The sequence below is a fragment of the Mycobacterium sp. NPDC051804 genome (assembly GCF_044452905.1).
GTDB lineage: Bacteria > Actinomycetota > Actinomycetes > Mycobacteriales > Mycobacteriaceae > Mycobacterium.
Genome location: NZ_JBITCD010000007.1, coordinates 511543 through 567966, shown reverse-complemented (window position 1 = coordinate 567966; position 56424 = coordinate 511543). Strand labels below are relative to the sequence as shown.

The 56424-nt window shown below is 65.2% G+C and carries 58 protein-coding genes and 1 tRNA gene (2 of these 59 cut by a window edge); 38 read left to right on the top strand and 21 right to left on the bottom strand.

The genetic code is table 11. From position 1 onward, the window contains the following. On the bottom strand, positions 1–139 hold the 5' end (the start) of the coding sequence (locus ACIA48_RS28690) for an LAGLIDADG family homing endonuclease (protein WP_396739429.1). The gene continues 632 nt to the left of window position 1, outside the view; only the first 139 of its 771 coding nucleotides appear in the window; it begins with the start codon at positions 137–139; its stop codon lies beyond the left edge, outside the window. Between the two features lie 88 nt (positions 140–227). Between ACIA48_RS28690 and ACIA48_RS28685 the strand changes: the two genes are divergently transcribed. After that, positions 228–311, top strand: a tRNA-Leu gene (locus ACIA48_RS28685). 10 nt (positions 312–321) lie between these two features. Here the strand turns inward: ACIA48_RS28685 and ACIA48_RS28680 are convergent. From ACIA48_RS28680 to ACIA48_RS28670, 3 genes are read right to left on the bottom strand one after another with little or no spacing between them, the layout of a single operon-like run. Further along, entirely contained in the window at positions 322–1758 is a 1437-nt protein-coding gene (locus ACIA48_RS28680; protein WP_396739427.1) for an amidase, read from the bottom strand. Positions 1759–1763: 5 nt separating this feature from the next. Beyond that, a complete protein-coding gene (locus ACIA48_RS28675) occupies positions 1764–2258 on the bottom strand; it encodes an SRPBCC family protein (protein ID WP_396739425.1) in 495 nt (164 codons plus the stop codon). Between the two features lie 25 nt (positions 2259–2283). Then, positions 2284–2526 carry a WhiB family transcriptional regulator gene (locus ACIA48_RS28670; protein ID WP_396739538.1) on the bottom strand — a complete coding sequence of 81 codons (243 nt, stop codon included), beginning with the start codon at positions 2524–2526 and terminating at the stop codon, positions 2284–2286. A gap of 174 nt (positions 2527–2700) precedes the next feature. Here ACIA48_RS28670 and ACIA48_RS28665 point away from each other — a divergent pair, with 174 nt between their 5' ends. After that, positions 2701–3339 carry a TetR/AcrR family transcriptional regulator gene (locus ACIA48_RS28665; protein ID WP_396739424.1) on the top strand — a complete coding sequence of 213 codons (639 nt, stop codon included), beginning with the start codon at positions 2701–2703 and terminating at the stop codon, positions 3337–3339. A gap of 6 nt (positions 3340–3345) precedes the next feature. On the opposite strand, the gene ACIA48_RS28660 is transcribed toward ACIA48_RS28665, so the two are convergent. Beyond that, positions 3346–4185: an AraC family transcriptional regulator gene (locus ACIA48_RS28660; RefSeq protein ID WP_396739422.1), complete on the bottom strand. Its 840-nt coding sequence runs from the start codon at positions 4183–4185 to the stop codon at positions 3346–3348. A gap of 24 nt (positions 4186–4209) precedes the next feature. Here ACIA48_RS28660 and ACIA48_RS28655 point away from each other — a divergent pair, with 24 nt between their 5' ends. Then, positions 4210–5472 (top strand): amidohydrolase family protein, encoded by a 1263-nt coding sequence (locus ACIA48_RS28655; protein WP_396739420.1) that lies wholly within the window; start codon positions 4210–4212, stop codon positions 5470–5472. Between the two features lie 16 nt (positions 5473–5488). Here ACIA48_RS28655 and ACIA48_RS28650 read toward each other — a convergent pair whose 3' ends face one another. The 5 genes from ACIA48_RS28650 to ACIA48_RS28630 all read right to left on the bottom strand — a co-directional run bounded on the left by ACIA48_RS28650 (position 5489) and on the right by ACIA48_RS28630 (position 11078). Beyond that, the gene (locus ACIA48_RS28650) at positions 5489–6814 is read right to left on the bottom strand and encodes an MFS transporter (RefSeq protein ID WP_396739418.1); all 1326 of its coding nucleotides are present in this window, start codon (positions 6812–6814) and stop codon (positions 5489–5491) included. Between the two features lie 124 nt (positions 6815–6938). Then, the gene (locus ACIA48_RS28645; protein WP_396739417.1) at positions 6939–8414 is read right to left on the bottom strand and encodes an adenylate/guanylate cyclase domain-containing protein; all 1476 of its coding nucleotides are present in this window, start codon (positions 8412–8414) and stop codon (positions 6939–6941) included. 13 nt (positions 8415–8427) lie between these two features. Next, positions 8428–8730, bottom strand: coding sequence for a hypothetical protein (locus ACIA48_RS28640; protein ID WP_396739416.1), 303 nt, complete (start codon positions 8728–8730; stop codon positions 8428–8430). Between the two features lie 27 nt (positions 8731–8757). Then, positions 8758–10248: a class I adenylate-forming enzyme family protein gene (locus tag ACIA48_RS28635; protein ID WP_396739414.1), complete on the bottom strand. Its 1491-nt coding sequence runs from the start codon at positions 10246–10248 to the stop codon at positions 8758–8760. After that, entirely contained in the window at positions 10245–11078 is an 834-nt protein-coding gene (locus ACIA48_RS28630; protein WP_396739412.1) for an SDR family oxidoreductase, read from the bottom strand. The genes ACIA48_RS28635 and ACIA48_RS28630 overlap by 4 nt, the downstream gene beginning before the upstream one ends. A gap of 203 nt (positions 11079–11281) precedes the next feature. On the opposite strand from ACIA48_RS28630, the gene ACIA48_RS28625 reads away from it, so the two are divergent. From ACIA48_RS28625 to ACIA48_RS28610, 4 genes are read left to right on the top strand one after another with little or no spacing between them, the layout of a single operon-like run. Continuing rightward, positions 11282–12859 (top strand): methylmalonyl-CoA mutase family protein, encoded by a 1578-nt coding sequence (locus ACIA48_RS28625; RefSeq protein ID WP_396739410.1) that lies wholly within the window; start codon positions 11282–11284, stop codon positions 12857–12859. Beyond that, a complete protein-coding gene (locus ACIA48_RS28620) occupies positions 12859–13287 on the top strand; it encodes a cobalamin B12-binding domain-containing protein (protein WP_396739408.1) in 429 nt (142 codons plus the stop codon). Before ACIA48_RS28625 ends, ACIA48_RS28620 begins: the two co-directional genes overlap by 1 nt. After that, complete coding sequence (locus ACIA48_RS28615) at positions 13284–14240, top strand: LLM class F420-dependent oxidoreductase (protein ID WP_396739406.1); 957 nt, start codon at positions 13284–13286, stop codon at positions 14238–14240. Before ACIA48_RS28620 ends, ACIA48_RS28615 begins: the two co-directional genes overlap by 4 nt. Beyond that, positions 14237–15298 (top strand): CaiB/BaiF CoA transferase family protein, encoded by a 1062-nt coding sequence (locus tag ACIA48_RS28610; RefSeq protein WP_396739404.1) that lies wholly within the window; start codon positions 14237–14239, stop codon positions 15296–15298. Before ACIA48_RS28615 ends, ACIA48_RS28610 begins: the two co-directional genes overlap by 4 nt. Here ACIA48_RS28610 and ACIA48_RS28605 read toward each other — a convergent pair. Continuing rightward, positions 15286–15594 (bottom strand): 2Fe-2S iron-sulfur cluster-binding protein, encoded by a 309-nt coding sequence (locus ACIA48_RS28605; protein WP_396739403.1) that lies wholly within the window; start codon positions 15592–15594, stop codon positions 15286–15288. The genes ACIA48_RS28610 and ACIA48_RS28605 overlap by 13 nt on opposite strands. 115 nt (positions 15595–15709) lie before the next feature. Here ACIA48_RS28605 and ACIA48_RS28600 point away from each other — a divergent pair, with 115 nt between their 5' ends. Genes ACIA48_RS28600 through ACIA48_RS28585 form a run of 4 tightly spaced genes read left to right on the top strand, consistent with a single transcriptional unit; the run spans position 15710 to position 19780 of the window. Then, positions 15710–17107, top strand: coding sequence for a class I adenylate-forming enzyme family protein (locus tag ACIA48_RS28600; RefSeq protein ID WP_396739402.1), 1398 nt, complete (start codon positions 15710–15712; stop codon positions 17105–17107). Beyond that, entirely contained in the window at positions 17092–17904 is an 813-nt protein-coding gene (locus tag ACIA48_RS28595) for an acyl-CoA dehydrogenase family protein (protein ID WP_396739400.1), read from the top strand. Before ACIA48_RS28600 ends, ACIA48_RS28595 begins: the two co-directional genes overlap by 16 nt. Continuing rightward, positions 17891–18979, top strand: a complete 1089-nt coding sequence (locus ACIA48_RS28590) for an acyl-CoA dehydrogenase family protein (RefSeq protein ID WP_396739398.1) — start codon at positions 17891–17893, stop codon at positions 18977–18979. The genes ACIA48_RS28595 and ACIA48_RS28590 overlap by 14 nt, the downstream gene beginning before the upstream one ends. Positions 18980–19012: 33 nt before the next feature. Continuing rightward, positions 19013–19780 (top strand): enoyl-CoA hydratase/isomerase family protein, encoded by a 768-nt coding sequence (locus ACIA48_RS28585; protein WP_396739396.1) that lies wholly within the window; start codon positions 19013–19015, stop codon positions 19778–19780. Between the two features lie 101 nt (positions 19781–19881). Here the strand turns inward: ACIA48_RS28585 and ACIA48_RS28580 are convergent, their stop codons facing one another. Then, positions 19882–20622 (bottom strand): SDR family NAD(P)-dependent oxidoreductase, encoded by a 741-nt coding sequence (locus tag ACIA48_RS28580; protein ID WP_396739394.1) that lies wholly within the window; start codon positions 20620–20622, stop codon positions 19882–19884. Between the two features lie 84 nt (positions 20623–20706). Between ACIA48_RS28580 and ACIA48_RS28575 the strand changes: the two genes are divergently transcribed. Continuing rightward, complete coding sequence (locus ACIA48_RS28575) at positions 20707–21582, top strand: ArgK/MeaB family GTPase (RefSeq protein WP_396739392.1); 876 nt, start codon at positions 20707–20709, stop codon at positions 21580–21582. On the opposite strand, the gene ACIA48_RS28570 is transcribed toward ACIA48_RS28575, so the two are convergent. The 3 genes from ACIA48_RS28570 to ACIA48_RS28560 are packed head-to-tail and all read right to left on the bottom strand — an operon-like array spanning position 21579 to position 23318. Next, on the bottom strand, positions 21579–22043 hold the full coding sequence (locus ACIA48_RS28570) for a nuclear transport factor 2 family protein (protein WP_396739390.1): 465 nt from the start codon (positions 22041–22043) through the stop codon (positions 21579–21581). The genes ACIA48_RS28575 and ACIA48_RS28570 overlap by 4 nt on opposite strands. Beyond that, complete coding sequence (locus ACIA48_RS28565) at positions 22040–22624, bottom strand: TetR/AcrR family transcriptional regulator (RefSeq protein ID WP_396739389.1); 585 nt, start codon at positions 22622–22624, stop codon at positions 22040–22042. The genes ACIA48_RS28570 and ACIA48_RS28565 overlap by 4 nt, the downstream gene beginning before the upstream one ends. Positions 22625–22646: 22 nt before the next feature. Continuing rightward, entirely contained in the window at positions 22647–23318 is a 672-nt protein-coding gene (locus ACIA48_RS28560) for a TetR family transcriptional regulator (protein WP_396739387.1), read from the bottom strand. Between the two features lie 52 nt (positions 23319–23370). Here ACIA48_RS28560 and ACIA48_RS28555 point away from each other — a divergent pair, with 52 nt between their 5' ends. The 5 genes from ACIA48_RS28555 (at position 23371) to ACIA48_RS28535 (ending at position 27171) form a co-directional block, all read left to right on the top strand. Beyond that, on the top strand, positions 23371–24669 hold the full coding sequence (locus tag ACIA48_RS28555; protein ID WP_396739385.1) for a glycosyltransferase: 1299 nt from the start codon (positions 23371–23373) through the stop codon (positions 24667–24669). 74 nt (positions 24670–24743) lie between these two features. Continuing rightward, on the top strand, positions 24744–25451 hold the full coding sequence (locus tag ACIA48_RS28550; RefSeq protein WP_396739383.1) for a hypothetical protein: 708 nt from the start codon (positions 24744–24746) through the stop codon (positions 25449–25451). Continuing rightward, positions 25448–26287 carry a hypothetical protein gene (locus tag ACIA48_RS28545; protein ID WP_396739381.1) on the top strand — a complete coding sequence of 280 codons (840 nt, stop codon included), beginning with the start codon at positions 25448–25450 and terminating at the stop codon, positions 26285–26287. The genes ACIA48_RS28550 and ACIA48_RS28545 overlap by 4 nt, the downstream gene beginning before the upstream one ends. Beyond that, positions 26284–26871, top strand: a complete 588-nt coding sequence (locus ACIA48_RS28540; RefSeq protein WP_396739379.1) for a heme-copper oxidase subunit III — start codon at positions 26284–26286, stop codon at positions 26869–26871. Before ACIA48_RS28545 ends, ACIA48_RS28540 begins: the two co-directional genes overlap by 4 nt. Before the next feature lie 3 nt (positions 26872–26874). Continuing rightward, positions 26875–27171 (top strand): cytochrome C oxidase subunit IV family protein, encoded by a 297-nt coding sequence (locus ACIA48_RS28535; RefSeq protein ID WP_396739378.1) that lies wholly within the window; start codon positions 26875–26877, stop codon positions 27169–27171. A gap of 18 nt (positions 27172–27189) precedes the next feature. Here the strand turns inward: ACIA48_RS28535 and ACIA48_RS28530 are convergent, their stop codons facing one another. After that, positions 27190–28797: an FAD-dependent oxidoreductase gene (locus tag ACIA48_RS28530; protein WP_396739376.1), complete on the bottom strand. Its 1608-nt coding sequence runs from the start codon at positions 28795–28797 to the stop codon at positions 27190–27192. A gap of 23 nt (positions 28798–28820) precedes the next feature. Next, positions 28821–29549 carry an IclR family transcriptional regulator gene (locus tag ACIA48_RS28525; RefSeq protein ID WP_396739374.1) on the bottom strand — a complete coding sequence of 243 codons (729 nt, stop codon included), beginning with the start codon at positions 29547–29549 and terminating at the stop codon, positions 28821–28823. Between the two features lie 156 nt (positions 29550–29705). Between ACIA48_RS28525 and ACIA48_RS28520 the strand changes: the two genes are divergently transcribed. From ACIA48_RS28520 to ACIA48_RS28475, 10 genes are read left to right on the top strand one after another with little or no spacing between them, the layout of a single operon-like run. After that, positions 29706–30572 carry an alpha/beta fold hydrolase gene (locus tag ACIA48_RS28520; RefSeq protein ID WP_396739536.1) on the top strand — a complete coding sequence of 289 codons (867 nt, stop codon included), beginning with the start codon at positions 29706–29708 and terminating at the stop codon, positions 30570–30572. Next, positions 30569–32254, top strand: a complete 1686-nt coding sequence (locus ACIA48_RS28515; protein ID WP_396739372.1) for a bifunctional 3-(3-hydroxy-phenyl)propionate/3-hydroxycinnamic acid hydroxylase — start codon at positions 30569–30571, stop codon at positions 32252–32254. Before ACIA48_RS28520 ends, ACIA48_RS28515 begins: the two co-directional genes overlap by 4 nt. After that, entirely contained in the window at positions 32202–33122 is a 921-nt protein-coding gene (locus ACIA48_RS28510; protein WP_396739371.1) for a 3-carboxyethylcatechol 2,3-dioxygenase, read from the top strand. The genes ACIA48_RS28515 and ACIA48_RS28510 overlap by 53 nt, the downstream gene beginning before the upstream one ends. Further along, complete coding sequence (locus ACIA48_RS28505; RefSeq protein WP_396739369.1) at positions 33119–34879, top strand: FAD-binding protein; 1761 nt, start codon at positions 33119–33121, stop codon at positions 34877–34879. The genes ACIA48_RS28510 and ACIA48_RS28505 overlap by 4 nt, the downstream gene beginning before the upstream one ends. A 4-nt stretch (positions 34880–34883) precedes the next feature. Beyond that, on the top strand, positions 34884–36215 hold the full coding sequence (locus ACIA48_RS28500; RefSeq protein ID WP_396739368.1) for an LLM class flavin-dependent oxidoreductase: 1332 nt from the start codon (positions 34884–34886) through the stop codon (positions 36213–36215). Positions 36216–36218: 3 nt separating this feature from the next. Next, positions 36219–37031 (top strand): coniferyl-alcohol dehydrogenase, encoded by an 813-nt coding sequence (locus tag ACIA48_RS28495; RefSeq protein WP_396739366.1) that lies wholly within the window; start codon positions 36219–36221, stop codon positions 37029–37031. A 10-nt stretch (positions 37032–37041) separates the two neighbouring features. After that, the gene (locus tag ACIA48_RS28490) at positions 37042–38031 is read left to right on the top strand and encodes a cyclase family protein (RefSeq protein ID WP_396739364.1); all 990 of its coding nucleotides are present in this window, start codon (positions 37042–37044) and stop codon (positions 38029–38031) included. A gap of 10 nt (positions 38032–38041) precedes the next feature. Next, on the top strand, positions 38042–38632 hold the full coding sequence (locus ACIA48_RS28485) for an NADPH-dependent FMN reductase (protein ID WP_396739362.1): 591 nt from the start codon (positions 38042–38044) through the stop codon (positions 38630–38632). Next, positions 38629–39468: an alpha/beta fold hydrolase gene (locus tag ACIA48_RS28480; protein WP_396739360.1), complete on the top strand. Its 840-nt coding sequence runs from the start codon at positions 38629–38631 to the stop codon at positions 39466–39468. The genes ACIA48_RS28485 and ACIA48_RS28480 overlap by 4 nt, the downstream gene beginning before the upstream one ends. Then, entirely contained in the window at positions 39465–40277 is an 813-nt protein-coding gene (locus tag ACIA48_RS28475; RefSeq protein ID WP_396739358.1) for an SDR family NAD(P)-dependent oxidoreductase, read from the top strand. The genes ACIA48_RS28480 and ACIA48_RS28475 overlap by 4 nt, the downstream gene beginning before the upstream one ends. A gap of 80 nt (positions 40278–40357) precedes the next feature. Here the strand turns inward: ACIA48_RS28475 and ACIA48_RS28470 are convergent, their stop codons facing one another. Further along, entirely contained in the window at positions 40358–41092 is a 735-nt protein-coding gene (locus tag ACIA48_RS28470; RefSeq protein ID WP_396739356.1) for an alpha/beta fold hydrolase, read from the bottom strand. 113 nt (positions 41093–41205) lie between these two features. On the opposite strand from ACIA48_RS28470, the gene ACIA48_RS28465 reads away from it, so the two are divergent. From ACIA48_RS28465 to ACIA48_RS28425, 9 genes are all read left to right on the top strand, one after another. Beyond that, the gene (locus tag ACIA48_RS28465; RefSeq protein ID WP_396739535.1) at positions 41206–41865 is read left to right on the top strand and encodes a TetR/AcrR family transcriptional regulator; all 660 of its coding nucleotides are present in this window, start codon (positions 41206–41208) and stop codon (positions 41863–41865) included. Continuing rightward, entirely contained in the window at positions 41862–42056 is a 195-nt protein-coding gene (locus ACIA48_RS28460) for a ferredoxin (protein ID WP_396739355.1), read from the top strand. The genes ACIA48_RS28465 and ACIA48_RS28460 overlap by 4 nt, the downstream gene beginning before the upstream one ends. A 10-nt stretch (positions 42057–42066) precedes the next feature. Continuing rightward, a complete protein-coding gene (locus ACIA48_RS28455) occupies positions 42067–43302 on the top strand; it encodes a cytochrome P450 (protein WP_396739353.1) in 1236 nt (411 codons plus the stop codon). A gap of 42 nt (positions 43303–43344) precedes the next feature. Then, positions 43345–44517, top strand: a complete 1173-nt coding sequence (locus tag ACIA48_RS28450; protein ID WP_396739351.1) for an amidohydrolase family protein — start codon at positions 43345–43347, stop codon at positions 44515–44517. 71 nt (positions 44518–44588) lie between these two features. Further along, the gene (locus ACIA48_RS28445) at positions 44589–45764 is read left to right on the top strand and encodes a M24 family metallopeptidase (RefSeq protein ID WP_396739533.1); all 1176 of its coding nucleotides are present in this window, start codon (positions 44589–44591) and stop codon (positions 45762–45764) included. Between the two features lie 3 nt (positions 45765–45767). Continuing rightward, complete coding sequence (locus ACIA48_RS28440) at positions 45768–46904, top strand: M24 family metallopeptidase (protein WP_396739349.1); 1137 nt, start codon at positions 45768–45770, stop codon at positions 46902–46904. A 10-nt stretch (positions 46905–46914) separates the two neighbouring features. After that, positions 46915–47883 (top strand): enoyl-CoA hydratase/isomerase family protein, encoded by a 969-nt coding sequence (locus ACIA48_RS28435; RefSeq protein WP_396739347.1) that lies wholly within the window; start codon positions 46915–46917, stop codon positions 47881–47883. Between the two features lie 4 nt (positions 47884–47887). After that, complete coding sequence (locus ACIA48_RS28430; RefSeq protein ID WP_396739345.1) at positions 47888–50293, top strand: CoA transferase; 2406 nt, start codon at positions 47888–47890, stop codon at positions 50291–50293. A 9-nt stretch (positions 50294–50302) separates the two neighbouring features. Beyond that, positions 50303–51109, top strand: coding sequence for an SDR family NAD(P)-dependent oxidoreductase (locus tag ACIA48_RS28425; protein ID WP_396739343.1), 807 nt, complete (start codon positions 50303–50305; stop codon positions 51107–51109). Between the two features lie 13 nt (positions 51110–51122). On the opposite strand, the gene ACIA48_RS28420 is transcribed toward ACIA48_RS28425, so the two are convergent. Both ACIA48_RS28420 and ACIA48_RS28415 read right to left on the bottom strand, forming a co-directional pair. After that, the gene (locus ACIA48_RS28420) at positions 51123–51950 is read right to left on the bottom strand and encodes an SDR family NAD(P)-dependent oxidoreductase (RefSeq protein WP_396739341.1); all 828 of its coding nucleotides are present in this window, start codon (positions 51948–51950) and stop codon (positions 51123–51125) included. 17 nt (positions 51951–51967) lie between these two features. Beyond that, positions 51968–53044 carry an NAD-dependent epimerase/dehydratase family protein gene (locus ACIA48_RS28415; RefSeq protein ID WP_396739339.1) on the bottom strand — a complete coding sequence of 359 codons (1077 nt, stop codon included), beginning with the start codon at positions 53042–53044 and terminating at the stop codon, positions 51968–51970. 98 nt (positions 53045–53142) lie between these two features. On the opposite strand from ACIA48_RS28415, the gene ACIA48_RS28410 reads away from it, so the two are divergent. Both ACIA48_RS28410 and fadD12 read left to right on the top strand, forming a co-directional pair. After that, positions 53143–53943 (top strand): lysophospholipid acyltransferase family protein, encoded by an 801-nt coding sequence (locus ACIA48_RS28410; protein WP_396739337.1) that lies wholly within the window; start codon positions 53143–53145, stop codon positions 53941–53943. A gap of 63 nt (positions 53944–54006) precedes the next feature. Continuing rightward, positions 54007–55551, top strand: coding sequence for an acyl-CoA ligase FadD12 (fadD12, locus tag ACIA48_RS28405; RefSeq protein ID WP_396739532.1), 1545 nt, complete (start codon positions 54007–54009; stop codon positions 55549–55551). A 1-nt stretch (position 55552) separates the two neighbouring features. On the opposite strand, the gene ACIA48_RS28400 is transcribed toward fadD12, so the two are convergent. Next, positions 55553–56424: the 3' portion of a wax ester/triacylglycerol synthase family O-acyltransferase gene (locus ACIA48_RS28400; protein ID WP_396739335.1), read on the bottom strand. The gene runs 562 nt beyond the window's last position; 872 of the gene's 1434 nt are visible here — the last part of the coding sequence; its start codon lies beyond the right edge, outside the window; the stop codon is at positions 55553–55555.

Sequence of the window (56424 nt, the reverse complement as noted above, 5' to 3'; positions counted from 1 at the left end):
GCCGGCGCCGAACCTGTGGTCTGCATCGCCAATCCAGAACAGTTGCACGCGGAATGCCGAGTTGGCGCGCGATTGCGCAGTCGTTGACACCGGCCGCGATGAGGCGTTGCGCAGCGTCGAACTCTTCGGCAGATCGCATGACCTGCCCCTTTCGTCGGACTTGCCATAAAGCTAGGCGGTACGTCCGACAAAGTCCGTGGTTCGTGTTGGGTACGATCAACCACGTTGCGGGCGTGGCGCAATTGGTTGACGCGCCGGCTTTAGGTGCCGGTGTTCGAAAGAACGTGTGGGTTCGAGTCCCACCGCCCGCACTCATTTCGCTCAGATCTCCGGCTTACGATCTGCCCACGGCTGCGCCTGCTCGAGCTGACTCGCCACTCGAATCAAGACATCCTCGCGCCCGTACGCCGCGACAAGCTGCACACCCACCGGTAGGCCCTCAGCCGTCCACTCGAGCGGAAGGCTGATTGCTGGCTGGCCGCTCGTGTTGAACGGGGGAGTGAACGGGACGAACTCGCCCGCACGCCGCATCGGTGACATCGGGTTGTCGGGGTCGTTCACGATGGTGCCCAGCTTGAGCGGCAGTTCGGCAAGCGTCGGCGTCAGCAGCAGGTCCCAGCCCTCATGCCACCACGAGTGCATCGCCCGGCGGAACTGCGCGACACCGGCGAGCGCCAGCGCGTAATCGATCGCGCCGAAGTGCTTCGCGAAGTCGGCTTGCGCCCGGTTCATCGGCTCCAACTCGTGATCCTCGAGCGGGCGGCCGAGCTGTTCGGAGAACCGCAGCCGCGAAATCCCCATGTTGGTGCTCCACATTGCGCCGAACTTGGAGCCGAGCGTCTCGTCCTCCAATGCCTTCGGCCATGCCGGTTCGACGTGATGGCCCAACGATTCCAGCAGCCGACCCACGGCCTGCGTCGCCGCGGTGACTTCGGCATCGACCCGTCCACCCTGCGCGTGGTGGTCGAGGATGCCGACCCGCAGCCGGCCCGGATCTGCGCCCAACTCGTCGACGTACGGACGCGCGGGCGTCGGCGCAATCACGGTGTCGCCAACGCCCGGGCCGAGGGTCGCGTCGAGCAGAGCAGCCGAGTCGCGCACGGTCCGGGCGACGCAGTGCTCGACCGCAAGGCCGCTCTCGTCGCGAACCGGGCCGAGCGTGATCCGACCCTGGCTTGGCTTGAGCCCGACCAGCCCGCAACACGACGCGGGGATGCGAATCGATCCGCCGCCATCGCTCGCGTGCGCGAACGGCACCATCCCCGACGCCACCGCGGCCGCCGCTCCACCACTCGATCCACCGGGGGTGCGCGTTGTGTCCCACGGGTTGTGCGTCGCACCCCACGCGACCGGCTCGGTGACGGGCACGCTGCCCAGCTCCGGACTGTTGGTGCGACCGGCGATCACCAGACCCGCTGCGCGATAACGGCTGACGAGCGTCGTGTCCGCGTCGGCAATGACGTGCGCCTCCTTCAAAGCGACGTTGCCGTTGCTGATCCGCTGCCCCGCGTAGTTGGCGAACAGGTCCTTGATGAGGAACGGCACGCCGCGGAACGGTCCGTCGGGGAGATCGCTCGCCGCGGTCTCGCGGGCATGGTCGAACCAGCGGATCACGACCGCGTTGAGCGCGGGGTCGATGCGTTCGATGCGCTCGATCGCCGCTTGCAATAGCTCGCCCGGCGACACGTCTCCCGATGCGATCAACGCCGCTTGATCGGTGGCATCCATCCAACGGGTCTGGTCGGCAAGCGAAGTCATGACACTCAGCCGTGCTTGGCGAAGTACTTCTGCCCACCGGCCGGAATCCGCCCGAAGCCAGCCTTCAATACCGGTGCCAGCACCCCGACCGGCAGCGAGAACTTCGGCTTGGCTTCTATCGCCAGCGTCCAGGTGAACAATGATTCGCTGCCCGCCGGTTCGACGAGGTAGTCCTCCGCGAAGCGCTTGAACACCGGCATCGCGGATTCGTAGACGTAGAACGACTTGCGGCGTCCCTCCTCCCAATGGAAGAAGCGCTCCCGCATGACCGACCCGCCGGGCGCCGTGACGTCGCGGGTCGTGCCCACCCCGAACGGACGTGGCGACGTCCACGTGACGTCCTTGATCATCGGGCCCCATGCGGCCAGCGACTCGTCGGAAACGAGTGACTCCCAGACCTTTTCAGGTGATGCGGCGAACCGCTTCTGATAGCGGAAGATGTGCGGCGCCGAGGTGAGAAAAGCGGCGTCGGCGGGTTCGAGCGCGTGCCAGCGGGTCATGGCTGTCATCCTCGCACTCGCCGCGCTAACCCGTCTTTCGTACCGGGTATCCGTTCTGCTCTGCCAGCGACCGCAGCTGCTTGAGCGCGAACCGGCGGGCGCGGCCGGCCTCGGGGATCAGAATGCCGGCCCATACGCCCTCGGCGCCCGGCGTCAAACAGGCTTCCTGGGCGCAACGCCACCGCAAGGGGCAGGCGCGGCACAGCGCCTTCGCGCCTTCGTCGGCGATCGTCGTCCACCGCTCCGGGTCACGTGTGCATGCCCCCATCGCTGAGTCGTCGAAAAAGATCGGAACCTCGGGCGCATCCACCGCGCGCAGATGTGTCACCGCGCTCGATCGTGTCTGGTCGTGCACTGCGCTGTCCCTCCCGCTTTCCTCATCAGCTCAGCAATACAAATGTATGGTAGACACCATACGTTCGTATTGTCTAATCTAGAACCTGTGACAGCGGTAACCGAGCGCCACCACATTGGTGGCGACGAACTCAAGAAACTCGAGCGAATCCGCCAGGCGGCGCTGAAGAGTTTCGCGACCAAGGGCGCCTCGGGAACGTCGCTCCGCTCGGTCGCCGCGGACGCCGGCGTTTCCCTTGGATTGGTGCAGCATCACTTCGAAACGAAAGCCGGTCTCATCAAGGCTGTCGATGATTACGTGCTGGGCATCGTGATCGCTGTGGTGGCTCAGCCCGTCTCCGTGCCGCACGCAAAAGACTCGATCGCGGACATGGGCAGCCGGGTCACCACACTTTTGCTCGAGCATCCCGACGTCGTCGACTACTTCGGTCGCGCGCTCATCGACGGCAGCCAGTTGGGTATCACGATCTGGGACACGCTCTCCGCATTCGGTATGGCGCGGTGGACCGCGCGAAAGGAGAGCGGCGAAGCCCGCGATGACATCGACGTCACCTGGGCTGCGCTGAACTCACTCGTCCTTGCGCTGGGCACCCTCATCGTGCGGGGCCACATCGAGCGACAGATCCCGGGCGCCTTCAGGACCCCCGAGCAGGTCGACAGGTGGCAGAAGTCCGTGAACGCACTGCTGCGCGAGGGCCTATTCCCGCACCCTCGCGACGACGCGTAGACCCGCTCAGACCTGTTCGCCCGCAACCCTTTTACGGTAGGTACTGGGCGTCTCCCCGCAGAACTGTGCGAACGCGCGCGTGAACGAGCTGAGGCTGTCGAAGCCGACGGCCGATGCCGTCTCCTGAACCGACTGACCCGGCGCGGCCAGCAGCGCCATCGCGCGCAGCATCCGCGCGTGCAAGAGATACGTCCGCCACGACAATCCGAGCGTGTCCTGGAACAGTCGCCGCAGCGTGCGCTCGGACACCGCCACCGCGCGGCTCACCTCGTCGGCGCTCACCGAATCGAGGTGTGCCTTCGTGTACGTCGTGGCCGCGGCGACGATCGGATGTTCGGTCGTCGGCAGGCTCAGCGGCGCCTCATGATCCAGCGCCTCGGCCACCAGGTTGGCGAGCGTGCGGAAAAAGCCGTCTGATTGGGCGTCGCCGTCGGCGCGATCGATCTGCCATCGCAGTGCGTAGATCATCATCTCGCGAATCAACGGCGACACCGCGAGGATGCGGGCCCGATCGCCCGGGGCGGCGACAAGCGCAGGGTCGAACATCACCGCGACCGTCTTCACGTCCGGATTCATGACCGCCTGATGCTCGAGCCCGGCGGGAATCCACGCCGCCTGCTGAGGCGGAAGCAGGTAGTGCGCCGAATCGGTCTCGACCTCGACGACGCCGTGCAGCGCGTACTCGATCTGGTGCACCTCATGGCTGTGCCATCCAGTGATCAGCCCGTCGCCCTCGTACAGATAGCTGCCGCCAAGCGCGCGGCCGCCGCGACGGAGTTCGATGACTCGCCGGGGCACTTTGGCCGTTTCGGCCAAATCTCTGTCCGATAGCGCAGAGACGGTCATACCGCTAGACGGTACTAGTTAGATATGCAGACTGACGACCTGATCCTGGTGAGCATCGACGACCACGTGGTGGAACCGCCGGACATGTTCCTCAACCACGTCCCCGCCAAGTACAAGGACGAGGCGCCCATCGTCGTCACCGACGAAAAGGGCGTCGATCAGTGGATGTACCAGGGCAGGCCGCAGGGCGTCAGCGGTCTCAACGCGGTGGTGTCCTGGCCGGCCGAGGAGTGGGGACGCGACCCCGCCGGTTTCGCCGAGATGCGGCCCGGCGTGTACGACGTCCATGAGCGCGTCCGGGACATGAACCGCAACGGCATCCTCGCGTCGATGAACTTCCCGACCTTCACCGGCTTCTCCGCGCGGCACCTCAACATGACCCGCGAAGATGTCACTCTCGTGATGGTGTCGGCGTACAACGACTGGCACATCGACGAGTGGGCAGGCAGCTATCCGGACCGCTTCATCCCGATCGCCGTACTTCCGACATGGAATCCCGAGGGAATGTGCGCCGAGATTCGCCGTGTCGCCGCCAAGGGCTGCCGGGCGGTCACCATGCCGGAACTGCCGCACCTGGAAGGCCTTCCGAGTTACCACGACGACGAGTACTGGGGCCCGGTGTTCACCACGCTGTCCGAGGAGAACGTGGTGATGTGCCTGCACATCGGCACCGGCTTCGGCGCGATCAGCATGGCGCCGAACGCCCCGATCGACAACCTGATCATCCTGGCCACCCAGGTATCGGCCATGTGCGCGCAGGATCTGCTGTGGGGCCCCGCGATGCGCAACTACCCGGACCTCAAGTTCGCGTTCTCCGAAGGTGGAATCGGTTGGATACCTTTCTATCTCGACCGCAGCGACCGGCACTACACCAACCAGAAGTGGCTGCGACGCGACTTCGGCGACAAGCTGCCCAGCGATGTCTTCCGTGAGCACTCGCTGGCCTGCTACGTCACCGACAAGACGTCACTGAAGCTGCGCCACGAAATCGGCATCGACAACATCGCCTGGGAATGCGACTACCCGCACTCCGACTGCTTCTGGCCCGACGCGCCGGAGCAGGTGCTCGCTGAGCTGAACGCCGCGGGCGCCGACGACACCGACATCAACAAGATCACGTGGCAGAACGCGTGCAACTTCTTCAGCTGGGACCCGTTCGCGCGCACGCCGCGGGAGCAGGCCAGTGTCGGGGCGTTGCGCGCCAAGGCAACCGACGTCGACGTCTCGATCCGGCCCCGCAAGGAGTGGGCACGGCTCTACGCCGAAAAGCAGCTCGCTAAGACCTGATTGCCGGCTCGGCCGGCTAGGGCCTGATTGCCGGCTCGGCCGGCGAAGGCTTAGCCCGCCAGCTACCCGGCAGGAAGCACGCGGATACCGCGGAGATCACCGACACCGCAACCAGATACGCGACAATCGAGTTGCTCGTCTTCGTCGCCGCGTACAAGGCGGTCGCGATCGTCGGCGCGAACGCCGAGCCGAGAACCTGCGACAGGGTGTAGCCGATCGATACGCCGCTGTAGCGGACATCGGCGTCGAACGCCAGGCTGAACAGGGATCCGGTGACCCCGGCAGCGGGCGCCATGGCGAACCCGAACACCAGCAGCAGCGCCGCCAGGAACAGCGTCGGGTTGCCGGTGTTGATCAACGCGAAGGCGGGCGCCACCGAAAGGCCCATCAGCACGACGCCGGCCAGAAAAACGGGCTTGCGGCCGTAGGTGTCCGACAGCGCGCCGAACACCGGATACGTCACGACCGCTACCACGGCGGCGATGAAGACCCCCAAAAGTGCCTGGGCACGGTCGATTCCGGCGACAGTCGTGCCGTACGACACGAGATACGCCACGCAGATGTACGCGAAGACTCCCTGCGACAGGTACGCGCCTGCGACGAGCAGGATCTGCTTCCAGTGCTTGCGGAACGCGGCCGCAACAGGCACCCGCGCGACCGCTGCGCGTTCACGGAGCGCATCGAAGTCTGGGCTCTCGGCGATCGACAGCCGGATCACCAAGCCGATGGCGATCAGCACGGCACTCGCGAGAAACGGGATGCGCCATCCCCACGCCATGAACTGCTCGTCGGGCAGCAGGGATACCGCGTAGAAGGCCAGCGTCGCCGTCGCGGTGCCGGCGGGAGCACCCATCTGCGGGAACGCCCCGTACAAGCCCTTGCGTTCCGCGGACGCGTGCTCGACGGCCATCAGCGTGGCCCCGCCCCATTCACCGCCGACGGCGAAGCCCTGCGCAAGACGCAACAGCGTCAACAGGATCGGCGCGGCCAGACCGATATGGGCGTAAGTGGGTAGCAGGCCCATGAGCACGGTCGCGCCGCCCATGATGAGCAGGGAGTAGACGAGCATGCGTTTGCGGCCCACGCGGTCGCCGAAGTGGCCGAACACGATTCCGCCCAGCGGCCTCGCGACGAAGCCGACCCCGAACGTCGCGAACGACAACAGCAGTCCCGACGCGGGTGACACGTTGGGAAAGAACAGTTTCGGAAAGACCAGCGCGGCGGCGGTGCCGTAAATGAGGAAGTCGTAGAACTCCACCGTCGTACCGATGAAGCTCGCCATCGCGACGCGCAACGGAGAGGTGGCCCGGGCCTTCACTATTGGCTGCGGCGTCGTCGACATGCCGTCGAGTCTGCGCCGACGGCGTCCCGTATAGGACGTTTGGCGACCGATCCGTGTGCGCTATGTGCCCACTTTTTGCCGCAACGGCGCAGCGACGGTCTCCCGCCTCATCATGGTCGGGGACCTAACCCGCGGGCCGAGCCTGCTGAACAGGTGCGGAGATGTCCGTTGCAACGGCACGGCCGCGCAGGACTTCAGAGCCGTGCGCGGCCCAGTGTGAGCGCTCGGCGTCGGCGGCCTGCTCGATCGCGGCGCCCGAGCACAACACCCGTTCGTCGAAGTCCTTCGCGAGATCGGCGAGCCGCGCGGCCTCGTTTACGGCGTCGCCGACGACCGTGTACTCGTAACGGTTTTCGGCGCCGATATTGCCGGCGAACACCGATCCAGCACTGACACCGATGCCGAAATCGACCGGGAGTCTGCGTAGTTCGGCACCCAGTGAGCGGGCGGTGGCGAGTGCGGCGGAGGCGGGATCGTCGGTGCGCAACGGGGCGCCGAACACCGCGAGCACTGCGTCGCCCTGAAACTTGTTGACCAGTCCATGGTGCTCGTCGACATGAGCGACGACCATCCGGAAGAACTCGTTGAGCACCGTCGCGACCTCGTGTGGTTCGTGAGTTGCCGCGAGTTGCGTCGACCCGACTAGGTCAATGAACAGAATGGCGGCATTGCGTTCGTCGCCCGACAGCGATTCGTTGGCGTCGATCGCGCGGCGTACCACCTCTTCACCGACGTGCCTGCCGAATAGATCGCGTAATTGTTCGCGTTCCCGTAAACCGGCGACCATCCGGTTGAATCCACTTTGCAACCGCCCTATTTCAGACCACTCGTAGACGTCCAGTGTCCTGTCGAGCTTGCCCTGCGCAACCTCGGCCATGGCGTCGACGACCTGGCGAAGCGGATCTGAGATCGAGATGGACACCAGGATCATGGCCCGCAACCCGAGCACCACGGCGACGAGCGCGAGCACGAGGAGGGCTAGTTCGACGGGGGTGTTCTTCGAGATGATCCATCCGTTGGATCTCATCACCAGCAGGCTGGCGATCGCGATGCCGGGTAGCGCGGTGGTGACCGCCCACATGATCAGCAGCCTGGCGCGCACACCCGGGGCGGTGGTCGGTGTGATCTCGCTGAAATCCCGTGTGACACCAGCTAGCAACGGGCGCAGCGTGCGGAGGGTGAACAGAAATCCGGTGCAGACGGTCGCGATCGTGCCGAAGATGATGGCTGACGCGACCACCACCTGTAGTTCCGCTGGGGCGCCGAGGTTGAGCGGAATCATGACCGCCGCCCCGACGATCCATGGTGCCGCGGTGATCGCCGACTGCCGGCGCAGCGTCTTCAACGCCAGCCGGCGTTCGTCGTCAGTGGGTTCGCGAATGCCGAGCCATTTCAGGGCCGGCGCGACGATGCGAACGGCCCCGATCGCCACGACTGCCGTACCGGCCACGATCACCGCGACCGCGGCGATGATGATCGCGGGTGTAGCCCGGCCACGGCCGGTCAATGAGATGACGAGAGCGCTGACCTCGGCGGTCGTCAGGAGATACGCGAACGTCAGCCCCGCTGCATACCGGATCAGCAGCCTGCGGGGCTTCACATGGCCGAAGGTATCAGTCGCTCGCGGGCAGCGGCTTGGCTTCCTTGAGTGACAACGCCGTGTCGCCGACCGACAGGGTGCCTGCCCCAGCCTTGGTCACGAGCACCTCGGCGCCGGACTCGTCGACATAGCGCTTACCCATCGCGTTGCCCTCGGAGAATGCCGGATCGATGGCGGCGTCCGCGGACTTCTCGGCATCGAGGGGCACCATCGGTACCCCGCCCGCGCGCAGATCGTCGAGGCTGTCGGCGCTGCGCACGACGATCACCTGGGTATCGCAGACCTGGCTCTGCATTCGCGTGCCGTTCTTGATCATGTTCGGCTCCTTGCCAATTCGAGGCTGCTAATTCGAGGCTGTCAGTTCTTGGATCAGCTCGCGGCGCAACACCTTGCCGGTCGCATTGGTCGGCAGTTCGTCCCGAAAAACGACTCGGTCGGGAGTACGCGATCCCCGAAGTTGCGATCGAACGTGCTCGCGCAGCTCGTCGGGATCGGGATTCGCACCTGCTGAGGGAACCACCACCGCGACGATGATCTGACCCCATTGCGGATCCTCGGGCCCCACGACCGCGCAGTCATGTACCAGCGGGTGTTCTACGAGGACGTCTTCGATTTCGGCGGGCGCGATGTTCTCGCCGCCGCGGATGATCGTGTCATCCGACCGTCCGCCGATGAAGAGATAGCCGTCCTCGTCGAGCCAGGCGACATCCTTGGTGGGAAAGAAGCCTTCGGCGTCGAGCACGGAACCGATCTCGGCATACCGGCCCGACACCTGGTCGCCCCGGACGAACAGCTCACCGGTTTCGCCGGGGCCGACGACCTGGCCGCTTTCATCGCGGATCTGTAGCTCCACGCCGGGCACCGGTTGACCTACCGACCCGAGCCGTCGGGTGACCGTCACATCGGTCGAGGCCATGGCGTCACGATGATCGTCGGGAGTGAGCACCGCGATCGTCGAACTGGTCTCGGTGAGTCCGTAGGCGTTGACGAAACCGACCTCGGGCAACAATGCAAGTGCCTTGCGCACCAACGGAAGTGCGACTTTCGAACCGCCGTAGGCCAGGTTGCGCAAGCTGGGCAGCGCGACGGGTTCCGATTCGAGCGCCGAGACGATGCGGTCGAGCATCGTCGGCACGACCGTCGCCGACGTGACTCCCTCGTCACGCACCAGGCGCACCCATTCGGACGCGTCGAACTGCGGCAGATACACCATCTTCCGGCCGGCATAGAGATTCGACAGCGCCGCGCTGACCCCCGCAATGTGGTACGGCGGCACACAGATCAACGCCGCATCGTCGGGTTGGGCGCCGTCGAACTCGACTGTGCCGGTGATGTAGCTCGTCAGGTTGTTGTGCGTGAGTTCGACCGCTTTCGGCCGCGACGTCGTACCCGAGGTGAACAGCACCACGCCGACATCTTCGGGGTCGGGGAATTCGGCGGCCGGTTCCGCGGTGCGGGCGGCCGCGATGAACTCTTCGGACCCGATGACCTGCTTGCCCGCACCGGCGACGACGTCGAGGTACTCCGCGTCGGCGACGACGAGCGGCTGTGGCAGACGGTCGATCAGCTCGCGCAGGCCATCGGCGCTCAGCCGATAGTTCAGCGGGGTGAATGTCGCTCCGGCACGCGCCGACGAGAAGAGCAGCAGGGGGAGCATGGCGCCACCGAGGCCGACGTAGGCCACGTGCGAGGTGCCGGCGGCCGCGATGACACCGGCACCGCCATCGGCCAGCTCGCTCAGTTCAGCTGTCGTAAGCCGCATCTCACCGGACACCAGCGCGGTGCGGTCCGGGTTGGTTGACGCTGCCATCTCCAGCAGCAACGAGATGCTCATGATTTGTCGACGAAGATATCAAGGATGGGGTCGTCCCCACCGCCATAGCCGGACAAGTCGGTCACGCCGGCCGATGTCAGCGCGTCGACATCGATGAAGCACTGCCCGTTGACGTCGGCAGCCGGGCGGGACAGGATCGCGACCGCCGCGTCGGCCATGATCCGCGGGTCACGCGACCTGGCCAGCATCTCCTGGAAGCCGGGCGCGTTGGCGACCGCGGCGGTGGCGATGTACGTCTCGGGCCACAGGCAGCTGAACCCGATGCCCGCTTCGGCATACTCGGCCGCCCAGCCCAGCGACAACAGCGTCATCCCGTACTTGGACAGGGTGTAGGACGGGTGCGCGCCCAGCCAGTACGGGTTCATGTTCATCGGCGGCGCCAGGGTGATGACATGCGCGTTTGGCGACTTGCGCAGGTGTGGCAGAGCTGCCTTGGTGAGCAGGAACGTACCCCGGACGTTGATGTCCATCATCAGGTCGAACTTCTTGGCGGCCAGGTCCTCGGTCGGCTCGGTCGCGATGGCGCTGGCGTTGTTGATGACGATGTCGATACCACCGAAGTGTTCGACCGCTGCATCCACCGCGCGCTGCACGTCCTCTTCTTTGCGGACGTCGCCGACGACTGCGATGCCCTTTCCGCCCGCGGCCTCTACGTCGGCCACCGCGGTGTGGACGGTGCCCGGCAGCTTGGGATGTGGTTCGGACGTTTTCGCCAGCAGGACGCAGTTGGCGCCCAGCTTCGCCGCGCCCAGCGCGATCGCGAGCCCGATGCCGCGGGAACCGCCTGACACCACGAGCGTGCGGTCGGTGAACGGTGACGGGCTCGTCATGGATCTCCTAAGGATGCGCGGTGCCTCGGATTCTACCTGCATTCTAACGGACCGGTAGTGGCGTTCTCATTCTAGGCAAGTGCCATAATCGCTGTTTACTGGGCCTTCAGTCAGGTTCTAAGCACTGCATCGGGTCCCTCTCACTGCATGTTTCCAGTGTGCGGTATTGGCATTCTCATTTTTTGCAAGTACGTTATCGAGTGATGACCGAGCCTGTACAGACCCCCTCCGGCATCCCGCTCGAGCCCATCTACGGACCGGCCGATCGAAGCGGTGAGCCGCCGGCACCCGGTACGTATCCGTTCACGCGGGGCAACTTCGCGAGCGGGTACCGCGGAAAGCTGTGGACGTTCCGCCAGTATTCGGGCTTCGGCACGGCCGAGGAATCCAATCGCCGGTACCGCTACCTGCTGGACCAGGGCGGCACCGGGCTGTCGGTGGCATTGGACCTGCCCACGCAGTGTGGCTACGACTCCGACGATGAGGAGTACGGCGAGGAGGTCGGCCGGGTCGGTGTCGCCGTGGACACGCTGGCCGATGCGGAGATCCTGTTCGACGGCATCCCGCTGGACAAGATCAGCACCAGCTTCACGATCAACGGCACCGCCGCGATCCTGCTGGCGTTCTATGTGGCCGCCGCGGAGAAGAAGGGTGTGCCTCGCGAAAAGCTCACCGGCACCATCCAGAACGACATCCTCAAGGAGTACGCGTCGCGGGGCACCTGGATCTGGCCGCCGGAGCCGTCGCTGCGCCTCATCGCCGACACCATCGAGTTCTGCGCGGCCGAGGTCCCGCGGTTCAATGCGATCTCGGTCGCGGGTGCGCACTTCCGCGATGCCGGAGCCAACGCGGTGCAGGAGATGGCGTTCACCCTCGCTGACGGGGTCACGTACTGCGACACCGTCGTCGAGCGCGGCCGAATGACCATCGACAAGTTCGCCCCGCAGATCTCCTTCTTCTTCTACACCCACGGCGACTTCTTCGAGGAGATCGCGAAGTACCGCGCGGGACGCCGACGCTGGGCGACGATCGTGCGCGAGCGCTACGGCGCCAGCAGCGACAAAGCGTCGATGTTCCGGTTCGGTTGTGTCGCCGGCGGGGCCTCGCTGTACGCGCCGCAGGCGCAGAACAACCTTGTCCGGGTGGCTTATGAGGCGATGGCTGCGGTGCTCGGCGGCGTGCAGTCGATGTTCACCGCCGCGTGGGACGAGCCGTTCGCGTTGCCCAGTGAGGAATCCGCGACGCTGGCGCTGCGCACCCAGCAGATCCTGGCGTACGAGACCGGGGTCGCGAAGGTCGCCGACCCGCTGGGCGGGTCCTACTTCGTGGAGGCGCTGACCGACGCCACCGAGGAGAAGATCATCGAGATCATGCACGACCTCGAAATGCACGGCGGCATGGTGCGGGCCATCGAGGACGGCTACCTGCAGGGTCTGATCGCCGACGAGGCCTACAAGATTCATCAGGAAGTCGAATCGGGCGAGCGTCCGGTGGTCGGGGTCAACAAGTTCGTCGTCGATGAGCCGCCGCCGGAGATCGCCACATACGAACTCGACGCCGACGGCCGCGACAAGCAGCTCAAGCGCCTGGCGAAGGTCAAGGCCGACCGCGACGACGTCGCGGTGAAGGAAGCGCTGGCCGCCTTGGCGCGCGGTGCGGAGGGTGACGACAACCTGATGCACCGGCTGATCGACTGCGCGAATGTCTATTGCACAGTGGGGGAGATGGTGTCGACTCTCAAATCGGTGTGGGGCGAATTCCAGCAGCCGGTGGTGTTCTAGTGGCTGAATCCGCTGCCGCACAGACCAACCCGGCTCGCGTGCTCGTCGCAAAGCCGGGTCTTGACGGTCATGACCGCGGCGCCAAGATCGTGGCGCGCACACTGCGCGACGCCGGTTTCGAGGTCATCTACACCGGGATCCGTCAGCGCATCGAGGACATCGTGTCCATTGCACTGCAGGAAGACGTTGCCCTGGTGGGGCTTTCGATTCTATCGGGTGCGCACGTCGCGCTGACCACGCGCACTGTCGACGCACTGCGTGCCGCCGAAGCCGGGGACATCGCCGTGGTGGTGGGTGGCACGATCCCCGAATCCGACGTACAGAAGTTGCTCGACGCCGGCGCTGCAGCAGTGTTTCCCACCGGCACATCGCTGGACACGCTGGTGCGCGACGTCCGGGCGCTGACGGAGAAGGCGGGGCAGCCGTGAGATTAGGCGTGATGATCGGGGCCGAGCGCGGGGATATGGCGCGCAAGGTCAAGAAGCTCGTCGAGGACATCCAGTGGGCCGAGTCCGCGGGCATGGACACCGCGTGGATGCCGCAGGTGCCCAATGACTTCGACTGCCTGACCATGGTGGCGTTGATGGCGGCTCACACGTCGCGCATTGAACTCGGCACCGCCGTGGTGCCCTTGCAGGCGCAGCATCCGATCGCGTTGGCGCGCCAGGCGCAGTCCGTACACGCCATGGCAGGCGGTCGGCTAGCGCTCGGGGTTGGTCCGTCGCACCACTGGATCGTGCGCGACATGCTCGGCATCCCGTACGAGAAGCCCGCCGCATATACCCGCGATTATCTCGAGGTGCTCAACGCCGCGCTCGCGGGTCCCGGTGACGTCGACGTCGAGAACGAGAACTTCACCGTGCACAACCCGACCGTGCTTGCTTCCGAGACGCCGCTGCCTGTCCTCGTCGCCGCGCTGGGTCCGGTGATGCTGCAGATCGCGGGGGAACGCGCTGACGGCACCGTGTTGTGGATGGCCGACGAGAAGGCGATCGGCGACCACATCGCACCCAAGATCAACAAGTCCGCCGCGGAGGCGGGCAGGCCCGCGCCGCGCATCGTCGCGGGTATTCCGGTATGTCTGTGCGCCAACTCCGAGATCGACGCCGCGAAGGAACGCGCCAACCGGATTCTGGCCGAGGCGGAGACGTCGCCGAACTATCAGCGGCTGCTCGATCGCGGCGACGCGCGCGACGTGGGCGATCTGACGGCGGCCGGTGATGAAGAGTCGATTCTGGCGCGGTTCAAGGCATTTGCCGATGCCGGAGTTACAGATCTGTCGGTTCGCCTGCTGCCGATCGGCGACAACCGCGACGAGCTGATCGCTTCCAAGTACCGCACGCGCGAGGTGATCGCGGAGCTCGCCAAGGCCGTGCGATGAGCGAAGCCGGACCGCTGGCCGGCATCCGGATACTCGAGGTCGGCGTGATGCTGGCCGGCCCGTACGCGACGATGCTGCTGGCTGATCTCGGCGCCGAGGTGATCAAGATAGAGCCGCCTAGTGGCGAGATCTCCCGTCAGGTCAGCGACAGCTATTTCGCGAGCCTGAACCGGAACAAGCAGAGTGTGTGCCTGGATCTGCGGTCCGACGAAGGGCGTGCGCGCCTCGGTGAGCTCGTCGCGAATTCGCATGCGCTGCTGGTCAATATGAAGCCGTCGGCGATCAAGAGACTGGGTCTCACCTACGATGCGCTGCGACAGTTCAACGAGCGCATCGTCTGCGTCGCGCTCACGGGGTTCGGCCTGAACGGCGGTGACGACCCGGCGTTCGACTACGTCATTCAGGCGGCGACGGGGGTGGCCGCGATGACGGGCCATCCCGATGATCCGCCGACCCTGCCGGGCTATTCGTCGGTTGACAACTCCACCGGACTCGCCGCGGCGCTGGGTCTGCTGGCTCAGGTCGTCTCGGGACGTGGGGGACAGGTCGACGTCTCGCTGCGCGACGTGATGCTGTCGCAGCTGAACTACCGCGCCTCGGCGTTCCTGAACGACGGCGCCGAGCCGCAACGGTATCCCTATGGGGCGCATTCGTATTACGTTCCCGCACAGCTGTTTGAGACGGCCGACGGGTATCTGGCGCTGTTCATCACGCATGACGCCTTCTGGAAGTCGTTCGCCACCGAGGCGGGCATCGAGGGCTTCACCACGATGGCCGAGCGGGCGGCGAACCGAGAGGAGGTGCTCGCCGTGACCGCCGCCCGACTTGCCACGGACACCGCACTCGGGTGGGAAGCCAGGCTTCGTCCGCTGGGCATCCCGGCCGCGGCGGTGCGCACGCTGCCCGAGGCGCTGGAGGCGACCCCCGAAGTCGTGGTCGCCGCAGGGGATTTCAAACTGGTCCGGAGCCCGATCCACATCGACGGATACGATCCCGAGTACCGGCCACCCCCGCGTCTCGACGAGCACGCCGAGACGCCGTCAACTCAGTCGTCGTAGGTGAAGCTGATCGAATCGGTGTCCGGAATGGCTTGGCAGGTAAGTATGTATCCGTCGTCGACTTCGTCATCTTCGAGTGCGTCGTTCACCCGCATCGTCGCCTTGCCCTCGACGACTTTCCCCATACAGGTGCCGCAGTTACCCGCTTCACAGGAGAAGGGCGGCGAGAGTCCGGCGCGCCGGGCACTCTCGAGGAGAGTCTCGTTGGCCACCCGCCGGACGCAGACCGTCTTTCGATCGAGCACGATCGTCACTTGCCCGTCGTCGGGGGAGCTCGGCACCGGTTCTGCCGTCATCAAGCCTCTCCTGGCACATCGATTCTAAGATTTAGAGAATATCATTCTCTTTTAATGATACGCTATTCTCGGTTCTTAATTCCCATCGTGCCGTGGCGGCGAGTGAGGACAGGCTGTGGGTGAGGCGATCGCGCTCGCTTTCGGGGAGCGTGAATACACGCTGCCCGAACTCGACGCGCTTGCCTGCGGCATGGCCACCACCCTCGAGCATCGCGGCGTGCGAGCGGGTGGGCGCGTTGCGATCATGTCCTCCAACCGACCCGAGTTCGTCGTCGCACTACGGGCCATCTGGCTGCTCGGTGCCTCCGCGGTCCTGCTCAGTCCGGCATGGAAGCGCACGGAGGTCGATCACGCGCTCACGCTGACCAAACCCACGCATGCCGTGGGAGACCACCCGGTGCTCGCCGAGGCCATGTCGATGCTGTCGCTGGACGAGGCGATCACGCCGGGTAAGCGTCCCTTCGGTGCCCCTGCCCCGGAGAGCGACGCGTTGTTCGTCTTCAGCTCCGGCACCACCGGGATGCCCAAGGCGGTGCGCCACACGCACGCCTCGTTCGCGGTCGCCGTGCAGCACTGGCGTGCTGCGCTGGGCTTGTCCTCGGCGGATCGCATGCAGATCATGACACCGCCGTCGCACATCCTCGGGCTGCTCAACATCGTGATGGCACTCGAGACCGGCACCTGGATCCGGTTACACGGGCGGTTCGACATCGAGACAATGCTGCGGCACATCGAGTCCGACCGAATCACTGTCGAAATGGCCGTGGCGCCAATCGCTTTGGCGCTGGCAGCGCACCCTGACCTCGAGCGCTACGATCTGTCCTCACTGCGCTACGTGATGTGGTGTGCCACACCCGTCACCGCAAGCGTCGCCGAGGTCGTGAGCCGCAGGACGGGCGTGAGCTGGGTGACCGCATACGGTGCCAGCGAGCTGCCCGTGATCTCATGCAATGACATCACGGGCGCACGGCTGGACACCGTCGGTCGCGCCGTGCCCGGTGTGGACCTGCGCGTCGTCGCGTTGGACACCGGCGACGCGGTTGCACCGGGTGAGCTCGGTGAGATCCAGGTGCGGTCGGGCTCCGCGATGGCTGGCTATCTGCCGGATTCCGCTACCGCCGCGGCCTTTTCGGACGGTTGGTATCGGACGGGCGACGTCGGCTACCTCGATGCCGACGGTTGGCTGCGAATCACGGACCGTTCGAAGGAAATGATCAAGGTGCGCGGCTTTCAGGTCGCGCCAGCCGAGATCGAGGCCGTGCTGCATGGCCATCCGGCTGTCGAGGATTGCGCCGTGTTCGGGATCCCCGATGCGGCCAACGGCGAGGCGATCGTCGCCGCGGTCAAGGCAGCCGGCTCCGTGGAGGCCGACGAGCTGGTCACCCTCATCACCGACCGGCTCGCGTCGTACAAACGGCCCAGTCAGGTCGTGTTCGTGGACGAAATACCACGTCTGCCATCAGGAAAGGTGTTGCGTCGAGTGTTGAAGGAGCGTCTGTGGACGTCCGTCTGACAAGTGAACAGCAACAGCTGCGGGACGCCGCAGCCAAGCTGGCCGACGATCTGGGGCCGGGTTCGGTCGCCGATCTCGACGACCAGGCCCGGATCGCCCGCCTGGAGAAGGCGGTGGACGCCACCGGGTTTCGTACCCTTCGGTCCGACGGCGCATCCGGTGTCGAAGTCGCCATCGTCGCTGAGGAGTTCGCACGCCGGCTCGTCGATGTGCCGTTCCTCGGGCCGGTACTGGCCGACGACCTGCAGGGGCGTGGGGTGCAGGCAGCGACGGGGGCCGACGCATCGGAATCCGTCGACCTGACGAGAAGCCTTGCCGGCGTGGTCGAATCACCCGCTGAGCTCGATGAGCTGTCGGACGACGATGAGGGCCGCTGGCGCGCACTCGCGCTCACCGTCACGTGCGCCGACCTCGTCGGTGCAGCGCGTGGCGCGCACGTGTTGGCATGCGAATACGCCAAGGTCCGCGAGCAGTACGGCGCGACGATCGGCTCGTACCAGGCCGTCGGCCACTTGCTGGCCGAAAGCCTGGCCCTCATCGAGGGGTCGATCAGCGTGCTGCGCCACGCCGCGTGGGCGGTCGATGAGCTTCCGGTCGCCGAGGCCATCGAAGCCGCACGGGTGGCCAAGATCTATTGTGCGCGTGCGGCGCTGACCGTCTGCGAAACCTCGATTCAGGTGCACGGCGGCATCGGCAACACCTGGGAATGCCTCGCCCACATCTATTTGCGGCGCGTGCTGGCCGCCACCGAAGCGTGGCCCGTCAAGCTGGAGGAGCTGACCATTGGATTTCCGTGATTCGACGGAGGAGGCCGCATTCCGGGACCGGTTGCGCGGTTGGCTAACTGAACAAAAGGGCAAGTTCCCGACATCCGGCGACGAGTACTGGGCTGCACAGGGTGCCTGGCACCAGGCTTTGTACGAGCAGGGCTTCTTCGGCACGTCGTGGCCGAAGGAGTACGGCGGACAGGACCTGCCGCCGGTGTACGACGTGATCGTCGACGAGGAGATCGCCAAGGCCGGAGCCCCCGCGCGCCCCAGCCTTGGGTACCTCGTCGTCGCGTTCGGTCATCACGGGAGCAAGGAACTGCAGCAGCGCTTTCTGCCCGGCATGATCAACGGCTCTGAAAGGTGGTGCCAGGGCTTCTCGGAACCCGGTGCCGGTTCGGACCTCGCATCGCTGACCACGACCGCGACCCGCGACGGTGACGAGTACGTGATCCACGGCCACAAGATCTGGACGAGCTACTCCGACGTCGCGGACTGGTGTCTGCTGCTGGCACGCACCGACAAGGACGTGCCGAAGCATCGTGGCCTCTCCGCGTTCATCGTGTCGATGCACCAGCCCGGGGTGGAGCAGCGGCCGCTGAAGATGATCAGCGGCGTCACCAAAGAATTCGGCCAGGTGTCCTTCGACGGTGCCCGGGTTCCCGCCGAGAACCTCGTCGGCAGCCTCGGTGAGGGCTGGAAGCTCGCGATGACCGTCGTGAGCCACGAGCGCGAACCGTCGACGCTCGGCTTCTCCGCGCGGTACGGGAAGCTGGTGCGCCAGTTGGCATCTAAGACCGACGGGACCACGCCTGAAGAGTTGTCGTGGGCATGGGTGCAGACGGAAATGCTGCGGTTGCACGTGCGCCGACGGTTGTCCGAACAACTCGACGGCATGACACACGGGCCGCAGGGGTCGCTGGACAAGCTGCTGATGACCTGGGTCGAGCAGTCCGTCGGCCACGCGGCGCTGGCCACTGTCGGCACGAGCGATCCTGAACTGTTCGGCGCATACATGTACAGCCGCGCGCAGAGCGTGATGGGCGGAACTTCGCAGATTCAGAAGAACATCATCTCGTCGCGGATATTGGGGCTCGGGGTGTGATGAGCGCTCGCGCGAAGAACGGAAGGCACTGAAATGTACGGAATGCCAGATGAAATCGACGTCAAGGCCGACGGCGGGCTACGCATCATCACGCTGAACCGGCCTGACGAGCTCAATGCCGTCAACGACCCGCTGCACGTGGGTCTCGCCAAGATCTGGGAAGAGCTCAACGAAGACGTCGGCGCGCGGGCGGCGGTGATCACCGGCGCAGGCCGCGCCTTCTCGGCCGGCGGCGACTTCAACTACCTGGATGAGCTGCGCAACGACGAAGCCCTGCGCCAGAAGACGATCAAGCACGGGCGCGACCTCGTCATCGGCATGATCCGATGCCGCATCCCGGTCATCGCCGCGGTTAACGGTCCGGCGGTCGGTCTGGGCTGCAGCTTGGCGGCCCTTTCGGACATCGTCTACATGGCGGAGAATGCGTTCTTTGCCGATCCGCACGTATCGATCGGATTGGTGGCCGCGGACGGCGGGCCGCTGGTGTGGCCGTCACAGATAAGTCTGTTGCAGGCCAAGGAGTTTGCCTTCACCGGGATACGAATCAAGGCCGCGCGGGCGCTCGAGTTGGGGATGGTCAATCACGTCGTCGAAGATCCGCTGGCCGAGGCGATTGCGTGCGCGAAGAAGGTCATGGAGCTGCCGCAGCAGGCGCTCGAGAGCACGAAGCGGCTGATGAACATCCAGCTCGAGAAGTCGGTGATGGCGTCGCTGGACTACGCGAACCTGTCCGAATACGTCTCGTTCGGCACCGCCGACTTCAACAAGATCGTGGACGGGCTGATCGCAAAGGACAAGTAGCGGATCGCTTTCGGTGAGCAACCACAACTGAGTCCGGCGACCGTGCGTGTCTGCGGGCGAAACGCCGTATTTCGTCGACACTTTGCGCACGCTCGCGAGCGCTAGACGGTCAGCTCTTCGGAGCGCTGGATCGTGCCGGTGACTCCGGCGGCGTCCTGCTGAGCCAGCAGTACCGCTGCGTCGGCCATCGCCTCCGGTGGTTCGACCATCTCGGGCGGTATCTCCACGCCACCGCCGCCGGCCTGCCAGCCTTCGGTGAGCACGACCCGCGACGGACTCAGACAGTTCACGGCGATGTTGTCCGCCTTGAGATCTGAGGCCAATCCCAGATAAAGACGCTCCACCGCGGCCTTGGAAACCCAATAGGCGTTGGAGCCGTGGTCGACCATGCCGACGCCGGTCGTGGTGACCGCTATCAGCGAGCCGCCGCCGCGCGCCTTCAGATGCGGGATGACGGCTTTGGTCACCAGGAACACCCCGGTGAGGTTGACGTTGAGGCACAGCTGCCAGCGCTTGAGCGGAGTGGATTCGATCGGGCCGAGCCACAGCACACCGGCGTTGGCGACCAGGATGTCGATGCCGCCGAACTCCGAAACCGTTGCTGCCACGGCATTCTCGACGGACTCCTCATTCGTGACGTCACAATGGACTGGCAACGCCCGGCCACCTGCCGTTGTGATCCGGTCCGCGACATCATGGATGGTGCCGGGCACCTTGCCCTGTTCCTCGGAGCGGGCGGCGACCGCGACCGCGGCCCCTTCGGAGGCCAACGCCGCGGCGACCGTCGCGCCGATGCCGCGACTGGCGCCGGCAACGAAGGCGACCTTGCCGGTGAGTTGCATATGGCTGCCCTTCTTGCAACTGGCACTCTCTCATCGAGAGAATAGCATTCTCGTATTTGGCGCGACCGGGATAAGCTGGACGCGATGACCATTGACGAGCTCATCGAAGCGGCGCGCAGCGGATCCACCCGGGCGGCCGGCCGGCTGCTGAGCATGGTCGAAAGTTCGCGGCGTGCAGAGGTCCTCGATTCGCTCGGCGAGGTGCCGACGCCGCGGGTCGTCGGCGTGACGGGCCCCCCGGGCGCGGGCAAGTCGACGACGGTCGGCGCTCTCGTGACTGCGTACCGCGAACGGGATATGCGCGTCGCGGTGCTCGCGGTCGATCCGTCGTCGCCGTACAGCGGGGGAGCACTGCTGGGCGACCGCATTCGAATGGCAGCACACATCAACGACTCCGACGTTCTCATCCGATCGGTGGCGACGCGCGGCCATCTCGGCGGCCTGGCCGCGGCGGTTCCGGCCGCAATAAGGTTGCTTGCCGCGCTGTCGTACGACTTGGTGGTGTTGGAGACCGTCGGCGTCGGTCAGTCCGAGATCGAGATTGCGGCGATCGCTGATCCGACGATCGTGATCCTGAACCCTGGCGCTGGCGACGCCGTTCAGGCAGCGAAAGCCGGCCTGCTGGAGGTCGCCGACATCGTCGTCGTCAACAAGGCGGATCGCGAGGGTGCGGATCAGACCGTGCGGGACCTGAAGGCCGAGACGAAGGCGCCGATCCTGAAACTCGTTGCGGCAGAGGGGCATGGTATCCCCGAATTGGTCGAGGTCATCGAGGTCCACCATCGCGCTGACAGTCCGGAACGACGCATGGCTCGGGCACGCTCCCAGATCCTGTCGCTGGCGCAGACGCGACTGCGAAGTCATCCCGAGCTGGATCGACTCGCTGCGCAGGTCGCCGATGGCGGATCAGATCCGTACACCGCGACCGAGCAGCTGTTTGTCGCTCCTGTCGAGTCCTAATCGATTGCGGGGACGTCCGTCGGGAACGGATGCGTCGTGATCTGCCCGTCGGTGTTTCGCAGCAGCGCGTCGTACCGGCGGTGAAGGATCAGCCACTCGCCGGCGTCGCGGACGTACTCGTCGTGGTAGACGCCGGAGATGATCAGATTGGTGCCTTCGGCGCGCTGGCCAGTTTCCTGAACGAACCAACGGCCCACGGCGCGATCGGGATTCGAATCGTCGACGACAACCACTCCTGACATCAGCGCCTGAAGGAAGGCATTCCAGCCGTCGAGCATCGAGGTGAAGAACGCGAGCATTGCCTCGCGCCCGGCGAACCGGCCTAACTCGGGGGCGTGCCAGGTGCTCTCGGGCGTAAAAGTGCTTGCCACTCCAACGGGGTCTCGGCGCGAAGCGGCATCCGCGTATCGGTGGACGAGGCTACGGATCCGGTGCTCATCGTTGTTGTCGAGCAACGTCATTCGGGTATCCCGATCATGCGCCTTGTCATCTGCTTCAGCTGTACGCGCAGCGTCTCGCCGTCGACGTCGGCGAGCAATGGGTGCATGACGGCGACGCTGATCGCACTCGAGAGCATCGCCGCGTGCAGGCGTGCCTCGACGCCGGCTTCCGTGCCCAGGAGCGCCGCGTAGAGGCGCTCGATGAACCGCTGAAACGGTTGGTATTCGGCCTGCAGGCGGATGATGACCGGATCGAACATGGGAACGCGGAACGCGTCACGGCGGTCGATGGCCTGTTCGACCATCCGGTCGAGCAGCACCGCGCGTGCTCGCACCGGATGTCCCTCGGCTTCGGCGGCCTCCAGTACGTCCTCGAGCCTGCTCATCTCTCGCTCCGTGATGGCGATGACGATCTCGTCCTTGGTCTTGAACTGGCGGTACACGGCCGCCTTCGTCACGCCCATCTCGTCGGCGATCATCTGCAACGACGTTCCGCTGACACCGTGCTCGGCGATCAGCTTCAACGCCGCGTCCAGAACGCGCGTCTGTGCGGCGGTGCGAGTGATCTCGCTGAACTTGACGCCGTTCTGTGTGGAGGTCACAGCGACGAGGGTAGCCGATCGGCTACTTGTTGTTCATTGCTGTTGCGGCAACGGTCTCGGCGAGCATGCGGCGGCACCATCGGCGGTAGGCGTCCGCGCTCAGCCCGTCGCGACGTGTGATCCGCAGATAAGTCTCGACGCTGCAGACCACCACGGTCGTCTCGAGCAATTCATCGAACGGAACATCGGCGCGGAGCCACCCGCGATCGCGAAACACGTCGAGCACACGGCGCATTTGAAGTTTGATGCTCGCGAACAGGTCGTCCATGAACCGTTCGAGCTCGTCATCGGCATTCGCGCCGCCGAACAGTGCGGGCGCCAGCGGCGCGGTCCGCAGGTGAATGTCGGTGGCTGTCTGGGCCACGTAGTCCAGTGCTCCGTCTAGATCCTCGATCGTCAGCAGGTGGCGGCCTACCTCCAGGTTGAACACGTTCTCTTCGCCGACCACACCGAACCCGGCGTACTCGATGGCGGCGATCAGCAGCGCAGCCTTCGGGCCCTGGCCCTGAACTGTTTCGGCGGACACTCCAGCCGCGGCGGCGATCTTCGCGAGGGTTGTGCGTGCGTACCCGGCGGTGGCGAACAGCTCGGCTGCCGCGGCAAGGACGCGTACGCGAGTCGCCTCGGCTTGTTGCTGACGGAGCGTCGATCGATAGGACCGGGGGCCACGTTCAGATATTGACTTGCGTGCCACAGTAATGAATACTACACCACAGTATCCAGTCGGCCGAGTCGGCGGGGGAGCAATGTCATCGATACTGATCGTCGGTTTTCCTGCGCACGGTCACGTGGCGCCACTGCTGGCTGTCGCCGAACAGTTCGTTCAGCGCGGTGACGACGTGCGGTTCATCACGGGCGCGCTCTTCGCCGACAAGGTCGCCGCCACAGGTGCGACCCACGTGCCCGTGCATCCCGACGCCGACTTCGACGAGCGACCGCTGAGCGAGCGCTTTCCCCAACGCGCCGCACTGAAAGGCTCCAAGGCCGTCGCTTTCGACATCGAGCAAGTCTTCGCCAAACCGGCCAAGCCGCAGTACGAAACAATCATGGCGGCGCTGGCATCACAATCCGCCGACGTCGTCATCGCCGACGTCGCTTCGCTGGGCGCGGCGTTCCTGCTCGGGCACCAGCGACCGACGCGGCCCCCGGTGATCATGTGCGGCATCATCCCGCTACCGCTGGAGAGTCGCGACACCGCGCCTTACGGCATGGGGCTCAAGCCGGCCAGGATCGGAAATCGTGCGCGTAACACCATGCTCGCGGCGGCATCTCGGCGAGCGCTGCGAAAGGCGCTTCGCACCATCGATGATTCCCACCGAGAGGTGCACGGCACCGACATGCCGTGCTCGTTCATGGACTGGGGGCGGCACGCGGACGCCATCGCGCAGTTCTGCGTTCAGTCGTTCGAATACCGCTTGTCCGACGCACCGGCCAACCTTCACTTCATCGGACCGTTGTGTGCCAACAGCTCTCAGGCACCGCTGCCGGAATGGTGGTCGGATCTCGACGGAACTCGTCCCGTCGTCCACGTCACCCAAGGCACGATCGCCAACACCGATTACGACCAAGCCATTGCACCGACTCTGCGTGCGCTCGTCGACCAGGATGTGCTGGTTGTCGTTGCGACGGGCGGGCGTCCCGTCGACACGTTGCCGGCGTTACCCGCCAACGCGCGTGCCGCAAGCTTCCTTCCTTACGACGAATTGCTGCCGCGTACTTCGGTTTTCGTGACCAACGGCGGCTATGGGGGCGTCCAGTACGCACTACGCTACGGGGTACCGATCGTCGCCACCGGCGGCAAGGAGGACAAGCCAGAAGTCGGTGCCCGAATCGCGTGGTCGGGTGTTGGGCGACGAATCAGAACCGAACACCCAACGCCGACAGCGATGCGTCGCGCCATCCTCGACGTCCTGAGAGACCCGCGCTACCGCCAAGCCAGTGGCCGCGTCGCGACGGACATGGCCGCAGCTACCGGCTTCGCAGGTTTGGCCGGCATCGTCGATCGGCTCATCGCTGCATCGGATAGTGAGACCACCCAGCATTGACCATCAAGTAGCCGATCGGCTACCGTGCGAGTTGCCGATCGGCTACCGACGTATTGCATGGGATGGGCTCGACGATGAGACGAACTGATGGCGAATCGATCATGCTGTGGGCATTGCCCGCACTCGTGATCATCTGGGTTTCGGCGTTCTTACTTTTTCCCGGCTTCCTGCATCCGATGTCGCCGAACATGACCGCAGAGGAAGTCGCGAGCTTCTACCGCGATGAGACCGCGCGGATCCGCTACAGCATGATTCTGTTCAACTGGTTCGGTGTGGGGTTGATCCCCACCGTCATTCTGTTGGCGATGCAGGTGCGCAGGATGGCACACCGGACGCCGATCATGTCCTACTGCCTGATCGCCTGCGCGGGTGGACCGCCCACGCTATTCCTCATCGCCAACATGTTCTGGCTGCTCGGATCATTCCGACCGGAACGCGCGCCCGAACTGACCCAGTTGCTCAACGACCTCGCGTGGGTCACCTTCACCGTCTTGGTTCCCTATTTGATCGCGCAATGCCTATTGCTCGCGCTGGCCATCTACTGGGATCGCCAAGAAAGGCCCGTGTTCCCGCTGTGGGTGGCCCACTTCAATCTGCTCATCGCGGTTGCCCTGGCCCCCGCGGCGTTCGGGGCGCTGACTTTCGACGGCCCCTTCGCGTGGGACGGAGTGTTGTCGTTCTGGATGAAAAACATCGCGATTGCCATTTGGATCGTTGTGATGGGAGCTGTTCTCAGCCAGACCATCCGACGCAGGCGAGCCGAAACTGTGGTTGCTTCATGACCACCTCGACAACCGTCATGGCGGGGATTCCCGAGGCCCCGACTGATTCACGGCTGGGCCGTCTGGTCTGGAACTGTCGCTACCATCCCAAACGCGAACTGTGGTTCGCGTGGTGGGTGATGGTGGTCTTCTACCAGCTGTACGGTGTGTTGTTCTTCCTCGTCACACGCGTCCAGCCCCCGCCAAGCCCGGCCTGGGACACGCCGATGATCGTGCAGTGGTTCGACGACCGTCACCACGGCCTGCTTGCCGGCTTCGGCATCGTCTTCTTGATCTCCGGCATGTGCGCACCGATGAATGCCCTTCTCGCATACTCGATGCGACGAATGTCGGTGAGTCGTGTCTTTGCGTACTCGTACTTGATCATGTATTCGCTCAGCGCAATCCCGGGCATGCTCGTGATGGCGATCGCGATGACGGTGGGGGCGCTTCGGCCTGAACGGGATCCTGAGCTGATCCACTGGCTCTACGATTTCGCGTTCCTGTCCTTCAGCGGAACCATGGGAGTGTTCCTCGTCGGATCCGTGGTGTGGTTGGTCGCGATCTTGCTGGACAAGAACAACGTATTCCCGAAGTGGTTCGCATACCTGGGGCTGTGCAACGCGTTGACCGAAGTCGTAGTTGCGCCGGCATGGATATTCCAACGCGGAGCATTCGCGTGGAACGGTGCTATCGCGTGGTGGATCAACATGGTGGTGTTTGTCACCTACACAGCGGTCTTCATTGTGCTGTTGCGGAAGATGATCGAGCGCGAAGACTTCAACACGGGACCGCTACCGGATCTTCCGGGCAAAGGTGAAACCGCTTCCGCGGGTTCTGTTAAGGCACTCCAATGACCAACGTCGCGGATCCGCAACTGAACGAGACGCCGACGCGTTTTGTGCCGGGACAGCCAGACATGTGGCTGTTCGTACTGTTCGAAGCGCTCCTGTTCACGGGGTATTTCTCGGTCTACTTGGTATCCCGGACTCAGAACCAGGAGCTCTACCTGCAGTCGCAGGCCGATCTGGATCTTCGGATCGGCGTCATCAACACCATTGTCTTGCTGGCGAGTTCGTGGGCCATCGCCCGTTGCGTCCGAGCGGCGCGCGAAGGCGTGTATCCGGCGGCATTGAGGTACGCCTACGTGACCGTCGGCTTCGGCGTGGTGTTTGTCATCTCAAAGGTGCTGGAGTGGATCCATGAGATCCGCTTGGGTAATACGTTCACCAGCGATGAGTTCTTCCAGCACTATTTCTTCTTGACATCCCTGCACTGCATCCACGTGTTGATCGGTTTCATCGTGCTGGGCGTGGTCGTGTACCAGTTACGCAGCCCAGAGCGGCGATCTCAGCAGCTCGTAGAGACAGGAGCAACCTACTGGCACACAGTCGATTTCCTGTGGGTCCTGATCTTCGCGATGCTGTACGTGGTGAGGTGATCGGTGAGTAATACGTTCAACAGGAGACTCCTGATCGTCTGGTCGATCCTGACGCTGCTGACCCTGGCCTACGTCTGGATGGATGAAGCGGTCGATCAGAACGGAACGCTTACGGCCAGCACTGTGGTCACCGTGAGCGCAATCGCGATCGCTCTTATCAAGGTGCGCATCATCTTCCGGGAGTTCATGGAGGTGCGCCATGCCCCCGCATGGCTGTGCCGACTGACCGATGGCTGGGTGGTTCTAGTCGCCACCTGCCTGTTAGGCAGCTACTTCGTCGGCACGGCTATAGCGGCCTAGGACTTCCGCGCGACAAGGTTACGGCGTGCGCGCAGACACGGCCAGGCCGGCTCGGTAGCCGAATACCATTGCGGGGCCGAGTGTCCCGCCCGCACCGCCGTAGGCTTTCCCGGTCGCGCCGGCCATCGCATTACCCGCGGCAAACAGCCCCGGGATCGCCGCGCCGCTGACGTGCAGCACCCGGCCGTCACGGTCGGTGCGCGGCCCGCCCTTGGTGCCCATCGCACCGATTGACACCGGCACGGCGTAGTACGGAGGGGTGTCGATGGGGCCCAGCGTCTTGCCCGCTGACGTCGTGGCGTTGTCGTCACCCCAATAGCCGTCGTAAGCGCTCGAGCCGCGGCCGAAGTCAGGGTCCTGCTCATGAGCGACGTTCTCGTTCCACGACGCGAGCGTGGCCGCTAACCCGGCCGCGTCGATACCCGTCTTCTCACCGAGCTCCGCGAGATCGGCTGAGGGCGCGAACCAGTCCGGGGCCTCTTCCTCGGGCAGCACGCCCAGGAACCCGTATCGCTTGAAGTGCTGCGAGTCGAAGACGATCCACGCCGGATCGTTCGCGTATCCCAGCTTGGGGTCGAGGAAGTGGAACGGCCCTGCCATCGAGTTGTACTCGCCCGCCTCGTTGAGGAAGCGCCTGCCCGCCCGGTTCACGATGATGCTTCGGGGCCGGGTGCGCTCGAGCCGCACACTGCGGCTGCGTGGATGACCCTCGAAGGTGTCGTCCGGCAGCTGCACAATCGGCACCCACCACGCCTCACCCATATTGGCCAGGTCGGCACCGTGCGCCATTGCCATGCGCAAGCCATCGCCGGTGTTGTTGGGCGGTGAGACGGCACCTCGCATCGGGCCGCGCAGATACGCCTCGACCAGTTTCGGGTCCCATTCGAACCCGCCCGTACCGAGTACTACCCCGCGGCGAGCGCGGACATTCAACTCACTGTCGCCCTGCATGATTCGTACCCCGGTGATGCCCAGCGCGTCGGCGAAAAGCTCGACGGCACGCGCATTCGTGTGCGGAACGACACCGAGGTCGAGCAGTCCCTTCAGCAGTCCGGAGATCAAGGCGGTGCCCGCCACGCAGTAGTCACCCGATTCGTCGTCGACCGACGCGTGGATGCGGGCCCGGGTCTCGGCGTCGATACCGACATTGCTGAAGTCGGCGGGGAACGAGGTGACGCGTTCGCTCCACTCGCCGAGCCGGGACCGGTCGAACGGCTTGGCGTTCAATGACCGCCCGCCCGCCGGGCGTCCACCGGGCAGTTCGGGCTTGTAGTCGGGGAACCCCTCGGCAACCTCGAACTGCAACTCGCTGTGCGCCTCGACGAAGTCGAGCATCTCCGGGCCGGTGCGGACGAAGGTGTCCACCATGTCGTCGTCCATGAAACCGAGCGACTGCGCACGCAGATAGCTCATTGCATCCTCGACCGTCAGCTCACCCTCGGCGGAGCGGTCATGCGCCGGAATCCAGATGATGCCACCGGAAACCGCCGTCGTACCGCCGACTGTCGCGGCCTTCTCGTACACCTCGACCGAGGCTCCGTTGACCGCCGCCGTCAGTGCCGATGTCAGGCCGGCACCGCCACTGCCCAGTACGACGACGTCGACCTCATGATCCCAATTGGTCACGTGCTCAATCCTTTCGGCGATCCTCAGGACAGGATCGCGGACAGTTCGTTGGCCGCCTTGATCACCGCGTCCCTACCGTTCATCACCACATCTTCGCGGTGGGAGATGAGGTTGATGCACGTCGGCGGTGACGGTGGTTGTCTGTGCACGGGTACGGACAGACCGTAGGTGTTGGGCTCGACCTCGCCGTGGGTGATCACCCAACCTTGTTGCCGGGTACGGGAAACCAGGTCGCGCTCACCGGGCCGCGGCGGCATGCTCGCCAGCAGTGCGAGTCCGGCGGCGCCGCGGTCCAGGGGATAGCGGCTGCCTTCGTGAAAAGACAACTGGTAGTAAACATTTGTCGGCACGATCACCGCGATGGCCACCTGCTGGTCGCCCTCGGCGACGAGCAGCGAGACCGTACTGCCGAGTTCGTCCGCCAGCGTTCGGAGGGTGGGCAGGCTCAGCTGGCGCAGATGATTGTCGAACGACGCACCGAGCACCGCGAGCGCGGCGGCTGCACGGTAGCGACCGTCCTCGCCCTTGGCCACGAGCCGGAACTGAGACAGCGTGGACAACAGGCGATACGCGATCGTGCGGTGCACGCCGATGTCATCGGCGACCTGTTGCGCCGTCAGGCCAGATCGGGACGTCGCAACCAACTGCAGCGCCGCCAAACCCCTCGCCAGCGTCTGCGAGCCGGGCGCGCCCGCCGGCGCGGCGTTGGGGCTCGCCCCGCCGACCGAATCGGACCCGACCGAACCAGACATGGCACCTACCTGACTTTCCTTGACATCTAGCACTCAGGAGAGTGATGCTCTGACTATAGTGCACATGTACGTGCGATAAATGAGCACAGTGCTTACAAAATACGAGAATTAAATTCTCGCCGTCAAGAGAGGTGACGAGTGCCGGAATCGTCTCCACTGCTCGACTTCGAGAGCGTCTGGAGTGACCTTCAGGGCGTAGCGTTCTCGCAGGGATATATCGACGCGGGCGGCGTACGCACCCGCTATCTGCACGCCGGTGACCTGGCGAAACCCGCTCTGGTCTTCCTGCACGGTTCGGGTGGGCACGCCGAGGCGTACGTCCGGAATCTCGAGTCGCACGCCGAGCATTTCTCGACCTGGTCGATCGACATGCTCGGTCACGGATACACGGACAAACCCGGACATCCGCTCGAAGTCGACCACTACGTGTCCCATCTGACGGCGTTCCTCGACGCCATCGGTGCCGAACGCGCTCACATCAGTGGCGAGTCGCTGGGCGGCTGGGTGGCCGCGCGCGCTGCGGCCGACCAGCCGAATCGGATCGACCGGTTGGTGCTCAACACCGCGGGCGGCTCGCAAGCCGACCCCGAGGTGATGAAGCGCATCATCACGTTGTCGATGGCGGCGGCCGAGAACCCGACATGGGAAACGGTGCAGGCACGCATCAAATGGCTGATGGCCGATAAGACCAAGGACTACGACGACATCGTCGCCAGCCGCCAGCGCGTGTATCGCCAACCGGATTTCGCTGCCGCGATGAGCGACATCATGGCGCTGCAGGATCCTGACATCCGTGCACGGAACCTGCTCGGCCCGAAGGAGTACGGGTCGATCACCGCGCCGACGATGGTCGTGTGGACCAGCGATGACCCGACGGCCGATGTCGCCGAGGGGCGCCGCATCGCCTCGATGATCCCCGGTGCCAGGTTCGAGTTGATGCCCGGCTGCGGGCATTGGCCGCAATACGAGGATCCCAAGACCTTCAACCGGCTGCACCTCGATTTCCTGCTGGGTCGCGCATGAGTTTGACCGAAGCGGATGTCGTCATCGTCGGGGCCGGTCCGTCCGGTCTGACGCTGGCGAATATTCTTGGGCTGCAGGGAGTCCGGACGCTCATCGTCGAAGAGCGTGACACGCTCATCGACTACCCCCGCGGAGTCGGACTGGACGACGAGGCCCTCCGCACCTTCCAGTCCATCGGTCTCGTCGACCGCGTTCTGCCGCACACCGTGCCGAATCAGATCTTGCGCTTCTTCGACGCCAAACGCCGGTTGCTCGCCGAAATGGCGCCGCCCGACGCACGTTTCGGTTGGCCCAAGCGCAACGGCTTCGTTCAGCCGATGGTCGACGCCGAACTGTACGGCGGGCTCGATCGCTTCGATCACGTCGAGGTGCGGTGGGGACATCGCATGCAGAACTGCGTCGAAACCCCCGACGGAGTCACCCTGGAGTTCGCCGACGGCAAGGAGTCCGTGCACGCGCGTTACGTCGTCGGGTGCGACGGCGGGCGCAGCGCCACGCGCCGACTGATGGGGGTGTCGTTCGACGGCACCACCTCCTCGACGCGCTGGCTGGTGGTCGACGTCGCGAACGATCCGCTCGGGCATCCGAACAGCGAAGTGGGAGCCGACCCCAAGCGGCCGTACGTGTCCATTTCCATCGCTCACGGAATCCGACGCTTCGAATTCCTGATTCACGACGACGAGTCCGACGAACTCGCTGATGATCCTGCGTTCGTCAGACGCATGCTCGCGCAACGGGTTCCGCATCCCGATCGGGTCGACATGATCCGCCACCGCGTGTATACCCATCACTCGCGCATCGCCGGGTCGTTCCGCGAAGGTCGGCTGATGCTGGCGGGCGACGCTGCACATCTGATGCCGGTATGGCAGGGCCAGGGTTACAACAGCGGTATCCGCGACGCTGCCAACCTGGGGTGGAAGCTCGCTGCGGTGGTCAATGGCCAGGCCGGCGACGCCCTGCTCGACACTTACGACACCGAGCGCCGCAAACATGCCCGGGCGATGATCGACCTGTCCACCATGGTGGGGCGCGTCATCTCGCCGACGAACCGGCGCGTGGCCGCGCTGCGCGACCGCGTCATCCACGGCGCGTCGCTCGTCCCGACGTTGAAGCGCTACATACTCGAGATGCGATTCAAGCCGATGCCGCGATACCAGCAGGGCGCGGTGTTCCATGCCGCTGGCAGTCCGGCGAACTCGCCGACCGGCACCTTGTTCATCCAGCCGCGCGTCGATACGCGGACGGACCAGAACGTCCTGCTCGACGACGTCCTCGGCACCGGTTTCGCCGTGCTCTGCTGGAGCAACAACCTGCGCGCGGTTCTCGGTGACGAGGCATTCAATCGCTGGAAGGCGTTGGGGGCCAGTTTCGTCGAGGCGCGACCAATGACCCAACTGCACTGGAGCGGTCACGACGACGCCAGCGTGACGGTCGTCGGCGATCGGACGGGTGCGCTGAAATCCTGGTTCGACGTCTTCACCGATTCCGTGCTGTTCGTGCGTCCTGACCGATGCATCGCAGGCGCGTGCATCGCGCAGCGCGCACCCGAAGTGAGCGCGTCGCTGTTCGACGTTCTCTGTCTGACCCAGGAAGGAGGCTCGAGTTCTCATGGCACTGGCCCTGTGTTGCATGTCCCACAGTCCGCTGCTGAACCTTCCGGGACCGTCGCGGGATCTTCTTGACGACGTCGAGTCTGCCCTGGGAGCCGCACGCAGTTTCGTCGCGGACTTCGACCCCGAACTGGTCGTGGTCTTCTCACCCGACCACTACAACGGATTCTTCTACCGGACGATGCCTCCGTTTTGCATCGGCACCGCGGCTGCGGGTGTCGGCGACTACGGCACCCAGGCGGGCCCGCTGGATGTGTCTGCCGACATCGCCAACGACTGTGCGCGGGCAGTGCTCGAATCAGGTGTGGACGTGGCGCTTTCGGCAAGCATGGACGTCGACCACGGCACGGTCCAACCCCTGGAGAAGCTCTTCGGTGACGCGACGTCTAAGCCCATGATCCCGATCTTCATCAACTCTGTGGCCACACCGCTCGGCCCTCTTCGCAGAGTCCGGGCACTCGGTGCCGCGGTCGGCTCCTATCTGGCCACGTTGGGTAAGCGGGTCCTCGTCGTGGGATCCGGCGGCCTGTCGCACGATCCGCCGGTGCCGACGCTAGCCACCGCGCCCCCCGCGGCGCTGGCACGGATCGTGGGTGGTGAACCGATGACGCCGGAACAGCGGCAGGCAAGGCAGGTGGCGGTGATGGACGCCGCGCAGGCGTTCGCGCACGGCGACAGCCCGCTGCAACCGCTGAATCCCGAATGGGATCAGGCGTTCCTCGACTTGGTCGACTCGAACCGTCTCGACGAGGTAGACGGCTGGTCGAACAGCTGGATCGAACAGCAGGCCGGTCACTCCGCACACGAGATCCGCACGTGGATAGCGGCGTTCGCCGCACTGGCGGCGCACGGCCGGTACGAGACTGGGCACCGGTTCTATCGCGCGGCGCCGGAACTGATCGCCGGATTCGCAGTCAGGACGGCGGTGTGTAACCCGTGACCATCGATACGTTCGATCACACCGTGGATGTGCTCGTCATCGGCTCCGGCGGCGGCGGCATGACCGCGGCCCTGGCCGCTGAAGCGTTCGGCCTCGACACGCTCGTGGTCGAGAAATCGCCTCAGTTCGGTGGTTCCACCGCGCTCTCGGGCGGCGGCATCTGGGTGCCGGGCGCGCCCTCGCAGCGCGAAGCCGGCTACGTGCCAGACCCCGACGGCGTGTTCGAGTACCTGCAGCGGATCACCGGCGGCCTGGTGAGCGACGCGCGGTTGCGCGCATATGTCGATACCGCGCCGGAGATGATGCAGTTCCTCCAAAGGCGCAGCCGGTGGTTCGAATTCGTCTGGAAGCCCGGCTACGCCGACTACTACCCGGAGCTGCCCGGTGGCTCCGAATTGGGCAGCACCATCAACGTCCCCGCCATCGACCTTCGCGAACTCGGTGACGAGGAGCAGAACCTGCTGCAACCGCTGGCGCTGGCGCCCAAGGGAATCTGGTTCGCCCCCAAAGATCTTCGCTTGTTTTACCAGGTGCGGCAGAACTGGCGCGGTAAGGCCGTGCTAATGAAACTGATCTGGCGGATGTTCCGCGCTCGGGTGTTCGGTGACCGAATGGCCGCGATCGGCCAGTCGCTTGCGGCCAGGATGCGCCTGGCGCTCAAAGAGCACAGCATTCCGCTGTGGCTGAGCACACCGATGACTGAGCTGATCACCGATGTCGACGGAACAGTGACCGGGGCGGTCATCGAGCGAGATGGCCATCTTCAGCGCATCGGCGCACGGCACGGTGTGATCCTCGCCGCGGGCGGCTTCGATCACGACATGGAGTGGCGCAGGCAGCATCTGCCCGTCCTCGAGAAGGACTGGAGCTTTGGCAATCCCGCATCGATGGGTGATGGAATCCGCGCGGGGGAGAAGGTCGGTGGCTCCACCGAGCTGCTCGACGAGGCATGGTGGTTTCCCGCGATGTGCTGGCCCGACGGCAGGCTGCAATTCATGCTGAACGAGCGCATGATGCCCTCGCAGTTCGTCGTCAACGGCGACGGCAAGCGGTTTATCAACGAGGCGGCGCCCTACATGGACTTCGCTCACGCGATGATCGAGGGACAGAACTCCGGCGTCGACCACATCCCGTGCTGGCTCGTCACCGACATCCGCTCGTTCCATCGCTATGTCGTCGGTGGCCACCTGCCGATTCCGAAGGTGCCGTTCGCGCCGGTGCCGACTGGGCGGAAGATTCCCAAGGCGTGGCTGGAGTCCGGAATCGTGGTCGAGGCCAACAGCTTCGAGGAGCTCGCGACGAAGATCGGCGCACCGCCCGCGCAGCTACGCGCCACCGCCAATCGCTTCAACGAGCTGGCACACAAGGGCCACGACGATGACTTCAACCGCGGCGATTCTGCGTACGACAACTACTACGGCGACCCGACGCTGCCGAACCCCAACCTATATCCGCTGGGAAAGCCGCCGTATTACGCGTTCCAGATCATCCTCGGTGATCTCGGCACCTCGGGTGGGCTGCGCACCGACGAGCACGCGCGCGTGCTCCGCTCCGATGAGAGCTTCGTGAAGGGGCTTTACGCCGTCGGCAATACGTCGGCCGCGGTGATGGGGCGCAGCTATGCGGGTGCGGGCGCGACCATCGGACCTGCGATGACCTTCGGCTACCTGGCCGCCAAGCACATCGCAGACCAGTTGCCCGACAAGGCTGTTCAGTCTGGCCCTCAGACCGGTTCGACACTAAAGATCGAAAGGTAACGAAATGAAGATCTCGCTGTTCTATGAATTCCCGCTGCCGCGGCCGTGGAGCGACGACGACGAGCACAAGCTTTTCCAGGATGGTCTCGACGAGGTCGAGGCTGCCGACAAGGCCGGCTTCTCCACGGTGTGGCTGACTGAACACCACTTCCTCGAGGAGTACTGTCACTCCACCGCGCCCGAGATCTTCCTGTCGGCGGCGAGTCAGCGCACCAAGGACATCCGCCTCGGTTTCGGCATCATGCACCTACCGCCGGCGGTCAATCACCCTGCGCGCGTGGCAGAGCGCGTCGCCACCCTCGACCTGCTTTCCAACGGCCGGGTGGAGTTCGGCACCGGTGAATCGTCATCGGTGGGCGAACTCGGCGGGTTCGGTATCGATCCCGCAGACAAGCGTGCGATGTGGGAGGAGGCGCTCGAGGTGTCCATCCGGTGCATGACCGAGGAGCCGTTCACCGGATTCAAGGGTCAGCACATCGAGATGCCGCCACGCAACGTCGTCCCCAAACCGCTGCAAAAGCCGCACCCGCCGGTCTGGGTGGCCTGCACCCGTCCCGCCTCGGTGTCGATGGCCGCCCAAAAAGGCCTCGGTGCACTGAGTTTCGCCTACACGGGCCCCGGCCCGCTGACCGAGCGTGTCAACGGGTACTACAAGGAGTTCGAAGAGAGCGCCGTGCCCGTCACACCGCAGATGAACCCCAACATCCTCGCGATCGGCGGCGACCTGTCGATGATGGTCGCCAAGACCGATGAACAGGCCATCGAGCGGCTCGGAAAGGGCGGCGGCTTCTTCGCGTTCGGGATCATGCACTACTACATGACCGGCATGCACACCCCAGGCCGTACTGGGGTGTGGGAGCGGCACCTCGAAGAGATCGAAAAGGATCCGAGCATCGTCTACGGCCCGGACCGCGGCCCGATCGGCAGTCCTGCGACCGTGCGCGAATTCCTGCGCGGTTACGAGGAAAGCGGTGTCGACGAACTGATCCTGCTCCTTACGCCGCGGCGTCACGAGGAGACGATGGAGTCCATCGAGCTAATGGGCAAAGAAGTCCTGCCCGAGTTCATCGAGCGCGACGAAAAGGCAAGGGCTGACAAGGCCAAGCGGCTCGCGCCGGTCCTCGAGAAGGCCGAGGCGCGCAGGCCCAAGTCGAAGGCACCGCTGTTTGACGAGACCTACGCATTCGGCGGTCTGCCCACCGGTCGCGAGAACTACACCGCCAACGAGGTGTCCCTGGCGATGGACGAGATGAACGCCGGTATCGAGGCGGCGGCTGCGAAACTCAAGTCAGGGGAAGGGTGGACGAGCAGAAACCCCACTGCCGACAAGAGTTGATCCATGACTGACGAGCTGTGGCGTTACGACGGCCGCCGGGTCGTTGTCACCGGATGTGCTTCGGGTATCGGCGCTGAGGTGGCGCGGCAGCTCGCCGGTCTCGGCGCGGAGGTGGTCGGACTCGACATTCGCCCACCCGACGCCGACCTCGGTCAGTTCATCCCGCTGGATCTCCACGACCCGGCATCGATCGACGCGGCGGTTGCGTCGATCGGCGGTCGCGTCGACGCCCTGTTCAACATCGCCGGGGTGTCGTCGGGGATCCGGGATCCCCTGCGGGTGGTCACCATCAACTTCCTCGGTACCCGGCGGTTTACCGAAGCGCTGATACCGAGCATGCCGCCGGGATCGGCCATCGCCAACGTGTCGTCACTGGCCGCATCGGGCTATCGGGAGAACGCCTTTGTCACGGCGGGGTTGGTCGACACCGCGACGATGGCCGAGGGAATCCAATGGTGTGAGCGCAATTCGGATGCCGTCGCCGACGGTGGCGGCTACCGGCTTTCCAAGGAAGCGATCATCCTGTATGGGATGGCCAATGTCGTGGTGTTGGGCGCCAAGGGAATCCGGATCAACTGCACGGCGCCGGGCGTCACCGACACCCCGATTCTCGACCAATTGCGGTCCGCGTACGGCCAGGAGTTCTTAGACTCCTTCCACACTCCGTTGGGGCGTGCGGCCACGCCCGACGAGCAGGCCAGCGTGCTGGTCTTCCTGAATAGCAAGGCCGCCAGTTACCTCACCGGACAGGTGATCTGGGTGGACGGTGGCACAGTCGGCGAGACAGATCTCGCCGGGTCGGTGACGCGACGATGAGAGGCGAGTTATGGCCAGCATGACCGACTTTCGGCGGGTCGCCGACGACGTCCGCAACTGGGGACGCTGGGGCGACGACGACGAGATCGGCACCCTCAACTTCATCACGACGGAGAAGATCGCGCAGGCCGCCAGTCTGGTCCGGCACGGCAAGTTGTTTCCCCTCGGTGTCGACTTCGGCTCGTCCGGGCCGCAGGGGGCATTCCACTTCCGGCAGAACCCGTTGCATGTGATGACGATCGACGGTGGCGATGCGAGCACGCTGGCCGAATACGGTCCGCCCTGGCTGAAGAATCCCGCCGCGATGCAGCTCAGCGAGTACTGGACCAGCGGCCCGATGCGGTTCAACGATGACGTCATCATCATGCCGCTGCAGGCCGCGACCCAGTGGGATGCGTTGTCGCACGTGTACTACGAAGACAAGCTGTACAACGGCTTCCCGGCGAGCTCGGTGACCAGTCTGGGTGCCTACCACTGCGGTATCGACAAGGTCGACGGCAGGGGCATCACCTCACGTGGTGTGCTGCTCGATATCGTGCGCCTGCGCGGTGTGGAGACGTTCTGTGACCTCGGCGACCCGATCACCCCCGCCGAACTCGACGAGGCCGCTCGCCAACAGGGCGTAACCGTCGAGCGCGGCGACATTGTCCTGGTCCGAACCGGTTGGTGGGCACGGTTTCTCGAGACACGCGACGGCGCTGAACCAGGCGCCGGGCTGGACTGGACGTGCGCCTCGTGGCTGCACGACCACGAAGTCGCGGCTGTCGCGGCCGACAATCTGATGGTGGAGAACCCGGTTCCCGGCATCGACGGCTGTTTCCTGCCGATGCACATGCTGTGCCTGCGCGATATGGGGCTGATGCTCGGCGAGTACTGGGATCTCACGGCATTGGCAGCGGACTGCGCGGCCGACGGTGTCTACGAATTCCAGCTCATCGCACCGCCGCTCCGGGTGACCGGCGCCGTCGGATCTCCCGTGAACCCGATCGCAATCAAGTAGGTAAAGGATCATGACCGCAAGCACAACCACCGGCGGGGCTCCGCTGATCGTCGGCCTCGGCGGCACACTTCGTGCCAATTCCTCGACGGAGCGCGCGATTCGCCACTGCCTGGCATCGGTCGAACGCCAGGGCGGCCGAACCCGCTTCTTCAGCGGGCCCGACCTCGACCTGCCGATGTACGCACCGCACGAACTGGAGCGCACGCCCAAGGCCCTCGAATTGGTCAGTGCCCTGCGCGATGCCGACGCCGTCGTCGTCGGATCGCCGGGCTACCACGGGGCGATCTCCGGCCTGGTCAAGAACGCGCTCGACTACATCGAGGATCTCCGCGAGGATCCGCGCGTCTATCTCGACAACACCCCGTGGGGCTGCATCAGCTGCGCGTACGGCTGGCAGGCGGCGGTAGGCACCCTGGGTCAGCTGCGCTCCGTCGGGCACGCACTGCGCGCCTGGCCGACGCCGCTCGGAGTCGCCATCAACTCGGCCGACAAGATCTGGGACGACGCAGGCGAATTGACCGACACCTCGGTGTGCGATCAGCTCGACATGCTGGCCAGCCAGCTGCTCACCTTCGCGCGCGCCGCGTGGGAAACCACGTGAGCGCAGCGCGCAAGAGCGTCCTGGTCGACGGGCTCGCCACCGGTTACCTCGAGGCGGGACAGGGTGATCCGGTCGTTCTGCTGCACGGCGGCGAGTTCGGCGTCAACGCCGAGATCGCCTGGGAGAACAACATCGGCGCACTCGCGCAGCAGCATCGGGTCCTGGCGCTGGAGATGCTGGGCTTCGGCGAGTCCGCGAAGGTCATCGACTTCAACGACGGCCGGGGCATGCGCATCCGTCACATCGCGCGCTTCTGCGAGACGGTCGGGGTCGAGACAGCGCATTTCATCGGGAACTCAATGGGCGCGGTCAACCTGTTCGTCGACGCCACGTCGGAGTCGCCCGTGCTGCCGGTGCGCAGCATGGTGATGATCTGCGGCGGAGGCGAGATCCAACGGAACCAGCACTCGGCCGCGCTCTACGACTACGACGCGACACCGGAAGCCATGCGCCGCATCGTCGAAGCCCTTTTCGCCGACCCCTCGTACGTGGCCGACGAGGGGTACGTGCGACGGAGGTACGAGTCGAGCATCGCCCCCGGCGCGTGGGAAGCCCTGTCGGCGGCGAGGTTTCGCCGGCCCGGCCTGGATGCACCGCCGCTGCCGTCAAGCGTACGGGCCTACGACCGCATCACCGTACCGACGCTGGTGGTCGAGGGCGGCGGGGACAAACTGCTCCCGCGAGGCTGGGCCGCCGAGATCGCCGCGCAGATCACGTCCGCCCGTTCGGCGGTGATCCCCGATGCCGGGCACTGCCCGCAGATCGAACAGCCCGCGGCGGTCAACGACCTGCTGCTGGCGTTCCTTGCCGAGCAGCGCGAAGGAGCAGCGAGATGACAGACGAACTGGCCGGCAAGGTCGCGGTCGTCACCGGCGGCGCGTCGGGCCTCGGGGAAGGCTTGGCGCGCAGGTTCGCCGCGGAGGGCGCCCGGGTGTTGATCGGAGATGTCGACACCGCCAGCGGCGCTGCCCTCGCTGCCGACATCGGTGCCAACGCGGTCTTCGTCGAAGCCGACGTGTCCGACGTCGATCAGGTGAGCGGGCTGGTGTCGACGGCCGTCGAAAAATTCGGCGGCCTGCACGTCATGGTCAACAACGCCGGAGTGTCGGGCACGATGCACCGCCGGTTCCTCGACGATGACCTTGCCGACTTCCACAAGGTGATGGCGGTCAACGTGCTCGCGGTGATGGCGGGTACGCGCGATGCCGCACGACACATGTCACAGCACGGCGGCGGTTCGATCATCAACTTGACGTCGATCGGCGGCATTCAGGCCGGTGGTGGTGTGATGACCTACCGGGCGTCCAAGGCCGCCGTCATCCAATTCACCAAATCGGCGGCAATCGAGTTGGCCCACTATGAGATTCGGGTGAACGCGATCGCGCCCGGCAACATCCGCACCGCGATCGTGCGTAAATCCGCGACGGGGGAGGATCTCGAGAAGCTGGAACAGTTCGAGGCGAAGATCCGCGAGCAGATGCGCAACGATCGGCCACTCAAACGCGAGGGCACGATGGAAGACGTCGCCGAAGCGGCGCTCTACTTCGCCACCGACCGCTCACGCTACGTCACCGGCACCGTGCTACCGATCGACGGCGGCACGTCCGCGGGCAAGGTGATCGCGCGCAAACCCAAGTCCGACTAGCACTCGGTGGTGCATCGCTATCGACGAAATGCAGCGAAAGTGCGAGTGCAGCTCTGCATTTCGTTGATAGCGATGAAGCCCTAACTGCCGCCGTCCGCGCGGTCGACGTGTTCGGCGACCAGTCGCGGGTACCGGCCGCGGTCTGGACGGAAGATGTCGTGCGGCGAGTCGGGGAACTCGACCAGTTGCGCGTGCGGGAACAGCGTCCGATAGCGCGACCACTGTTCGTCGCCCACGAGAAAGTCCTCGCCACTTCGCACTGCGAGCAGCGGAAGTTGCTGCCGGGCAAGCCGACCCCACATCGACCGCTCCTGCGCTGCGCGGAACGTCTTGTTCGCGGCGTCCACATCGAGTCGGTCGATGACCGGGGTTCCGCGCCAACGACCGGCGAGCAGGCGCCGCGACATCTCGGGGGTCAGCACCTTCTCCTCGGGCACGTAGTCGCCGATCGCGACCGAGCGAACGCGCTCGAAATTCGCCAGTGCCCACGTCAGCGCATAGGTCGTACCCCGGGAGAACGTCACCACGTGCACCGGTCCGTCGGTGACGGCGTTGATCACCGCGCCGACGTCGGTGCCCAAGGTTGCGGCGTCGTATCCGCGCGGCGGAGCGTCGCTGCGGCCATGCCCCCTGAGGTCGATCACGACGGTCCTGCGCTCGAACAGCGGCAGGACTTCGGTGTAGTCCTCGGCTACGCACGTCATCCCTGGCACGAAGATGACGGGAGCGCCGCGGTCGTCGCCGCCAGAGTCGAGGTAGTGGATCCGTACGCCGCCGTTGTCGGTGAACCGCGAGTTGGCCCCGGAATGAGTCATGGTCAGCCGGACTCTATGCGTCGCCGGCATCTCCGCAGGCAAGGGCCCCAAAAAACTGTTCCAGAAAATTAAATCAGTCGCTTGACTTAAAGGCTGCGACGCGGTTCACTGATCTGGTGACCACAGCCAGCAGGACCGTTCGCACCGAGCGCGCCAGCATCACGCGGGAAGCGATCCTGGCGGCAGCCGAGCGCTTGTTCGCCGAACACGGTGTGTACGCCGTTTCCAATAGGCAGGTCAGTGAGGCCGCGGGCCAGGGCAACAACGCCGCGGTCGGGTATCACTTCGGCACCAAGGCCGACCTTGTGCGCGCGATCGAGCAGAAACACCGCGTGCCCATGGAGCGGATGCTCGCACGAATGGTCGCCGACACCGCCGACTCGACCGATCTGCGGGACTGGATCGCGTGTTTGGTGTTGTCGCTGACTGAACACCTCGATCAGCTCGGCAACCCGACCTGGTACGCGCGCTTCGCCGCTCAGGCACTGGCCGATCCGGCCTACCAGAAGATCGTGGTGAAGGACGCGCTGGCGTCACCGTCGGTGCTGCTGGTCGTGCAGGGCATCACGCGTTGCCTGCCCGACCTACCGATGACCGTCGTCACCGAGCGCAACATCATGGTGCGAAACCTGATGATGCACACCTGCGCCGACTTCGAGCGTTCCTTCGCCGAAGGCGCGGTCATGCCCCGAACCACATGGAGTTCGGTCGCATCCGGCCTCATCGACGCGATCGTCGGCCTGTGGCAGGCGCCCATCACGGAGCGACCGTGAGGGTCAGTGTCGATCAGGACAAGTGCGTGTCCTCCGGGATGTGCGTGATGAACGCAAGCGACGTCTTCGACCAGCGTGACGACGACGGCGTCGTCGAACTGCTCATCTCCGAGCCCGGACCCGATCAAGCCGAAGAAACCCGAAAGGCCGCCGCGGCATGCCCAGCGCTGGCCATTCACATCGAGGAATGACGGAGAATTCATGTCAGACACCCTTGCCACCGAACACGTTTCGGCAGACGTCCCCGAGTACCCGATGGAACGGGAAGCTCGGTGCCCGTTCGCGCCGCCGCTGCCGATGCTCGAGATGGGCGAGGCCAAGCCGCTGTCGCGGGTGCGGATCTGGAACGGCACCACGCCGTGGCTGATCACCGGTCACGAGGTGGCGCGGGCGCTGTTCTCGGATTCGCGCGTCAGCGTCGACGACCGGCGTGACGGATTCCCGCACTGGAACGAGCACATGCTGTCGACGGTGAACAAGCGGCCGCGGTCGGTGTTCACCTCCGACGCCGAAGAGCACACCCGGTTTCGGCGGATGCTGTCAAAGCCGTTCACCTTCAAGCGTGTCGAGGCTTTGCGTACCGCCATCCAGGAAGTCACCGACGAGTGCATCGACCAGATCCTCGCGGGGCCGCAACCCGCCGACATAGTGGCCAAACTCGCGCTGCCGGTGCCGACGAAGGTGATCAGCGAGATGCTCGGCGTCCCCTATGAGGACCACGAGTTCTTCCAGCACCATGCCAACGTCGGGCTGGCCCGCTACGCATCCGCGGAAGAAGGCCAGAAGGGGGCGATGAGCCTTCACAAGTACCTGATCGATCTGGTCGAGAAGAAGATGGAGAACCCTTCCGAGGACGCGGTTTCCGACCTGGCTGAACGGGTGACCGCGGGCGAGATCAGCGTCAAGGAGGCTGCGCAGCTGGGCACAGGTCTGTTGATCGCCGGCCACGAGACGACCGCGAACATGATCGGGATCGGCGTGCTGGCTCTCCTGGAGAACCCCGAACAGGCTGCGCTGCTTCGCGATTCTGACGATCCGAAGTTCATTGCCAACGCGGCCGAAGAGCTGATGCGCTACCTGTCGATCATTCAGAACGGCCAGCGCAGGGTGGCCATCGACGACATCGAGATCGCCGGCGAGACCATTCGCGCGGGCGAGGGCATCATCATCGACCTGGCCCCGGCGAACTGGGACGCAGCCGCCTACCCCGAACCCGACCGGCTCGACTTCACACGTGACGCCGGTCAGCAGCTCGGCTTCGGCTACGGCAGACATCAGTGCGTCGGTCAGCAACTCGCGCGCGCCGAACTGCAGATTGTGTTTCACACGCTGCTGCGCCGCATCCCGACGCTCAAGCTGGCGATCCCGTTCGACGAGGTGCCCTTCAAACACGACCGACTCGCCTACGGCGTCTATGAACTTCCGGTGACCTTCTAGCACCGAACAGCCCGCCCCACAGCCCGATTGGAGTACCAAACGATGTCCACCCCAACAGCTACCCTCTATCCACCAGAAGGTTTCGGCGCCCCCAAGAACCGACAGGGCCACGCCTCAGCGGACGGCCTGACTGGGCTCCCCAAAGGCACCGAGATCTTCTCCGCCGACAACCACATCTCCGTCGCCGACGACATCTTCTACGAGCGCTTCCCCGAAGAGCTCAAGGGCGCGGCCCCCCGTATCTGGTACGAGGACGGCGCATACATGGTCGGCATGAAGGGCAAGGCCTGGACCGGCGGTGATTTCGGCCGCGTGCTCATGCAGTACGACGACCTCGCCGGTGCCGCGTCGAACAACATCGAGGCCCGCATTCGGGAGCTCAAAGAGGACGGTATCGACAAGGAGCTGGCCTTCCCTAACGCGGTGTTGGCGCTGTTCCACTATCCCGACAAGTCGCTGCGCGAGCGCGTGTTCCGGATCTACAACGAGCACATCGCCGATCTGCAGGAACGCTCCAACGGCCACTTCTATGGCGTCGGCCTGATCAACTGGTGGGACCCCAAGGGCACCCGCAGCACGCTCGAAGAGCTGAAGTCGTTGGGCCTGAAGACGTTCCTGCTCCCGCTGAACCCCGGCAAGGACGACGAGGGCAACATCTACGACTACGGCAGCACCGACATGGACGCCGTCTGGGACGAGATCGAAGCATCGGGCATCCCGGTCAGCCACCACATCGGTGAGACCCCGCCCAAGACGCCGTGTCAGCACAACAGCGTCGTCGTCGGCATGATGGTCAACGTCGACTCATTCCGCGAGCAGTTCGCCAAGTACGTGTTCTCCGGCATTCTCGACCGTCACCCGTCGTTGAAGATCGGCTGGTTCGAGGGCGGGATCGCTTGGGTGCCAACCGCTCTGCAGGATGCTGAGCACATGCTGGCCTCCTACCGGCACATGTTCAACCACCAGCTCGAACACGACGTCCACCACTACTGGGCCCACCACATGAGCGCATCGTTCATGGTCGACCCGCTTGGTCTGCAGCTGATCGACCGCATCGGCGTCGACAACGTGATGTGGTCCTCGGACTATCCGCACAACGAGAGCACCTTCGGCTATTCCGAGAAGTCGCTGGCGTCGGTCGTCGAGGCGGTGGGCGCGGAGGACGCGGTGAAGATCGTCAGCAACAACATCAAGAACTTCCTGGGAATCTCGTGACGACGGTGTCCTTAGGCTCGACAGGGTCTTCGTCGCTGCTCGACATCCCGGATCTGCCCGACCGCGCCAGGATGTACCGCGAATGCGGGGCTCGGCTACGAGCCTCCATGAAGGACAAGGGCGTCGATGCGCTCATTCTGCTCGGCAACGGCAACGTGGTGTACGCGACCGGCGCCAGCTGGCCGCTGTTGGACGCGGGCCTATCGCACGTCGAGCGTCCGGTCGCGATCGTGCTCGCCGACGATGAGCATCCCCACCTGTACATGCCGTTCGCCGAGGGCAGCGCATTCGACACAGAGGTTCCCGCGGACCACGTCCACGGTCCGCTGTACCTCGAATTCGACGAGGGCGTCGAGCATTTCGCGAAGGTGCTCGCGGGCCTAGTCCCACCGGGTGCCTCCGTCGCAGTCGACGAGCTCACCGGCGCGATGCGACGCGCCGCGGGAACACTGTTCCCCGCCGGTCCACCGACGGATGCTGCACTCGTCGTGGGCCCGGCCAAGCTGGTCAAGACCGTGGACCAGATCGCCGCTGTCAGAAGTGCCTGCCGTATCACCGAGCAGGCCCTCGTCGACGTCCAGCCATTGGTCGCCCCCGGCGTGAGCCAGATGGACCTCTCGGCGCGATTCGTCCGGCGGGCCTTCGAACTCGGTGCGACGACGAACATGATCGAAGCCATCTGGCAGGTGATGCCGACAACCCGCAGCAGCGGTGCGGTGTGGACCACCACCGGTGATCTGGCGTTGCCGTTGTTGCCCACGGAGAAACCGTTGGCCAAGGGCGACGTGCTGTGGACCGATATCAGCATCACCTTCGAGGGATACTGCTCCGATTGGGGCCGCACTTGGGTGGTGGGGGAGGATCCGACGCCCGAACAGAACGCGAACTTCGCCAAGTGGCGGTCGATTCTCGACGCCGTGCTCGCCGTGACCAAGGCCGGCGCCACCGCCGGTGACCTGGCACGCGCGGCCATCGCCGCCAACGGCGGCACCAAGCCGTGGCTGCCGCACTTCTACCTCGGCCACGGTATCGGCACCAACGCCGCCGAAATGCCCATGATCGGAACGGATCTCGGTGAGCAGTTCGACGACAACTTCGTGTTCCCCGCGGGCATGCTGCTCGTACTCGAGCCCGTCGTCTGGGAGGACGGCACCGGCGGCTACCGCGCTGAGGAGATCGTGGTCATCACCGAGGACGGCTACCAGTCCATCACTGATTACCCCTACACGCCCTACGGACTGAGTTGACCCATGGCTGAAGAAATCGTCCCCGACGACCTCGCTCTGCGCACCGGCCGCCGTGAGCGCGCCATCGCTGCGATGGACGCCCACGATCTCGACGTCCTGGTGCTGGGGCGCCAGGCCAACGTCCGTTATGTGACTGGTGCGCCGCAACTCTGGGTCGCGGGCACCCGGCCTTTCGCGCCGATCTGTGTCCTGGTGCGCGCCACCGGAGAGATCCACCTCAACAGCACGTGGGATGAGGGCATGCCCGAGGAGATCGGCCACGACCATCTCTACGGACTGGCCTGGAACCCGATGACCATTATCGAGGTGCTGAAGGGCATCGACGGTGCGGCGACGGCGCGGCGCGTCGGGACCGACGCCATGTCACCGTCGTTCGCGCAGCTGCTGCCGATCGCGTTCCCCACCGCAGAATTCGTCGATGCCGAGGTGGCGATGAAGGCCGCGCGCCGGACCAAGACGCCCGACGAGATACGGGTTCTACGGGGTGCACTCGACGTCGCCGAGCGTGGCCTCGCGGCAGCGGTGTCGGCGCTCACGGTGGGCACCACCGAACAGGCGCTCAACGGCGTCCTCATGGAGGCGATGACCGCGGGCGGGTACAGCACCTCCGCGACTCAGGACGGCGCGTGGATCACGTCGGGAGACCACACGTGGCGCGTCGGTCGGCGCGATCGCAAGATAGCCGAGGGCGACCTGGTGGCCTTCGCCGCAGGCGCGCTCGCCGATGGATACGTGGGTGAGGTCGGCAGGACGTGGCCGGTCGGTGACGTTCCCGGCGCGGACGCGCTCTTTGGCCGGTCAAATGAGCTGTGGGAGAGGCTGGTCGACGCGTGCCGACCCGGCGCATCGGCGGGGGATCTGCTCGCCTCATACGACGCCGCAGGTGAGGCGCTGCCGCCGATTCCCGTCGCACACGGTCTGGGGCTCGGCTTCGATCCGCCGGTGATCTCACCGGATCTGGCGAAGACATCTGCCGATGAACGCCTGGATCCGGGCACGGTATTGGCCGTCACGGCCTATGTATGGGAGTCAGGTGTCGGTGCGGTGTTCCGACGCGACGCCGTGCTCATCACCGAGACGGGACCCGAAGTACTCACGGCCAGTCCCTCACCGGCTCAGGCCGCCGCCGGAATCAGCTAGAGGAGAGCCAATGTCCGACAACGGTAGTCGCCCTACTCCCGAAGAGCTCATTCTCTACGACAAGGACCCGAAGACCAAGATCGCCACGATCACCTTCAACCGTCCCGAGTACCTGAACGCGCCGACGTCGATGGCGCGGCTGCGCTACGCCGACCTGCTGCGCGCGGCGACCGTCGACAACGACGTCAAGGTCGTCGTGATCCGCGGCGTCGGTGACAACCTCGGCAGCGGCGCCGACCTTCCTGAGTTCATGGAGGGCTACGACAACACCGACCTGCGACTGGCCGAGTTGCGACTGGAGGACGACGGGGTCGGCGAGGTCAACTATCCGCCGTCGGGCACGTTCCGCAGCGGGGCGACGATCAGCGCGTGGTACGCGAATGTGCAGGCAGGCAACCGGCCGCTGCAGGAATTGAAGAAGATCAGCATCGTCGAGGCCAAGGGCTACTGCTACGGCTGGCACTTCTACCAGTGTGCCGATGCCGATCTCGTGATCTCCTCAGACGACGCGCTGTTCGGACATCCCTCGTTCCGCTATTACGGCTGGGGACCGCGGATGTGGACGTGGATCCAGATGATGGGACTGCGCAAGTTCCAGGAGATGGTCTTCACCGGACGGCCGTTCACCGCCGCCGAGATGTACGACTGCAACTTCCTGAACAAGGTCGTGACACGCGACCAGCTCGAGGCCGAGGTCGACAAGTATGCGCGGGCCTGCGCGCGAAATCGGCCCGTCGACACCGTCTTCCAGCAGAAGATCTTCTTCGAGGTCTACAAGCAGCACCAGGGTGAGTACATGGGCAGTCTGCTGTCCGCGTTCTTCGAATCCATGGGTAGCGGTGTCGCCAACGACGATCAGGACGACCTGGACATGATGGAGTCGATCGACAGCGGACTGGCCGCTGCGGTCAACGACAACGACAGTAAGTTCCCGCCGGACTTCCGGCTGAGCAAGTCGAACCGCAACAAGGACAAGTAGCAGCGTGGGGCCGTTGAACGGCTACACCGTCGTCGACCTTTCGGTCGGCATCGCGGGCGCCTACTGCACCAAGCTGCTGGCCGACGCAGGCGCCACCGTCGTCAAAGTCGAACCGCCCGAGGGCGATCCGCTGCGCCGATGGTCGGCTTCCGGTGCCGAGATCGCACCGGGCGACGACGGTGCGTTGTTCAGTTTTCTGGCGTGCTCGAAGCACAGCGTCGTCGCCGACCCGGACGCCGACATCGACTACGTCAACGCGTTGCTCGATGGCGCCGACGCGGTCGTGTGGTCGCGCGGTTCGCTCGTCGCCGAACATGCGGTGCTCACACCCGCCGCGATTCTGTCCGCACACCCACACCTGACCGTCACCGCTATCACCCCGTTCGGGCTCGATGGCCCCTGGTCTGACCGTCCCGCAACGGAGTTCACACTGCAGGCGTGGTCCGGTGGCATCGTCGGACTCGGTCGCGGGTCCGCCGACCGCGCACCCGTCTACGTCGGCGGACAGGTCGGGGAGTATCTGGCCGGTGCCTACGCGAGCGCCGCGACACTGGCGTCACGGTTACGCGGCGGTGCCGAACTCGTCGACGTGTCGATGCTGGAGACCCAGATCCTCGGCCTCACCTACTATCCGGTGGCCTACTACGAGATGTTGGGCAGGCCGTGGCGCGACGCCAGACGACTGACAGTGCCCGGGATCGCCCGAGCCAAGGACGGTCTCATCGACATCGGCTGCGGCACCGCGCAGCAGTGGTTCGACCTGTGCGCGATGACCGGACACCAAGACTGGATCGACGAAGACTCCCCGCTGTCCATCACCGAACAGGCGAACGAGAAGTCCGAGGCGCTGTACGCCTGGGTCGAGAGTCAGACCGTGGACGAGATCAGAGATCTGGCTACCGCGTTTCGGATTCCCAACGCCCCGGTGGCCAACGGCGCCAACATCACCGGCCTCGACCATTTCGTCGAGCGCGGGTCGTTTGTAGTCAACCCGCGCGATGGATTCTCCCAGCCCGGGCATCCCTATCGAACGACACCCTCGGTGCTGCGCCCGCCAGAGTCGGCGCCGCGGCTGGGCGAACACACGGAGCGTTATCGCACTCAAGATGGTGTTTCGGCTCGCGAAAGCGAGGTTCTCTCGAGGGGACTGCCGTTCCAGGGCCTGCGCGTACTCGACATGACGACCTTCTGGGCGGGGCCGTCGTGCACACACATTCTCGCAATGCTGGGCGCCGAAGTCATCCACGTGGAGTCGACGCGGCGGCCCGACGGCACCCGGCTGATCGCAGGCATCCCCGTCACCGAGGAGCAGTGGTGGGAGAAGTCGCCGATCTTCTCGGGGCTCAACACGAACAAGAAGGCGGTGACGCTCGACCTGCAGAGCGCCGCCGGGCGCGGTGTACTCAACCGCCTCATCGCGACCTGCGACGTGATCGTCGAGAACTTCACCCCCCGCGTGATCGATCAGATCGGCCTCGATTTCGCTGCCGTGCAGGCGATTCGACCGGATGTCGTCATGCTGCGGATGCCCGGCTTCGGTCTAGACGGTCCCTGGCGGGACAACCCGGCCTTCGCATACGTGATCGAGGCGGCGTCCGGGATTAGCTGGCTCACGGGTTATCCCGACCGCAACCCGTATGAGCCGTACTCGGTCGGCGATCCGAACGCGGGTATTCATGCCCTCAATGCCTTGTTGGTGGCGCTGGAACACAGGCGGAACACGGGTCAGGGAATGCTCGTCGAGGCGGCGATGGTCGACGCCGCGCTGAGCGTTGCTGCCGAACAGCTCATCGAGTACTCCGCGTACGGTGCGTTGCTGGAGCGCGACGGCAATCGCGGACCGACCGCGGCACCGCAGAACCTCTACCGCACCAACGAGATCGACGAGTTCGACCGCCCCGACTGCTGGGTTGCGGTCGCCGTCGCGACCGAGCCGCAATGGTCGGGACTGTGCGAGGCCGTCGGGCGCGACGACTGGGCCGCCGACCCGGAGCTGAGCACCGCCGATGGCCGGCGCGCCCGTCACGACGCCATCGACGAGCACCTCGCCGCGTGGTGCGCCGATCGCACCGGCGACGACATCGTCGACTCCCTGTGGCAGCACGGTGTGCCGGTGGCCAAGGTCATGCAGCCGCACCGCCAGACCGAGATTCCGCAACTGGCTGCCCGTGGCTTCTTCGAGGACGTCGGCCACCCGGTCAATGCCCGCACGCCGCACAGCACTCTGCCGTTCACGTTCTCGCGCGGCCCGGAGCGCGTCCACACCGAACCCGCGCCGCTGCTCGGTCAGCACAATTACGAAGTGCTGTCGGAGCTCGGACTCACCGACGAGGAGATCGACGAGCTCGAGGCCCAGGGCGTGATCGGAAATGCGCCGGCGATGGGACCCAGCAAGGCGAAGACGGGCTAGCCTCGATCGGTGGCCATCGATCCGTCGAACATTCTGCTCACCGGCCGCGTCGCGGTGGTGACCGGTGGGGGAGCGGGCATCGGGCGCGGCATCGCCGCGGGAATGGCGGCGTTCGGCGCCTCGGTCGCGATCTGGGAACGTGACGCCGACACCTGTGCAGCGACCGCGGAAGGTCTTGGCGTGCTGGGCCTCGTGGTCGATGTGCGCGACAGCGACCAGGTCGACGCGGCCCTGCAGCGCACCGTCGACGAGCTCGGCGAGGTGTCGATCCTGGTGAACAACGCGGGAGGAGTGTTCAAATCGCCGCTGCTGGACACCACTGAGAACGGCTGGGATGCGCTGTACAAGAGCAACCTTCGCCATGTGCTGCTGTGCACCCAGCGGGTGTCACGGCGTCTGGTGTCCGCCGGCCTACCCGGCAGCGTCATCAACGTCACGTCGATCGAAGGTGCCCGTGCGGCACCGGGCTACGCGGCGTACGCCGCGGCGAAGGCCGGCGTCATCAACTACACCAAGACTGCGGCCCTCGAGCTGGCGAACCACCACATTCGCGTCAACGCGCTGGCCCCCGATCTGACGCTGACCGAGGGAATTATCGCGCTGTCTGGGGGCAGCATGCAGGACGCCGATGCCCCAGGCATTCCGATGAGCCGGCCCGGTCACGTCGATGAGATGGCCGGTGCCGCAGTATTTCTCGCTTCCGACATGTCGAGCTACATCACCGGACAGACCATCCACGTCGACGGTGGCACGCAGGCCGCGAGTGGGTGGTATCACCACCCGCAGACTGGCGAGTACCAACTGGGGCCTGGCTAAACAGTGTCGTTGACTAGTGCGTCCAGCCCTCGGCGATCTGTTCGTCGAAGGCGCGGTCGATGCGCTCGAACCTGCGCTGGATCGAAGGACGCGACGCCTGGTGCGGGATGACGTAGAGACGGTTGGCGAGGATCGCATCGGCCGTCAGCCGCGCGACATCCTCGGCCCGCACCTCCGGGTCGGTCGCGCCCGTCGGCAGGTCCTGCGGAGGCTCCGACCCGGGACCGAAGTCCGAGCTCCGGACCGCCTGACTGTTGGCCATCAAGCCGGTGTCCACGATCATCGGGCAGAGCACCGAAACTCCGATTCCGTTGGCGCGCACCTCCCGTGACAACGTTTCCGCCAGCGCGACGACGCCGTATTTCGCGACGCAGTACGGGCCGAGACCCACATTGGGGATGAGTCCGGCGAACGACGACGTGAAAACGATGTGGCTGTCGTCGGCCTGCGCGATCATCCGCGGCAGGAACGCCTCGACGCCGTGGATGGGGCCCCACAGGTCGACGTCGATCACGAAGCGCCAGTCGTCGTGGCTGGTCTCCGCAATCGGCCCCGCGTAGGCGATGCCCGCATTGTTGAACACCACGTGCACGGTGCCGAACACCCGGAACGCCTCGTCGGCGAGGTGGACGACGTCGTCGAGCTTGCGGGTGTCACACAGCACGCCGTGCACGTCGACGCCGTCGTCACGCAGCGTCGACACCGCGTCCTGCAGGCCGGCTTCGTTGATGTCAGCGAGCATCAGGCGGGCACCGCGGCGCGCAAACTCCTGCGCGGTGGCGAAGCCGATTCCGCTCGCCCCTCCGGTGATGACTGCTGTGCGCCCTTGGAAAGTGTCCACGGCGCGACCCTATGCGGTCAGCGTTGTCCGTTCGGCCGATCCCACGATGGATCACCCAATTTAGCGCGAATGACGCCCCACGGATCGGCATAGATGCCCGGCGCCTTCCAGTACGCGCCTTTGCGTGTCATCACCGCGCGTACGACCGGCACGATCAGTCGCGCCGGATGGCGCTTCCAGCCGAACATGGTGGTGAGTTCGGCCATCATGTCCGACCACGAGTAGTGCTGGAACTGCAGCGCCTCCTGCGCGCGCGTGGTGTCCATCCAGTCCGTCACGAACCAGTCGGCCTCGCTGTCGGGGTTGCCGGGACGCCCGGGCGGTATCGCGCCCGGCATGCCCAACGCCTCGACGAGGGCCGGCGCGAGGTCGCCGTAGCAACGGCGGTGTGACTCGTCACCGGCGATCAGGAGGACCTCGCCTGCGGCGTCCGCAGTGGTCGCCGCGGCACACGCCGATGCGACATCACGCACGTCGACGGTCTGCACCCTGTTGTCGCTCGGCAGCGCGCTCGCGAAGAGCATCGCATCGGCACTCAGCGGCAGCGCCGACATGTCGGCACTGAGCACGCCGCCGAACCGCAGCACCACCCATTCCAGGCTCGACGACTGGACGATCTCCTCGGCCTCGGCCTTAGTTCCGCTGTAGATGTCGACAGGCCGCATTGGGTCGTCGGTTGTCAGGGGCAGGGGAGTGAGGTGCGGATTGCGCGGACCGAACACCGCATTGCTGGACGCGTGGACGAACCGTGGCGGATTCGGTTGCGCCTCGGCAATGCGGACGAGGGTCGCCGTTGCATCGACATTGACTCGTCGCGCCACCTTGGGGATGCGGTAAATCGCCGGGGCGATGATCGCGGCGAGGTGGATGATCGCGGACGGGTCGGTTTCGGAGACCAGCCGCTGAACCTGCTCGGCGTCCGTGAGATCGGTCCACCGGTACTCGACGCCGCGGGGGAGCTTGGACGAGGCCTTGACGTTGGCCGGTGTCTCCAGGTCGGCCACCACCACGCGGCGGCCGTCGGCCGCCAGCCTCCGCACGGTTTCCGATCCCACCAGGCCAAAGCCGCCGGTGACGAGCACGGTGTCAGACATATGTCTCCTACCTGCGGATATGTTATTCTCTTTTTCGGAGAGTACTACTGCTCGGGCCCGGCCGGGTAGCGGGGCACAAAGTTGGGAACAAAGAGATCATGAGTGACGGGGCGGAGAAGAAGGTCGCCAAGTGGGATCCCGATCTCACGCGGCAGATCGTGAGCCGGGTTGGCCCACTCATCAAGCGCTACTTCCGCGCCGAGGTGCGCGATCTGGATCGGATGCCGGCCGCGGGCGGCGCGCTGGTGGTCTCCAACCACTCCGGCGGCATGTTCACTCCCGACGTGCTGGTGTTCGCCCCGGAGTTCTACAACGAGTTCGGCTTCGACCGTCCCGTCTACACGCTCGGCCACGACATGATCTTCGTCGGGCCGGTCGGCGACCTGCTGCACCGCGCCGGCGTCATCGAGGCGAACCGTGAGAACGCCGCCCAGGCGCTGCGCGACGGCGCCGTGGTGCTGGTGTTCCCCGGCGGCGACTTCGACTCGTATCGCCCGACCTTCACCGAGAACGTCGTCGACTTCAACGGCCGCAAGGGATACGTCAGGACGGCAATCGAGTCCGGGGTGCCGATCGTGCCGATGGTCTCGATCGGCGCGCAGGAGACTCAACTGTTCCTCGCGCGCGGCGACTCGATCGCCCGGCGGTTGGGTCTCAACCGACTGCGCGCCGAGATTCTGCCGATCAGCGTCGGGTTTCCGTTCGGTCTGTCGGTGTTCTTCCCGCCGAATGTCCCGCTGCCGTCGAAGATCGTTACCCGTGTCCTAGAGCCCATCGACATCGCGGCCGAGTTCGGTGAGAACCCCGACATCGAGATGGTCGATCTCCACGTCCGGGCCGTGATGCAGAAGGCGCTCGACGAACTCGCCCGCGAACGCCGCTTTCCTGTGCTTGGCTAACGGATCGTGGCCGACACTCTGGGACTCCTTCAAACACTCTGGCGCGCACGACTGATCGCACCGATGCGTCCCGACCGCTATCTGCGGATGGGTGCCGCGGTGCGCCGGGTCGGAATGACGGCCACCTCCGGTTTCGCGACTGCCGCTCAGCGCTGCCCAGACAGCCCGGGGCTGATCGACGAGCGCGGCACCCTCACCTGGAAGCAGCTCGACGATCGCTCCGACGCCCTCGCCGCGGCGCTTCAATCCCTGGCCGGGGGAACTCCGAAAACCATTGCCGTGATGTGCCGCAACCACCGCGGATTCATCGAGGCGCTGGTGGGGGCCAACCGTATCGGCTCCGACGTCCTGCTGCTCAACACTTCCTTCGCGGGTCCCGCGATGGCCGAGGTTGTCGAACGCGAGGGCGCCGACATCGTCATCTACGACGAGGAGTTCGAGGCCATCGTCGACCGGGCGCTGGAAGGCAGGCCCGATACCACGCGCATCCTGGCCTGGACCGACAGCACCGACGCCCCACTGACCGTCGACAAGCTGATCGAACGCCACGGCGGTCAACGGCCCCAGCCCGCAGAGCGCAAGAGCGACATCATCCTGCTCACCTCGGGGACGACGGGAACACCTAAGGGAGCCAAGCGTTCTGCGGGCAGCGGCGGTGCGGGCGACCTCAAGGCGGTGCTGGACCGCACGCCGTGGCGCGCTGAGGAGCCCATCGTCATCGTCGCGCCGACGTTCCACGCGTGGGGGTTCTCGCAGCTGCTGTTCGCGGCGCTGCTGGCCTGCCCGATCGTCACGCGTCGCAAGTTCGATCCAGAAGCGACGCTGGACCTCATCGATCGTTACGACGCCACGGGTCTTGCCGTCGTGCCGGTCATGTTCGACCGCATCATGGATCTGCCGGATGACGTGCGCAACCGCTACAGCGGCAAGTCATTACGCTTCGCCACCGCGTCGGGCTCACGTATGAGGCCCGATGTCGTCATCAAGTTCATGGACCAGTTCGGTGACGTGATTTACAACAACTACAACGCCACCGAAGCGGGAATGATCGCGACCGCGACGCCTGTGGACCTGCGTGCTGCACCTGACACGGCGGGGAAACCAGCTGACGGCACTGAAATCCGTATCTTCGACGACGCCTTCAACGAAGTGCCTACCGGTGAGACCGGGCGGATCTTCGTTCGTAGCGGCACTCTCTTCGACGGCTATACGTCGGGTAAGACCAAAGACTTCCACGACGGCTTCATGTCATCGGGGGACGTGGGCTACCTCGATGCCGAAGGTCGACTTTTCGTGGTCGGCCGTGATGACGAGATGATCGTTTCGGGTGGCGAGAATGTCTACCCCATCGAGGTCGAGAAGATGCTCGCCGCGCACGACGAGGTGGCCGAGGCCGCGGTGCTCGGCGTCGACGACGAGCAGTACGGGCAGCGCCTCATCGCGTTCGTGGTGCTCGAGGCGGGCGCGTCGGCGTCACCGGACTCCCTCAAACAGCACGTCCGCGAGAACCTCGCGAATTACAAAGTGCCGCGCGAGATCACGGTGCTCGACGAGTTACCCCGCGGCAGTACCGGCAAGATCCTGCGCAACGAGCTGCGCAACTCGTGACCTAGCCGGCCGCGGGTGCGGGCGCCATCGCCGTGTCTACGGTGCTCAGAGCCGGCAGCCCCGCGGCCGAACGGATTTCGTTAAGCCCGTGGATCATCGCGTCGGTGGCTTCGTGAATGTCGTTGAACGTCTGGTCGTCGGACAGGATCGAGATGTCCACCTGATCGACGTAACTCCACACCGTCATGTTGAAGGCGCTGCCGGGTGAGAGCACTCCGATGGAGTAGATCTCACTGACCGGCGCGCCACCGATGTGGCCGTTCTCGCGCGGACCGGGAACACTCGATACCGCAACGTTCATCAGTGGGTTGTGTGCGGCGCGCTTGGCTTGCCACCGGAACAGTGCCGGGGTCAACGCAGGCGGCAGGTATTCCATCATCTGGCCCTGCAGTTTGGGGCCGAGAAGGTTGTAGTCCTCCTTGGCGCGGGCGGTCGACAATGACGTCAGCCGCACGCGCTCGAGCGGATCGTCGATATGGATGGGCAACGACACAGAGAGCCCACCGATCTCGTTGCCGGTCACGCGGTCCGGCGATAGGTCGGTACTCACCGGCACCGACGCCATGAGTGGACGGTCCGCGCGTCCGTCGTAACGCAGGAGCAACTCACGCAGGCCGCCCGCGGCGGTGGCCAGCACGATGTCGTTGAATGTCACAGCCAGCGCCTTGGACGTCTCCTTGACTTCGGCCAATGACAACGACGCGGTGGCGAATGTCCGCCCCGGGGAGATCACGTGGTTGAGGAACGTCGGCGGTGTCTTGAACATCTTCGCCAAGTCGGGATGGTCGGTGCGCTCCTTGGCGCGTCGCCGTAGCCGCGAGATCCCCCCGACGGCGTCGCGCGCGAGCCGGGGCAGCATCGCGACATGCGCCA

Bases quoted from the DNA above. Each gene is read 5' to 3' on its own strand.
- ACIA48_RS28435 (WP_396739347.1), top strand. From the start codon at position 46,915: ATGTCCGACAACGGTAGTCGCCCTACTCCCGAAGAGCTCATTCTCTAC.
- fadD12 (WP_396739532.1), top strand. From the start codon at position 54,007: ATGCGTCCCGACCGCTATCTGCGGATGGGTGCCGCGGTGCGCCGGGTC.
- ACIA48_RS28440 (WP_396739349.1), top strand. From the start codon at position 45,768: ATGGCTGAAGAAATCGTCCCCGACGACCTCGCTCTGCGCACCGGCCGC.
- ACIA48_RS28550 (WP_396739383.1), top strand. From the start codon at position 24,744: ATGAGACGAACTGATGGCGAATCGATCATGCTGTGGGCATTGCCCGCA.
- ACIA48_RS28510 (WP_396739371.1), top strand. From the start codon at position 32,202: ATGTCCCACAGTCCGCTGCTGAACCTTCCGGGACCGTCGCGGGATCTT.
- ACIA48_RS28680 (WP_396739427.1), bottom strand. From the start codon at position 1,758: ATGACTTCGCTTGCCGACCAGACCCGTTGGATGGATGCCACCGATCAA.
- ACIA48_RS28545 (WP_396739381.1), top strand. From the start codon at position 25,448: ATGACCACCTCGACAACCGTCATGGCGGGGATTCCCGAGGCCCCGACT.
- ACIA48_RS28655 (WP_396739420.1), top strand. From the start codon at position 4,210: ATGCAGACTGACGACCTGATCCTGGTGAGCATCGACGACCACGTGGTG.
- ACIA48_RS28445 (WP_396739533.1), top strand. From the start codon at position 44,589: ATGTACCGCGAATGCGGGGCTCGGCTACGAGCCTCCATGAAGGACAAG.
- ACIA48_RS28640 (WP_396739416.1), bottom strand. From the start codon at position 8,730: ATGATCAAGAACGGCACGCGAATGCAGAGCCAGGTCTGCGATACCCAG.
- ACIA48_RS28670 (WP_396739538.1), bottom strand. From the start codon at position 2,526: ATGGGGGCATGCACACGTGACCCGGAGCGGTGGACGACGATCGCCGAC.
- ACIA48_RS28450 (WP_396739351.1), top strand. From the start codon at position 43,345: ATGTCCACCCCAACAGCTACCCTCTATCCACCAGAAGGTTTCGGCGCC.
- ACIA48_RS28455 (WP_396739353.1), top strand. From the start codon at position 42,067: ATGTCAGACACCCTTGCCACCGAACACGTTTCGGCAGACGTCCCCGAG.
- ACIA48_RS28635 (WP_396739414.1), bottom strand. From the start codon at position 10,248: ATGAGCATCTCGTTGCTGCTGGAGATGGCAGCGTCAACCAACCCGGAC.
- ACIA48_RS28485 (WP_396739362.1), top strand. From the start codon at position 38,042: ATGACCGCAAGCACAACCACCGGCGGGGCTCCGCTGATCGTCGGCCTC.
- ACIA48_RS28525 (WP_396739374.1), bottom strand. From the start codon at position 29,549: ATGTCTGGTTCGGTCGGGTCCGATTCGGTCGGCGGGGCGAGCCCCAAC.
- ACIA48_RS28555 (WP_396739385.1), top strand. From the start codon at position 23,371: ATGTCATCGATACTGATCGTCGGTTTTCCTGCGCACGGTCACGTGGCG.
- ACIA48_RS28475 (WP_396739358.1), top strand. From the start codon at position 39,465: ATGACAGACGAACTGGCCGGCAAGGTCGCGGTCGTCACCGGCGGCGCG.
- ACIA48_RS28630 (WP_396739412.1), bottom strand. From the start codon at position 11,078: ATGACGAGCCCGTCACCGTTCACCGACCGCACGCTCGTGGTGTCAGGC.
- ACIA48_RS28650 (WP_396739418.1), bottom strand. From the start codon at position 6,814: ATGTCGACGACGCCGCAGCCAATAGTGAAGGCCCGGGCCACCTCTCCG.
- ACIA48_RS28470 (WP_396739356.1), bottom strand. From the start codon at position 41,092: ATGACTCATTCCGGGGCCAACTCGCGGTTCACCGACAACGGCGGCGTA.
- ACIA48_RS28675 (WP_396739425.1), bottom strand. From the start codon at position 2,258: ATGACCCGCTGGCACGCGCTCGAACCCGCCGACGCCGCTTTTCTCACC.
- ACIA48_RS28575 (WP_396739392.1), top strand. From the start codon at position 20,707: ATGACCATTGACGAGCTCATCGAAGCGGCGCGCAGCGGATCCACCCGG.
- ACIA48_RS28495 (WP_396739366.1), top strand. From the start codon at position 36,219: ATGACTGACGAGCTGTGGCGTTACGACGGCCGCCGGGTCGTTGTCACC.
- ACIA48_RS28540 (WP_396739379.1), top strand. From the start codon at position 26,284: ATGACCAACGTCGCGGATCCGCAACTGAACGAGACGCCGACGCGTTTT.
- ACIA48_RS28610 (WP_396739404.1), top strand. From the start codon at position 14,237: ATGAGCGAAGCCGGACCGCTGGCCGGCATCCGGATACTCGAGGTCGGC.
- ACIA48_RS28580 (WP_396739394.1), bottom strand. From the start codon at position 20,622: ATGCAACTCACCGGCAAGGTCGCCTTCGTTGCCGGCGCCAGTCGCGGC.
- ACIA48_RS28660 (WP_396739422.1), bottom strand. From the start codon at position 4,185: ATGACCGTCTCTGCGCTATCGGACAGAGATTTGGCCGAAACGGCCAAA.
- ACIA48_RS28605 (WP_396739403.1), bottom strand. From the start codon at position 15,594: ATGACGGCAGAACCGGTGCCGAGCTCCCCCGACGACGGGCAAGTGACG.
- ACIA48_RS28570 (WP_396739390.1), bottom strand. From the start codon at position 22,043: ATGACGTTGCTCGACAACAACGATGAGCACCGGATCCGTAGCCTCGTC.
- ACIA48_RS28500 (WP_396739368.1), top strand. From the start codon at position 34,884: ATGAAGATCTCGCTGTTCTATGAATTCCCGCTGCCGCGGCCGTGGAGC.
- ACIA48_RS28515 (WP_396739372.1), top strand. From the start codon at position 30,569: ATGAGTTTGACCGAAGCGGATGTCGTCATCGTCGGGGCCGGTCCGTCC.
- ACIA48_RS28415 (WP_396739339.1), bottom strand. From the start codon at position 53,044: ATGTCTGACACCGTGCTCGTCACCGGCGGCTTTGGCCTGGTGGGATCG.
- ACIA48_RS28625 (WP_396739410.1), top strand. From the start codon at position 11,282: ATGACCGAGCCTGTACAGACCCCCTCCGGCATCCCGCTCGAGCCCATC.
- ACIA48_RS28490 (WP_396739364.1), top strand. From the start codon at position 37,042: ATGGCCAGCATGACCGACTTTCGGCGGGTCGCCGACGACGTCCGCAAC.
- ACIA48_RS28585 (WP_396739396.1), top strand. From the start codon at position 19,013: ATGTACGGAATGCCAGATGAAATCGACGTCAAGGCCGACGGCGGGCTA.
- ACIA48_RS28410 (WP_396739337.1), top strand. From the start codon at position 53,143: ATGAGTGACGGGGCGGAGAAGAAGGTCGCCAAGTGGGATCCCGATCTC.